This window comes from Streptomyces speibonae (genome assembly GCF_984686075.1).
Genome location: NZ_OZ480260.1, coordinates 2,095,020 through 2,152,690 on the forward strand (window position 1 = coordinate 2,095,020; position 57,671 = coordinate 2,152,690).

Below are 57,671 nucleotides of genomic sequence, written 5' to 3' on the forward strand. Positions count from 1 at the left end.
ACGCTCAAGGAGGGCGACCGGATCGTCGGCGGGGTCGAGCTGCGCACGGGCGAGGAGGACCTGGTCTTCATCAGCGACGACGCCCAGCTGCTGCGCTTCCCGGCGGCCCAGGTCCGTCCGCAGGGCCGCCCCGCGGGCGGTATGGCGGGCATCAAGCTCACCTCGGGGGCGAAGGTCATCAGCTTCACGGCGGTCGATCCGGCGGTGGACGCGGTGGTGTTCACGGTCGCGGGCTCGCGCGGGACGCTGGACGACTCGGTCCAGACGACGGCCAAACTCACCCCGTTCGACCAGTACCCGCGCAAGGGCCGGGCCACCGGCGGTGTGCGCTGCCAGCGGTTCCTGAAGGGCGAGGACTGCCTGTCGCTGGCCTGGGCGGGCCCGGCCCCGGCCCGCGCCGCGCAGAGGAACGGCGCGGCGGTGTCCCTCCCGGAGCCCGACCCGCGCCGCGACGGTTCGGGCGTCTCCCTGGCGAAGACGGTGTCGGTGGTGGCGGGCCCGGTCTGAGCCACTCCGGGCGCCCGCTGAGGGCCCCTAGGCCGCCGGGTCCTCCTCCGTCTCCCGCACATAGCGCAGCACGCCCCACATGCCCTGCTCGTCGGCGTGTGGGGCGCCGTCGCTCACGCACGCCTCCAGCTCCGCGCGCAGGGCGGCGGCGTCGAGGTCCGTCCCGATGAGGACGAGCTGCGTGAGCCGCTGGGTCCCGGCCGGCCAGGGCGCGGGGTAGAACCGCAGGAACCGCCCCACGGCGTGCACGGCGTACCGGTTGCGGGTGTCGTACGGCCCGAAGTCGACGTATCCCTTGATCCGGTAGAGCCCCGCGGGCCTGCTGTCCAGGAAGCGGATCAGCCGCCGCGGGTCCAGCGGACGCTCGGAGGCGAACGAGAGGCTGTCGTAGGCGGCGTGCAGATGCCCGGTGTGGTCGTGGCCGTCGCGGTGCAGGTCGTCGAAGGACAGCTGCCCGACGCGCTCCTCGGCGGGACGGCAGTCGAAGAGGAACTCGGAGTCGACCCGGCCGTGCGTGGCGGGCACCACGGCGGCGCGGTCGACCAGTGACCGCACCAGGCGCAGCACCCGCGCCTCGTCCGTGACCCGGTCGGTCTTGTTGACGACGACCAGATCGGCGAGGGCGAGGTGCCGGTCGATCTCCGGGTGCCTGGCCCGGGTGTCGTCGAACTCGGCGGCGTCCACGACCTCGACGAGTCCGCCGTAGACGATGCCGGGGTGCTCGCTGGCGAGCACCATCCGTACCAGTTCCTGTGGTTCGGCCAGGCCGCTGGCCTCGATGACGATGACGTCGAGGCCGGCGGAGGGCCGGGCGAGCCGCTCGAGGTACGCGTCGAGTTCGCTGCCGTCGACGGCGCAGCACAGGCAGCCGTTGCCGAGCGACACGGTCGAGTCGCCGAGTGCCCCGGCGACGGCCATGGCGTCGATCTCGATGTCGCCGAAGTCGTTGACGACGGCACCGATGCGGCTGCCGCCGCTGCGGTGGAGGAGGTGGTTGAGCAGGGTGGTCTTCCCCGAGCCGAGGAATCCGGCCAGCACCACGACCGGAATCTGCCGCTCGCCGCTCCGCACCACCACGCGACCCCTTTCACACCTGTGCGCACACCGGCTCACCGACGGCGTACGCACCGAAGATTGACTGACGAAACAGGATACGAGCGACAGGAACGACGGCGAAGTGAACGATTGTTAGCAGCATCTGCGGGGCAGACGTTGGGCAAGGCGCCGGTTTGTGCGACCCTCGCTTCCCTCCGTGCGCCTCCTCTCCGCCTTCCCGCCGATCAGAGCCGCTCGGCACCCTGGAAGACGGCACGCGCCGCCCACCGCTCGCCGGTTCCCTGCAGTCGACCCGCATCCCGACGACCGGCGGACGGCGGCCTGATCGGGGGTATTTGACATGGGCACACGGAACAGTGGGATACGGGGGCTCCGCACCACGGTCGCCACCTGCCTGGGCGTGGTGGCGGGCGCCTGCGCCGTGATGGCGACACAGCGGCACAGCCTCGACGCGCTCGACGAGCGTCTGAGGCACCTGGAGAAGCAGACGCGCAATCAGCAGCAGGCCAACCTGGCCATGCAGCAGCGCCAGCACTGGGAGTTGCTGAGCAAGGCGATCGACGACCCCGATCTCGCCGAGGTGCTGGACACCTACGAGGTGCCGGTCGACGCGCAGAAGCGCCGCCAGTACCTCTTCGCCAACGCCCTGTACACCAACCTGCTGTGCTACCACCGCATCGGCAACCTCACCCGGGACGAGTTCTTCAAGTACGCCCGGGGCGTCTTCCAGAACCCGATCGTCAGGGACTACTGGTACGCGACCCGGCAGCAGCGCGCGAGCATCAAGGGGACGGAAGAGGCCGCGCTGGGTCAACTGATCGACGATCTGCTGCTGCAACTCGACGAGTCCGACACCGAGGAGTGGTGGGTCGTCGGGGACCCGCCCGCCGACACCTGATCCGACGCGCGGGCCCACCCCGCGCGACTAGGCGTCGGGGATGTCCGCCTTCGCCTTGATCAGCGTCTCCCGGGTGATCACGACGATGCGTTCGTAGTCGGCGCGGGCGGCGTCCTCGGGCAGTTGCGACTCCAGTGAATCAGTGGCATCCGTACCGATGACGGCGAAGTTGCCGTCGGCCAGCTCGAAGAGGTCGGGGCACGTGGCACCACCGGCACTGCCCCGGTGGCGCGGAGCGACCCCCAGGCGGCGAATGATCTGACTCACTGTTGAATTTCCTCTGCTCTCAAGGCGCGAGCACCTACGCCCGCTGCGGCGCCATGGTGGCAGGTCGTGAACCGCTCCGGGCACGACGGCACGCTCAAACCCCAACGGACACAACGCCCCAGCGGCTCTTCTATCACCCGTGAGGGTGTCTCCACGCGGCGGCGGACGATACGTCCGCAAGAGTCAGGAAGACCCCGAAGAATCGATCATGTGGTCACGCCCGGCACCTGCGCGGCGTTCAGGCGGGCACCGCCACCGGCGCCCCCTCCCCCACGTACCGGGCCGCCGGCCTGATGATCTTCGGGTCCTCCGCCTGCTCCAGGATGTTGGCGCTCCACCCGACCGCCCGCGCGGCCGCGAACGTGGGAGTGAACATCTCGCGCGGGATGCCGCAGAGTTCCATGACGGCGCCGGCGTAGTACTCCACGTTGGCGTGCAGGGCCCGGCCGGGCTTCAGCTCCGCCAGGATCGCCTCCACGTGGCGTTCGACCTCCACCGCGAAGTCCACCCGGGGTCCGCCGAACCGCTGGGCCACCTCGCGCAGCATCCGCGAGCGGGGGTCCTCCGTGCGGTAGACCGCGTGACCGAAGCCCATGATCCGCTCGCCCGCGCGCACATGCTCCCGGATCCAGGAGTCGATGCGCTCCGGCGTCCCGATCGCGTCCAGCGTGTCCAGCGCCCGGCTCGGCGCGCCCCCGTGCAGCGGGCCGGACAGCGCCGCCACCGCGCCCGCCAGGCACGCCGCCACGTCGGCACCGGTCGACGCGATGACCCGTGCCGTGAAGGTCGACGCGTTGAAGCCGTGATCAATGGTGGAGATCAGGTACTGCTCGATGGCCCGCACCCGCTCGGCGTCCGGTTCGGCGCCCGTCAGCATGTAGAGGTAGTTCGCCGCGTACGGCAGATCCTCGCGCGGCTCCACCGGCTCCAGCCCCCGGCCCAGCCGGTACAGAGCCGTGAGCAGCGTGGGCACCGCCGCGGTGGCCGCGAGGGTGTCCCGCAGGCGGCGGTCGGCATCGATGTCGTACACCGGCCGGAAGCCCTTCGCCGCGCCGAGCAGCGACAGGGCCGTCCGCATCCCGGCGAGCGGGCCGGAGCGCCCGCCGGCCGCCGCGACGGCGGGCAGGGCGGCCCGTACCGCGTCGGGCAGGCGCCGCAGTGCGGCGGTCTCGGCGGCGAAGCGCGCGGCCTGCCGCGCGTCGGGCAGTTCGCCGTGCACCAGCAGGTGCCACACGTCCTCGAAGCCGCGGGAGCGGGCCAGGTCGACGGCCGAGTACTGCCGGTAGTGGTAGAAGCCCTCGGTGCCCCGGACGTCGCCGATCCGGGTGTCCGTGACGACCACCCCCGCAAGCCCCTTCGGCACCTCGACGCGTGGGGCAACAGCCTCGTTGACAGACATGACTTCCTCCTTGAACTTGATTCGACTGTCCATCCTCGACACAAAGCTGTCAATATTGATTGAATCAATATTTCAGTTAGCTCAGTCCATGTGCGACAGGACGGATAGCGTGGCCCCATGCGCGATCAAGACCCCTCCCCCGGCGCCGCCGACCGGCGCCTGAGCACCAGGGAAGCCGCCGAACTGCTCGGGGTGAAACCGGAGACCGTGTACGCGTACGTGAGCCGCGGCCAGCTCAGCAGCCGCCGCACGCACGGGGGCCGCGGCAGCACCTTCGACGCCCGGGAGGTCGAGGCACTCGCGCGGCGCAACCGGCGGGAGAGCGCGGGCGGTCCGGGCGGCTCCGGCGGTGAGCTGTCCGTGCGGACCCGGCTCACCCTCATCGACAGCGACCGGTTCTACTTCCGCGGCGTCGACGCCGTCGAACTCGCCACCCGGCACAGCTACGAGGAGGTCGCCGAGTGGCTGTGGACCGGCCGCCTGAGCCCCGGGGCCGCGTTCGACCCGCCGGGGCCGCCCGTCGCGGTCGCCCGCCGTGCCGTGAAGGCGCTGCCCTCGCACGCCACTCCCACCGACCGCCTGCGCGTCGCGGCGACCGCCGCGGCGACCGCGGACCCGCTGCGCTTCGACCTGTCCGAGGACGCCGTCCTCGGCGCCGCCCGCGTCCTCATCCCGACCCTGGTCGCCGCGCTGCCCCCGCTCGGGTCCGGTCACCGCGACACCGGCCCGCTGGCCCACCGTCTCTGGCCCCGGCTCACCGGCCGGGAGGCCGACGAGGCACGGCTGCGGGTCCTCGACACGGCTCTGGCGCTCCTCGTCGACCACGACCTCGCCGCCTCCACCCTCGCCGTCCGCGTGGCGGCGTCCGCCCGCGCGCACGCCTACGCGGCCGTCTCGGCCGGGCTCGGCGTGCTGGAGGGCCCCCTGCACGGCGCGGCCAGCGGCCACGCGCACAGACTGCTGCTCGAGGTCCTGGACCAGGGCGACGCGGCCCCCGTCATCGCGGAGGAGCTGCGGGCCGGCCGCCGCGTCCCGGGGCTCGGCCACCGCCTGTACCCCGGCGAGGACCCGCGTGCGCGGGCGCTGTTCACCCTTCTGGAGGACATCCCGCAGGCCGCTCCCGCGCTGGCCGCCGCGCGCGACATCGTGGCCACCGCCGCACGCCGCACGCCGCTGCACGCCAACGTCGACCTGGCGCTCGCCGTCTTCACCGCGTCCTGCGGCATGCCGTCCTCCGCGGGCGAGACGATCTTCGCCGTCGCCCGTACGGCCGGATGGATCGCCCACGCGCTGGAGGAGTACGGCGAGCGCCCCCTGCGCATGCGCCCCAGCGGTCTCTACACGGGGCCGAAGCCGCCCCGGCCGCTGCCCGGGCAGGAGACGGGTGGGGCGGCACGGCACTCCTGAGAAAGTCAGGTTAGGCTCACCTGTGTGAGTAGCACGTGCTCAACCGTCTCCCGCGAGCTCGACGAGCCGGTCGCGGGAACCGCGGCCACCGCGAGGACCTGGCTGCTGCTGGAGCAGCCGGGCCCGTGGGGTGCCAAGGCGCTCACCTCGAGCCACCTCGATCCCGCGCTGGGCCGGGAACTGGAGACCGCCGCGCGCGGTACCGGGGTCCGGGTCGCGCTGATACGGCGCGCGGGGCGCCACGCGGACCGCCGGGTGCCCGCCGACCGCCAGGTGTACGCCGCCCACACCGTTCCGGGAAACGTGTGGCTGCGGGCGGCCACGATCACCGACCCCGCACGGCTGCTGGACCTCGACTTCGCCGCGCTGGGCCGGGGCGGGCCCGCGACCTTCGAGGCGGCGCTCGGCGGCGTTCCCCACGAGGGCGACCCGCTCGCGCTCGTGTGCACCAACGGCAGGCGCGACCGCTGCTGTGCCCTGCTCGGGCGGCCCCTGGCGGCCGAGCTCGCCGCCTCCGGGGTCGAGGGCGTCTGGGAGGTCACCCACCTCGGCGGCCACCGCTTCTCGCCCACGGTGCTCGTCCTGCCCTACGGCTACGCCTACGGCCGGGCCGAGGCGCACGCCGTCAAGGAGGTGCTGCACGGCGCGCAGGAGGGCCGGATCGTCGTCGAGGGGTGCCGGGGCGCCTCCGCGTGGGAGCGGCCCGGCCAGGCGGCCGAGCTGGCCGTGCGCCGCGCGGTGGGCGAGTACGCCGCGCAGGCCCTGAGCGTCGTACGGACGGACGGCGCGGCGCCGCGCTGGGAGGTGACCGTCGCCCACGCGGACGGGCGGCGATGGCGGGTGGCGGTCGCGCAGGGCGCCTCCCTGCCGCCCCGCCCGGACAGCTGCGGATCGGTCCTCGGCTCGCCCGCGCGGATGGACGTCGTGGACATCCGCGAGGCGGCCCTGGCGGCACTGGCCGGCTGACCGCGCGTACGGCGGCCCGCCCACGCCGACATCGGCGGCGGCTCCTTGGAGATCGCCCACGGCCTCGACCAGGAGCCCGGCGCCGCGGTGTCGCTGCCGCTCGGCGCCGGCCGCCTCACCGCCGGCCGGCTGCCCGGCGACCCGCCCGGGCCCGACGACGTCCGCGCGCTGCGCCGCCCTGTGCGCACCGGGATCGCCCGCACGGTGGGTGATGTCAGCCGCCTGGGCGCCCCCGACCACGTGGTGGCCACGTCCAGGACGTCCAAGCAGCTCGCCCGCCTCGCGGGCGCGGCCCGCTCCGCCCACGGCGGCGCGCTCCCGGGAGAATCCCGCCGCACCCCTACGGCAGCCCCGGCCCCGCCACGTACCGTCGTGGCCATGAGTAGCGCACCCCCCGCTCGCCGCCTGCGCCTCGGGCTGCCCCGGCGCGTGTTCTCGCAGGTCCTGCTGATGCAGCTGGCCATCGCCGCGGGGGTCGCGGTGCTCGCCACCGGGCTGTTCCTCGCGCCGCTCGGCGACCAGCTGGACGACCAGGCGATGCGCCGCGCGCTGGCGATCGCGCAGACCACGGCCCAGCAGCGGCACATCGCGGACAGCCTGCAAAGCACGGACCCCTCACCCGGCGGCCCCGTGCAGCGGGAGGCGGAGCGGATCCGCGAGGCCACCGGCGCCGAGTACATCGTGGTGCTGGACCTGCGGGGCGTGCGCTGGTCGCACACCGACCCGCGGCGGATCGGCGGCGTGGTGTCGACCGACCCCGGCGAGGCGCTGGCCGGGCACGAGGTCATGGAGATCGACGAGGGCACCCTGGGGCGCTCCGCGCGGGGCAAGGTGCCGCTGCGGGACGACGCGGGCGAGATCGTCGGGGCGGTCTCGGTCGGCATCGCCTACGACAGCGTCCGGGCCCGGCTGATCGCCGCGATCCCCGGCCTTCTCGCCTACGCCGGCGGCGCCCTGGCGGTGGGCGCGCTCGCGGCCTGGCTCATCTCCCGGCGGGTCCAGCGGCAGACCCGCGACCTGGCCTTCTCCGACATCGCGGCGCTGCTCGCCGAGCGCGAGGCCATGCTGCACGGCATCCGGGAGGGCGTCGTCGCCCTGGACCGCGGCGGCCGCATCCGGCTGCTGAACGACGAGGCGCAGCGTCTGCTGGGGATCGGTGGTGAGGCCGTCGGCCGCTCCCCCGGCGAGGCGCTCGGCGCGGGACGCACCGCCGACGTGCTCGCCGGGCGGGTGACCGGCACCGATCTGCTCACCGTCCGCGGCCGGCGGGTCCTGGTCGCCAACCGCATGCCGACCGACGACGGCGGCGCCGTGGCCACCTTGCGCGACCGCACGGAGCTGGACCGGCTGGGCCGGGAGCTGGACTCCACGCGGGGGTTGATCGACGCGCTGCGCGCCCAGGACCACGAGCACGCCAACCGCATGCACACCCTGCTCGGGCTGCTGGAACTGGAGATGTACGACGACGCCGTGGAGTTCGTCGGCGAGGTCGTCGGCGACCACCGGGCCACGTCGGAGCAGGTCATGGAGAAGATCCGGGACCCGCTGCTCGCGGCGCTGCTGGTGGGCAAGGCGACCGTCGCCGCCGAGCGCGGCGTGGCCCTGTGGGTCTCCGACCGGACCAGCCTGCCGGACCGGCTCATCGACCCGCGCGGGCTCGTCACCGTCCTCGGCAACCTGCTGGACAACGCCCTGGACGCCACCGCCGGTACGCCGCACGCGCGCGTGGAGGTCGAGTTGCGCGCGGAGGGGCGCACCGCGGTGCTCGTCGTGCGGGACACGGGGCCCGGGGTGCCGCCCGACCGGCGCGAGCTGGTCTTCACCGAGGGCTGGTCCACCAAGGAGGCGCCGGCGCATCGCGAGCGGGGCATCGGGCTGCCCCTGGTGCGCAGGCTCGCCGAGCGCCAGGGGGGCGGCGCGAGCGTGGGCGAGGCGCCGGGCGGCGGCGCGGAGTTCACCGTGATCCTGCCCGAGGCGCTGGCCGAGCCGGGCGCCGAACCCGCGCTGACCGGGGCGACCGCCCCGCGGACCGCCGAGGAGGAGACACCCCGGCACGGCGACGCGGGCCGCCCGGAACACCCTTAGGTGCGGGCGGCCCGCGCCTGAGGACACGGCCCATGGGGGCGGGGGAAGGAACCGTGCCCCACCTTCCATACGGATGCGGGGGCCGTCCGTCTCCGTCGGCCGCCCCTACACCGCCCCCGCTCCGGTCAGCGAACGCACCTCGGTCTCCGCGTGCCGGGCCGCGTCGGGGTCCTCGGCCGAGGTGACGGTGCCGAGCCAGCCGGCGAGGAAGCCCAGCGGGATGGAGACCAGCCCCGGGTTCTGCAGCGGGAAGAGCTGGAAGTCGGCGCCGGGGATGAGGGATTCGGGGCTGCCGGACACCACGGGGGACACCGCCACCAGCACCAGCGCCGGGACCAGACCGCCGTAGACGGACCATACGGCACCGCGTGTGGTGAAACGGCGCCAGAACAGCGAGTAGAGCAGCACGGGCAGGTTCGCGGACGCGGCCACGGCGAAGGCGAGGCCCACCAGGAACGCCACGTTGAGGTCGCGGGCCAGCAGCCCCAGGGCGATCGCCAGCAGACCGATGCCCACCGCGGCGACCCGGGCGACGGCCACCTCGCCGCGCGGTGTTCCCCGGCGGCGCCGAAGGGACGCGTACAGGTCGTGCGCGACGGACACGGAGGAGGCCAGCGTGATCCCGGCGACCACGGCGAGGATCGTCGCGAAGGCGACCGCGGCGACGACCGCGAACAGGATCGTTCCGCCCAGGGTGCCGACGCCGCCGCCCAGGTCGAGGGCGAGCAGCGGCACGGCCGTGTTCCCGGACGCGTCGGAGGCGCGTACGGCACCCGGTCCGATGATCGCGGCGGCCCCGAAGCCGAGCACGATCGTCATCAGGTAGAACCCGCCGATGAGTCCGATCGCCCAGACGACCGAGCGCCGTGCCGCCCGCGCGGTGGGCACGGTGTAGAAGCGGGACAGGATGTGCGGCAGTCCGGCCGTGCCGAGCACCAGGGCGAGCCCCAGGCTGATGAAGTCGAACCGCGCGGTCCAGTCCGTGCCGTAGGCGAGCCCGGGCGCCAGGAAGGCGTCCCCGTGCCCGCTGCGGTCGGCCGCCGTGTGCAGCAGCCGGTTGAGGTCGCCGTGGAAGCGCAGCAGGACCAGCGTGGTCAGCGCGACGGTGCCGCCGAGCAGCAGGACCGCCTTGACGATCTGGATCCATGTGGTGGCCCGCATCCCGCCCAACGAGACGTAGATCACCATGAGGACGCCCACGCCGACGACGGCCCAGGACCGCAGCGCCTCGCCGGTGCCGCCGAGCAGCAGCGCGACCAGGCTGCCCGCGCCCACCATCTGCGCCACCAGGTACAGCACGGACACGGTGACCGAGGAGGTGCCCGCCGCGATGCGCACCGGCCGCTCCCGCATGCGCGCGGCGACGACGTCCGCGAGCGTGAAGCGCCCGCAGTTGCGCACGAGTTCCGCGACCAGGAACAGCACCACCAGCCAGGCCACCAGGAACCCCACCGAGTAGAGCATCCCGTCGTAGCCGACGAGCGCGATGAGTCCGGAGATGCCGAGGAAGGAGGCGGCCGACATGTAGTCGCCCGCGATGGCAAAACCATTCTCCATGGGCGAGAAGAGCCTGCCGCCGGCGTAGAACTCCTCCGCGGAGCCCTGGCGGCGACGGCTCACCCAGGTCGTGATGGCCAGCGTGACCGCGACGAACACGCTGAACAGCAGCAGAGCCGACGTCTGATGATCGACCGTCACGCGGCACCGCCTCTGCCCCGCGCCAGTTCCTGGGCGTCCCAGCGCAGTTGCAGCGCCGCGCGGTCCCTGCGCAACCGCGCGTGCCGTGCGTAGGCCCAGGTGAGCAGGAAGGTGGTGAGGAACTGGCCGAGCCCCGCCAGCATGCCCAGGTTCACGGCGCCGGCGACCGGGCGTGCCATCAGTTCCGGCGCGGTCGTGGCGGCCACGACGTACGCCACGTACCAGGCGAGGAAGACCACGACCGCCGGGACCACGAACCGCCGGTACCTGCTGCGGACCTCCTGGAAGGCCGCGCTGCGCTGTACTTCGAGGTAGACGTCGGCGGCCGCCGCGGTGCTGGGTTCGCGCCGCGGCGGCGGCACCCCGGCGTCGGACGACTCGCCCCAGCCCGAGGCCAGGGCGTCGTACCAGGGATCGTCGTAGGTCACGTCCCCCGAGTTGCTTGACTGCATGCCCAAGGATGGACAGAACGGGAAGATCCCTGACGCTTCTTCCCGTTCCTCTTCACCCCATCAGGTGACCCGGCTTGCGGGCGCACCCGCGAGGGCCCGTCGCGCAGCTCCCTAGGCGTCGATGCGGGAGCGGTCCAGCGTCGCCGCGGAGCTGGAGATGAACTCCTTGCGCGGGGCCACGTCGTTGCCCATGAGCAGGTCGAAGACCTGCTCGGCGGCCTCCAGGTCGGTGAGGTTGATCCGGCGCAGGGTGCGGTGACGCGGGTCCATGGTGGTCTCGGCCAGCTGGTCGGCGTCCATCTCGCCGAGGCCCTTGTAGCGCTGGATCGAGTCCTTGTACCGGATGCCCTTGCTCTGGAACTCCATGAGCTTGTCGCGCAGTTCCCGGTCCGAGTACGTGTAGACGTACTTGTCCTGGCCCTTCTTGGGCTGGACGATCTCGATGCGGTGCAGTGGCGGCACCGCGGCGAACACCCGCCCGGCCTCGACCATGGGCCGCATGTAGCGGTGGAACAGCGTCAGCAGCAGCGTACGGATGTGGGAGCCGTCGACGTCGGCGTCGGTCATCATGATGATCTTGCCGTAGCGGGCCGCGTCGATGTCGAAGGTCCGCCCCGAGCCGGCTCCTATGACCTGGATGATGGCGCCGCACTCGGCGTTCTTGAGCATGTCGGTCACGGACGACTTCTGGACGTTGAGGATCTTGCCCCGGATCGGCAGCAGCGCCTGGAACTCGGAGTTCCGGGCGAGCTTCGCCGTACCGAGCGCGGAGTCGCCCTCGACGATGAACAGCTCGCTGCGGTCGACGTCGTCGCTGCGGCAGTCGGCGAGCTTGGCGGGCAGCGTGGACGACTCCAGGGCCGTCTTGCGGCGCTGGGCGTCCTTGTGCTGGCGGGCGGCGATACGCGTCCGGGCCGCCGCGACCACCTTCTCCATGACGACGCGGGCCTGCTGGGCCGCGTCCCGCTTGGAGGAGGTCAGGAACGCCTTGAGCTCTTTGGAGATCACGTTGTTCACGATGCGGCGGGCCGCCGAGGTGCCGAGGACCTCCTTGGTCTGGCCCTCGAACTGCGGCTCGGCCAGACGGACCGTGACGACCGCCGTCAAGCCCTCGAGGGCGTCGTCCTTGACGATGTCGTCCTCGGCCACGCGCAGCATCTTCTTGGCGCGCAGCACCTCGTTCATCGTCTTGGCGACGGCCTGCTCGAAGCCGGCGACATGGGTGCCGCCCTTGGGGGTGGCGATGATGTTGACGAACGACCTGAGCGTGGTGTCGTAGCCGGTTCCCCAGCGCATCGCCACGTCGACCCCGAGCTCGCGGGTGACCTCGGTGGGCGTCATCTGGCCGTGCTCGTCGAGGACGGGGACGGTCTCCTTGAAGGTGCCCTGTCCCGTGAAGCGGAGGGTGTCGCAGATCGGCCGGTCGGTGGCCAGGAACTCGCAGAACTCGCTGATGCCGCCGTCGAAGCGGAAGGACTCCTCGCCCTTGCTGCCGCCCTCTCCGAGCCCGAACTCGTCACGGACGACGATGGTCAGCCCGGGCACCAGGAACGCCGTCTGCCGGGCGCGCTGGTGCAGCGTGGCCAGGTCGAGCCGGGCGTCCTTGAGGAAGATCTGGCGGTCGGCCCAGTAGCGCACGCGGGTACCGCTGCGGGTCTTGGGGATCTTCTTGACCTTGCGCAGCCCGCTCCTGGCCTCGAACTTCGCGTCCGGACCCAGCGCGGCGAATTCACCGGGGACACCGCGCCGGAAGCTGATCGCGTGAGTGTGTCCGCCGCGGTCGACCTCGACGTCGAGCCGCGCGGAGAGGGCGTTGACCACGGAGGCGCCGACGCCGTGCAGACCGCCGGAGGCGGCGTAGGAGCCGCCGCCGAACTTGCCGCCGGCGTGCAGCTTGGTCATGACGACCTCGACGCCGGAGAGCCCGGTCTTGGGCTCGACGTCGACCGGGATGCCCCGGCCGTTGTCCCGGACCTCCACCGAGCCGTCGTCGTGGAGGACCACCTCGATGCGGTCGCAGTAGCCACCGAGGGCCTCGTCCACGGAGTTGTCGATGATCTCCCAGAGGCAGTGCATCAGACCACGGCTGTCGGTGGATCCGATGTACATACCGGGGCGCTTCCGCACGGCCTCGAGCCCCTCGAGGACGAGCAGGTGCCGCGCGGTGTAGTTGGAACCGTCCCGGTCTGCTCCTGCCAGCAGCGCTGTGGACGGCACGGACGTCTCGGCGGTCACGCGGTTCGCTCCTCGCTGAATTTCAATGGGGCCCCTCATGGGTAAGGGCGCGGCCTGAGTTACCGGTGAGAGGGTACCGAGGCCTGGTAGAGCCGTTGTAACGCCACCCTCGTCTGTGACCACCCTAGTCCAGAGTCGTATGCGTGTTCGATCCCTCGATGGAGTGAAGCACACATCACGTTCCCTTCCAGGCATGAACCATTTAGGCTCCGGGCACGTCCTCATGAACAACCGGCAACCCAGCCGGGAGGGCCGACCACCGATACGAACGCGAATCCGTACGACACAGAGACACGCACTACGGCACATTCGCCGCCAACCGGCAGCAGCCAGCCGCCTCGGAAGATTTTTTCGAGGAAAAGCCACGAGCGGGAACGTTTTGGGGCTGGTTGGATGTTGACCCTGGTACGACAGCTCGTCGAGCTAGAGAAGAGGCGACGTGACTACTGTTCTGACCCCCGCGAGCCCGCTGACGGCCGCCGATCGCTGCGACCGCTGCGGCGCCCAGGCATACCTGCGCGTCGTCCTGCTGAGCGGCGGAGAACTGCTCTTCTGCGCCCACCACGGTCGCAAGTTCGAGCCGGAACTCAAGAAGATCGCCGCTGAGATACAGGACGAGACGGAGCGGCTCACCGCCCCGGCGACCGCCTCCGAAGAAGAGCGCTGACACCTCGCGTCCGACGACGAGCAGCCCGGCACCGGCCGGCCGACGGGCGACCGCCTCCGTTTGCCTCGGAGGCGGTCGCCCGTCTCTGCTCCCGGATTCCAGGAGGGCCTCCCCTCCGCTCACCGGCCCCTGAGACCTCCCCAGAGCCGCGCAGACGCTCTCGGAGCGCCTCTCAGCTACCGGACCACCCCAACGTCCGCAGGACGTCGGAGATCCGCGTATAGACGCCGGGACTGCCCGCCCAGCCGCAGCCGGCGCCCCAGGACACGAGACCTATCAGCCGCCCCTGGGCCACCAGCGGCCCGCCGCTGTCCCCCTGGCAGGCGTCGCGGCCCCCTGCCACCTCCCCCGCGCACAGCATCGTCCCGGCGCGGTAGGTGCCCTCGGAGCCGCCCGGATACGCCCGCTCGCACAGCGCGTCGGGCTGCACCTTCACCCGTGCCGCGTGCAGGCTCCCGGCGAAGGTGCCGGATCCCGTGGTGTCCCCCCACCCGTAGACCAGGGCGCCCGTCCCCGCGCGGTAGGCGGGGTCGCCCGCGGCCGCCATGCCTATGACCGCTTTCGAGGGCAGCGGCTCCGCCAGGCTGAGCACGGCGAAGTCGCCGGAGTTCGTATCGGCGTCGTAGCCCGGGTTCACCCAGGTCTCGCGGACGGCGATCTCCTTGCCGCGGTCCGACAGCAGCTCGGTGCGCCCCGTGATCACCTTGAGGTCGCGCAGCCGCTCCGGGGACGTCCCCAGCAGCTCCTTGTTCATGCAGTGGGCCGCAGTGAGGACGGTGGTCCGGCCGACCGCCACACCCCCGCAGAACTGGCCCGCTCGCGTACCCCCGAACCGGTCACGGCTGGACAGCGCCACGGTCCACGGGCTCTGCGAGACATCGACCGGGAAGCCGCCGACGACGATGCGGTCGGCGGCCGCCGGCGCGGCCGTGGCCAGTGGTATGACGGTCCCCGCGGCCGCCAGGGCGAGCGGCCGGGCCAGGGCCCGGGCAAGTCGACGTCGCATGCGCGCTCCTCACACTGGGGTACTCCTGAAGCACCCAGGGTGATCGACGCCGTGCGTGCCCGCACCCGCGCGGCAGCGCGAAGGCCCGGCTCCCGAGGACGGGAACCGGGCCTTCCGGGACGTCGCGCGGCGCGCGGGGCCGGCCTAGTCGAGGTAGTCGCGCAGCACCTGGGAGCGCGACGGGTGGCGCAGCTTCGACATGGTCTTGGACTCGATCTGGCGGATCCGCTCACGGGTGACGCCGTAGACCTTGCCGATCTCGTCGAGGGTCTTCGGCTGACCGTCGGTGAGGCCGAAACGCATGGAGACGACGCCCGCCTCGCGCTCGGACAGGGTGTCCAGGACGGAGTGCAGCTGTTCCTGCAGCAGCGTGAAGCTGACCGCGTCGGCCGGGACGACGGCCTCGGAGTCCTCGATGAGGTCACCGAACTCGCTGTCGCCGTCCTCGCCCAGCGGAGTGTGCAGGGAGATGGGCTCACGGCCGTACTTCTGGACCTCGATGACCTTCTCCGGGGTCATGTCGAGCTCCTTGGCCAGCTCCTCCGGGGTGGGCTCGCGGCCCAGGTCCTGGAGCATCTGGCGCTGCACGCGCGCGAGCTTGTTGATGACCTCGACCATGTGCACCGGGATACGGATGGTGCGGGCCTGGTCGGCCATGGCGCGGGTGATCGCCTGGCGGATCCACCAGGTGGCATACGTGGAGAACTTGTAGCCCTTGGTGTAGTCGAACTTCTCCACCGCGCGGATCAGACCGAGGTTGCCCTCCTGGATCAGGTCCAGGAAGAGCATGCCCCGGCCGGTGTAGCGCTTGGCCAGGGAGACCACCAGGCGGAGGTTGGCCTCCAGCAGGTGGTTCTTGGCGCGGCGCCCGTCCTCGGCGATGATCTCCAGCTCACGCTTGAGCTTCGGCGCCAGCTTGTCGGAGTTGGCCAGCTTGTCCTCGGCGAACAGACCCGCCTCGATACGCTTGGCGAGCTCGACCTCCTGCTCGGCGTTGAGCAGGGGGACCTTGCCGATCTGCTTGAGGTAGTCCTTGACCGGGTCGGCGGTGGCGCCGGCGGCGGCGACCTGCTGGGCCGGAGCGTCGTCCTCGTCCTCGTCGGAGAGGACGAAGCCGGCGTTCTCGGCGCCCTCGGGCTCCTCCGCCGCGGCCGCCTTGGGCTCCTCGATGGCCTCCTCGTCGACCAGCTCGGCGTCGTCCTTCTTGGCCGTGGTCTTCTTGGCGGCCGTCTTCTTGGCCGTGGCCTTCTTCGCCGTCGCCTTCTTGGCGGCGGTCTTCTTGGCAGCCGCCTTCTTGGCGGGTGCTTCCTCCTCGGCGGCGGGGTCGGTGGCGGGCGCAGCGGGTGTGGCGGTGGCGGTGGCCTTCCGGGCGGTCGCCGTCTTGGCCGCGACCGTCTTGGTGGCGGTGCGCTTGGCGGGACTCTTCGCTGCGACGCTCTTGCGGGTGCGCTTGGGCTCTGCGGCACTGACCATCAGCGTCACACCCTCTTCCTCGAGGATCTGGTTGAGGCTGCGCAGTACGTTCTTCCACTGAGTGGCCGGAATCTGGTCAGCTTCGAAGGCCCGACGCACGTCATCGCCGGCGATCTGCCCCTCAGCCTTTCCCCGCTCAATGAGAGCCATGACAGAGACGGACTCGGCGATCTCCGGCGGGAGCGTACGGGATGTGCTGGCCGACACGAACAACCTCTCGGAACGTTGAAAACGGCTTCCGGCTCCGTCCACAGTGGACAGGAGCCGACCGCCGGCTTGGGGATGGGCCGACGGCGCGGGCGGGGGCCGGGAAGATGCACAGCGCCATGCGCGGCGTCCGTATTCCTTCCACGGCTGTCACCTCTTAGGTCATCGCGTTCCCTTCAGGAGCGTTACGCCCAATCCGCGTGGCCCGAGTCACACCGCGTAAACCATCAGATTTGTCCATACAGTCACAAAACCGTGCATCTGGGGCGAGGGGGTCGTCTCCCCGGACCCGTCCGGCCCTTCCAGCCGGTCCTTCCCGGCGTCGGACCTCTTCGGACCCCGTCGGACCCCATGGGTTCTTGCCGTCGGACCCTGTGGGATCTTCGAACGATCCCACAGGGTCCGACGGGGGACGGGTCACCGGTGGGGTGCTGCCACAGGAGGGGGATGGCATACCGCACCGCGCCGTCCGCGGAACGCGGTCAGTGCTCGCGCGGCGCGGGCACCACGCGTTCCACCTCGGGATGGACCGTGAGGAGTTGCCGCATGGCCGCCTCGGCCGCCGCGCCGTCGCCGGCGGCGAGGGCGTCGACGATCCGGGCGTGGTGGGTGAGCGAGGCCTCGTTCGGCCGCTCGCAGCCCGCGACCGGGCCGCCGGAGACCTGCAGGGCGGCGGAGACGATCCCGGAGAGGTGCTCCAGCATCCGGTTACCGGCGATCTGGATGAGCAGGGAGTGGAACTCGGCGTCGGCCCGGCCGAACGTCAGCGCGTCGCCCTGTCCCAGGGCGTGGCCCATGATCTCCACCATGTCGGTCAGGCGCTGCTGGACGTCCTCCCGCCCGTGACCGGCCGCCAGGCGGGCGGCGAGCGGCTCGATGGTCCAGCGCAGCTCGCTGAGCTCGCGGCGCTGGTCGTCGCGCTGCGGCCCGAAGGCCCGCCACTCGATGATGTCCGGGTCGAGGAGATTCCAGTCGCTGACGGGGCGCACGCGCGTGCCCACATTCGGCCGGGCGCTGACCAGGCCTTTGGCCTCCAGGACGCGGAGGGACTCGCGGACGACGGTGCGGGAGACCTCGAAGCGCTGGCCGATCTCCTCCGGGACCAGCGGACGGTCGGCCCCCAGGTCGCCGGAGACGATCATCTGCCCCAACTGCTGGACGAGTTGGCCGTGCAGTCCGCGTCCGCGGCTGCCTGCGGCCCGCCGGCCCACGCGGCCCAGTTCCGGATCCGCTCCGTCCCACGCAGGGGCCCCGACGCGGTCGGCGGCGGGCGCCTCCGCGTAGGGGTAGCGGTCGAGTTCGCCCGGGCTCGCGAGGCCGGAGTCTGCGGAGCGGGCGGCGGTCATCATGGTGTGCGCAAGGGTACTCACGCATCCTTTGTCGGCGTCGCTTCCAACTCCCTTGAGGTCTTTGGTGAAAAGCACACGAAAGGGTGATCGCTCACCCCTTCGTAATTGACGCCTTATCGGAAGGAAATGGTCATTCCAGGGGGAGTTACGGGCGGATACGGGCCAAGATGCACAGGGACGGTCGCTATCGGACCCTGCTCCGCAACCCGGTGAGCAGGTAGGCGCAGAGCAGCGCCGCCAGCGACAACGTGAGTGCCCCGCCGACGGGTTGGGCGAGCAGGCGCAGCAGCGCGTCCAGGTAGCGCTCCCCTCCGAAGGGCCACCGGAACGGCAGCCCCTCCCGCAGCCGCGCGGCGAACGGGACCGGGCTGCGCACCGCCGGCCCCTCCAGCACCCTGTGCACGAGGGGGACGACGAGCAGGGGCACGGCGACGACCGCGGCCAGTCCCGCGGTCGTGGACCGGAAGACGCCCGCGGCCAGAACGCCGGCCCAGGCGCACCCGGTCACCAGCCCGAGCCAGCCCGCACTCAGCGGGAGCCAGTCGGCGGGGACCTCGACGACCTCCGGTCCGTAGACGAGGTAGAGCAGCTCGGCGTCACAACCGACGGTCAGGGCGGCCAGCACCAGCGCGGTGGCGGAGGCGACGAGGAGTTTGGCGGTCAGCAGTCCCAGCCGCCGGGGCACGGTGCCCCGGTCCGCGGCCAGCGCGGGGTGGCGGAACTCGTCGCCGAAGGCCAGCGCGCCGAGCAGGCCCGCGCCCAGTGCGGCGGGCGGCAGCGGCAGCTCCCTCGGCCAGGCGGCGAGCAGGCGCGGCTGCGGGGTGTGCCCGATGCGCGCCAGCAGGACGGCGCTGACCGCGGACACGACGAGCACGGCGGCGCCGACGGCAAACCCCGTTCCGATCCCTGTGGCACGGCGGATCTCATAGCGCACGGGACGCAGGGGCCGGGGCGCGGACCGGACGGAGATGGGGGGCGGCAGCTCGACCCCGGGGCCGTGCGTCCTGCCGGCCACCCCCCTTGCCCCGGTCGCCCTCACGGCCCGCCGCGGGGGTGCCCCGGAGGGCGGGCGGGAACCCTCGGGGGCGGCTTTCGCCGCTTCCGGGCCACCGGGCGCACTCGCCCGGGCGGGAACATCGGGGTGCTGCCGCGACGCGGGGGCGGGCGCCGCGGGGTGCCGCGGGGGTGCACCGGAGGTCAGCGGCCACGGCACGGCCTGCTCGGAAGCGGCGGTGACGGGCGCGGCGTCGGCCGTCGCGGGCCCGGGACCGGCCGCAGCGGGCGCGGCGTCGGCCGTCGCGGGCGGACAGGCGGCCGGGGCGGTCTTCGGTGCTCCCGGGCCACCGGGCGCGGCCGGGGGCACGGACCCGGGCTCGCCCGCTCGGGCGGGGACACCGGGGTACTGCCGCGACGCGGGGGCGGGGGGCCCGGGGTGCTGCGACCGTGCTCCGGGCGGCAGCGATGGCGGAGCGGCCTGCTCACAAGCGCCGGTGGCGGGCGCGGGGGCGGCTGCCGTGTGCTCGGGGCCGGTGGGGGCGGGGGACGCACGGTGGGGGGTGGAGGGCGCGGGTGTGGCGGTGTGCGGTCCGGGGCCGTCGGCCTGGGCTTCCCCGGCGTCGGTCCCTGCGGTGACCGGTCCGGGGCCGCCGCCGGCCCGGGTCGCCCCGGCGCCGGGGCCCATGTCGCCGATCTCGTCGGCCAGTTGGTGGACGACGATGCCGTGGCGGAAGGCGACCTCGCCGACGTCGGCACAGGTACTGCCGTAGACGCAGAGGCGGTTGCCGCCCTCCCGTACGACCTCCACCGACCGGCGCGACGCGCGGGCCTCCTGTGCGAGCAGCGCGGAGAGGCGGGCGGCGTGCGGGCTGCGGACGGCGACACGGGGGCGCAGCCGGGTGCGTGAGAAGTCCGCGGCGTCCTGGTCGGCGACGGCCCTTCCGCCGTCCAGCGTGACCACGTGGTCCGCGATCCTCGCGGCCTCCTTCGGGTCCGCCGTCGTGCACAGGATCGTGCCGCCCTGGGCGGCGTGGGCCCGGAGCATGCCGTGCAGCCAGCGCCGCTCCCCGAGGGAGAGCCCTCGCGCGGGGTCGTCGAGCACGAGGGTGTGGGGGTCCGGGAGCAGCGCGCAGGCCAGGCCGAGCCGGCGGTCCATGCCGCGCGACAGGGTGCCGAGGCGTTCGTCGCGCAGGCTCACGAGCCCCACCGCTTCGAGGACTTCGTCGGCACGGCCCGCCGGGACGCCGGAGGCGGCGCACAGCATGCGCAGGTGTCCGCGGACGGAGCGAGCGGGGTGTCCCGGCACATCGCCCAGCAGTACGCCGACCTCACGGGCGGGATGGGGGATGCGGTGCAGGGGGCGGCCCCTGAAGTAGGTGATGCCTCGGCCGCGTTGGAGTTCGAGCATGAGCCGGAGCGCCGTCGTCTTGCCGGCGCCCGGCGCTCCGAGCAATGCGGTGACGCGGCCGGCGTGCGCCTCGAAGGAGACGTCGTCGACGGCGGGCGGGAGCTCTTTGCGGGGGTTGCTGGTCAGTCCGATGGCCTGGATCACCCGATGCAAGATAGCGTGCCATATCGGGTTTTTCGGGCATCGCACGGCCTGCGGAGGCAGGGGTGTACACCCTGCCGGGCCCGCCGGGTGCCCCGCCGCCCGCGCCTCAGACCTCGGGGCGCAGCATCGGGGGGTTGAGCAGGGTGGCTCCGCCGGCCCGGAAGAGCTGCGCGGGACGGCCGCCCTGCCGGGTGGTCGTACCTCCGGTGGGGACCAGGAAGCCCGGTGTCCCGGTCACCTTGCGGTGGAAGTTGCGCGGGTCGAGCGCCACGCCCCAGACCGCCTCGTAGACCCGGCGCAGCTCGCCGACGGTGAACTCGGGCGGACAGAAGGCCGTCGCCAGCGACGAGTACTCGATCTTGGAGCGGGCGCGCTCCACCCCGTCCGAGAGGATCTGGGCGTGGTCGAAGGCGAGCGGCGCCACCGGCTCGCCGTCCCTGCCGTAGCCGTCCTGCTGGAGCAGCTCCTCCACGGGCGCCCAGCGGGCGTTGCTGGCGTCACCGCCCGCCCGGGGCGCGGGCAGGTCGGGTGCCAGGGCGAGATGGGCGACGCTGACGACCCGCATCCGGGGATCGCGCTTGGGGTCGCCGTAGGTGGCGAGCTGTTCCAGGTGGGCTCCGTTGTCCTGGGCGGGGATGGCGGGGTCGTGCACACGCAGTCCCGTCTCCTCGGCCAGTTCCCGGGCCGCCGCCTGCGCCAGGTCCTCGTCGGCCCGTACGAAACCGCCGGGGAGCGCCCAGCGCCCCTGGAACGGCGGTTCCCCCCTGCGCACCGCCAGCGCGCACAAGAAGTGGCGGCGTACGGTCAGCACGACCAGGTCCACGGTGACGGCGAAGGGCGGGAAGGCTGACGGGTCGTAGGGCATGCCGCGATCATAGTCGTCTGCCTGACGATAAACACTCCCTTCGCCGGTCGTATCTGTCTGATCCACTTCGGTCCGGCGTGCCGGCCGCCGCCACCTTCCCGCGGTGCGGAGGAGAGCCGTCCCACCAGGTCACACCCCCAGTTGCAGCCCTTCGGCCGCTTCCTCGACCATGGCGAGACCGAGGCGGCCGATCCGCACGGAGAAGGGGGCACCCGCGACGCGCAGACCCATGAGAACGATCTCGCCCAGCGGCGCGCTGCGCACCGGCCGCAGCGTCACTGTCCCGGCCGGAACATCGGGGCGTATCCCGGCCAGAGCGGTCAGCATCAGGACCCCGGCGGCAGCCGCCGTGGCCGCTGGGCGGCAGGCCGCCGGATGCGGAAGGGGAGCGCTCCCCTCGGTGCGCCGCTCTCCCGCGTACATCTCGGGCAGCCGGTGGCCGAACGCCTCGGCCGCCGCGAGGACGCCCCGCAGCAGGGATGCCGCCTCCCGGTCGTAACCGGCGTGGGCGAGGCCGGCGACCGCCACCGCCGTTTCGTGCACCCGCACGGCGCCGGTCCGGTGACCGAACGGGTTGTGGCCTGTCTCCTTCACGCCCAGCCCGCGCAGGCCCCAGCCCGAGTCCAGGTCGGGTCCGCCCAGCAGGCGGGCCAGGCGCTCGGTGTGCACCTTGCCGAGGAGGCCCGGCGCGAGCCGGCCGCCGCCCAGGAGCCCGGTGTCGAGCAGGTGCACGGCCTGTGCGCCCAGGTGCGGGACGAGACGGCCGTCCGGCGCGCGGGCCGCCGCCGGACGGTCTCCCCGGTGGTCGTCGATCCAGAACTCCTCGCGGAACGACCGGCGCAGTTCCCCTGCCCACTGACGCAGCCCGCCGCCGCCTGGTCTGCCGTACGCGTCGAGCAGGTCGGCCCCGAGCAGCGCCGCCCGGTGGGCATGGGCCTGTGTCTCGCAGCGGATTGCTCCGCCGGGCTGCGGGTCGGGCAGGTGGACGCCGTCGCCCACGGTGGTCCGCAGCCAGTTCAGACAGCGTTCGGCGGCCGGGAGCAGTTCCTCGGTGTCGCATTCGGGCAGCCCCCAGCGGCGGGCCTCGGCCAGCAGCGCGGGGAAGAGCAGCGTCGCCTCCGTGCCCGTGCAGGCCGGGGGCAGATACGGTCCGTTGTCCCGGTACGGGCCGGGGATCATGCCGCACTCCGGTCCCGGCCCGGGGAGTTGGGTGCGGGCGAGGATCCGCAGGGTGCCCGCCGCGAGGCCGGTGCCCAGGGGCAGCGCCATCCGGGCGGCGGCGAGGGCCTCGGCGGGGGCGAGCCCGCAGCGCCAGGGTGCGCCGGCCGCCAGGTGGACGTCGGCCGGGTGCTCCTTGTCCCGCAGCAGGAGGGCGCCGAGGTCGTCGACGCCGGCCCGCAGCAGCGCGGGGACCCGGGGGTCGTCTCCCGCGGCACGTGCCGGTGCGAGGGGGTTGGTCCCGGCGCTGCCCACGGCCCGCCGGGGTGTCGCTCCGTCCGGCCGCACCCGCAACTCGACGCTGGTGCTGCCGCCCGGGTACAGGTCGAGCTCCCACCGCAGCAGCCCGGGCCCGGCCAGCACCTCGGCCGGGGACGGTGCGGCCGTGACCGACGCGCCGGCGTCGGCGCGGGACCAGCGCAGGCCGGAGTCGTGGACGCGGGCGGGCAGCTGGGGGCCCGCGTGACCGGAGGCGATCTCTCCGAGGCCGGCGAGATCCGTGCCGAGCGCCACCTCGACCGGCAGCCGCAGCGGACGGGCGGCCGCGCTGTGCAGCGTGATCCGCTCCGTGCCGTCCGCGCAGCGGGTCCGCTCCACGACCACGTCCGGGTCGGGACCACCGCCGTGCGGTGACACGCGCAGCGTTCCCACGAACCGCGCCCGGTCGGCGGCCACCATCCGCGCCTGCACCGGGAGCGGTTCCCGTCCGGCGACACGGACCTGGCAGCGGGAGAGCAGACGCCGCCCGTCGCGGTAGAACCCCTCCAGGCCGCTTCCGGTCTGCTGGCCCTGCTCCGTCGAGACGGCGAGCCCGGGAAGGGCGACGCAGATCATGACGGCGTGCGCGGGCGGCAGTTCGCCCTGCCAGCGGAAGGCGGGCGGACGGTCCCGCCGACGGGCCGACGGCGTACGCGCGGCGGTGTCGTGGGCCGCGCGGCGGCCTGCCGCCGGGGCTCCGGCATGGCCATCGGCGAGGGCGGGCGGAACCGGCTGCTGCATGGGCGGACTTTCTCCGTGCTCGGTGTGCCTCGGACCGGCCAAGCTCCCTGAGATACCGGCTGGGCCGACGCGGTACGGCGTCCCACCCCGTCCGGGCGTTCCGCCACTCAGGTGAACGGCCCCACGGCCGTCCCGGTCACGCCCACGCCGGACCTGCCTCCCCTTCGGAGACAGCCCCGGCAGTCGCCCCCGGGCACCGCGCCCCACCGGAGCCCCCACGACCGCACGGCGTGCCCTCCCGCAGCACAGCGCGCCGCCTCTCGGCGCCCGGTACCGCCCTTGCCGGACGCGCCGGGCCGAGGCCACCACCGGAACGCGCCCCGCGCCGGCCTCCGCCGCTGCGCGTCCCGCCCAGGGCCGTCCCGCCGCCCCTGCGGAGACGTCCCCCGACGCCCGCGCACCGTCACCGCGCCCCACCGGAGCCCCCACGACCGGGCGACGTGCCCTCCTGCGGCAGCGTGCGCCGACCCTCGCCGTCCGAGGCCGCTGTTCCCGGACGCGGACCGCCTGGACGCCGGTTTACGCCGACCGCCGAGGCGCCACCGTTGCGGGCGCGCCTCGACGACGTCTTCGGGTACGGGAGCCGCCCGCCCGGGCGTCCCTCGTCGCCGCGCCTTCTGCGCGAGGCACCGTTGCCCGTACCGGGCGCACGCGAGCGCTGCCGGCGGGGCAACGGGGGTGGCGCCGGGACGGGTGCGGCGGCCGGGGGCGGACCGTCGGTCCTGTTCCGCGGGTCCGCGTCCGTGGCCCTGGCCGGCCGGTCGCGGTCCACGCGTTCGGCTCGCAGGCAGCGGCGGACCGACTCGGGGTCGAGGCCCTCGTTGCACGCCTGGTGCAGCAGGCGTGCGAAGAGATAGTCGGGGTCGGCGGCAAGGGCCAGAGCGAAGGCTTCCCGGGCCTCCAATTCGTCACCGGTGGACCAGGCGACCCATCCGGCGAGGGTGAGAGGCGCCGCGGCGTGTTCGCCGTACGCTCCGACGCAGCGGCGTGCGAGCGCCCGCCACAGACGGAGGGCAGGGGCCGCTTCGACGCCCTCCATCCACTCGGCCGCGCGATCGCGGGTCGTGCGGTCCTGCAGGCCGAGGATCAGCGTCGCCGCCTCGTCGTCCCCGAGCAGTTCGTCGTCCCGCAGGTCCTCGGCGGCCGCGCCGGGGGCGGGCGGGGCGCCGGCGAAGCGGCCCATGATCCGCAGGGCCAGGCCCAGCGTCTCCTCGGCAACCTCGGGGCGGCCCGCCGCGTCGAGGATCCTGGGGATGAGCGCCAGCCCCGCGACGTCCAGGGCCTTCTCCTGTTCGACGGTGCGGCTCTCCCGGGGCAGGAGCCTGGCGCGCAGTTCGCGCAGGCTGCCGCGGATCTGGAGGCCCGCGTAGGTGGCCGCGGCGGCCAGTACCGAGGTGCCGGGCAGGCCCAGCGGTGTGCCCTCGCCCGGGCAGCAGCCGTCGTCGTCGCAGCAGTAGGACCAGAAGCGGCCGTCGGAGACGCAGAGGGCCTCCACCACCGGGATGTCCAGGGCGCCGCATTCCAGGCGGAGGGCCTGGGCGAGCGGACCCAGCCGTTCCTTGACCTGCCTCCCGGATTCGCCCGGGCCCGGCTCGCGGCAGAGGAAGACGATCATCTGCTCCGGCCTGGTGCCCCGGCGTTCGCTGCCCCTCACCAGACCTTGGACCAGTTGCCGGGCGGCGCTGGGCCAGTCGTCCGCGTCGCTGGGGATGCCGAGCCGGGCCCGGCCGCCGAACCGGCCCTGCCCGTCCTTTTCGTGCAGGGCGACCAGCACGATGCTCTCCTCGGGCCGGTAGCCCAGGAGGTACGGCAGGGCGTCGGCGAGCTCGGCGGGGCTGCGCAGGGTGACCTGCTGGGCGCCGTCGCTGTCGTACACGGTGGGGCCGGTGTCGTCCGGACCCGGAATGCCGCTGTTGTCGGGGGATCCGGTGGTCTCGCTGTGGTTCGTCATACCGAGACGATCTCGCAGATTCCGGCATTCCGGTTCTTCCTGTGGATAAGTCGGATCAGGGACATGTCACCCGATGGGCGACCCGTCGCCCCGCCCGCTTGTCCACAACGGCCGACGGGATGTCGGCGCCGTCCTGTTGTATGGAACCCATGGAGCACACGAGCAACGCGGATCTCCGGACGGCCGCCGACGCGGTCCTCGCCCGTCTCGTCGGGGACGCCTCGGGCGAGGCCCGGCTGCGCGAGGACCAGTGGCGGGCGATCGAGGCGCTCGTCGCCGACAAGCGCCGTGCACTGGTCGTCCAGCGCACGGGCTGGGGCAAATCCGCCGTGTACTTCGTGGCCACGGCGCTGCTGCGGGCACGGGGCAGCGGGCCCACGGTGATCGTTTCCCCGCTCCTGGCTCTCATGCGCAACCAGGTGGAGTCGGCCGCCCGGGCCGGGATCCAGGCCCGGACGATCAACTCCTCCAACAGCGAGGAGTGGGACGCGATCCAGGACGAGATCGCCGCCGGCGACGTGGATGTGCTGCTGGTGAGCCCCGAGCGGCTCAACAACCCGGACTTCCGCGACCAGGTCCTGCCCAGGCTCTCCGCGGCGACCGGGCTGCTCGTGGTCGACGAGGCGCACTGCATCTCCGACTGGGGGCACGACTTCCGCCCGGACTACCGGCGGCTGCGCACCATGCTCACCGACCTGCCGGACGGCGTGCCGGTGCTCGCCACCACCGCCACCGCCAACGCCCGCGTCACCGCCGACGTCGCGGAGCAGCTCGGCACGGGAGGCTCGTCGGACGCGCTGGTGCTGCGCGGCCCGCTGGACCGGGAGAGCCTCAGCCTGAGTGTGCTGCGCCTGCCGGACGCCGCGCACCGGATGGCCTGGCTCGCCGACCACCTGGACGAGCTCCCGGGCTCGGGAATCGTCTACACCCTGACCGTGGCCGCCGCCGAGGAGGTCACCGCCTTTCTGCGGCAGCGCGGACACACCGTCGCCTCGTACACCGGCAGGACGGAGAACGCCGAACGGCAGCAGGCCGAGGAGGACCTGCTGGCCAACAAAGTGAAGGCGCTGGTCGCCACCTCCGCTCTCGGCATGGGTTTCGACAAGCCCGACCTGGGCTTCGTGGTGCACCTCGGCTCGCCGTCCTCTCCCATCTCCTACTACCAGCAGGTCGGCCGCGCCGGACGCGGTGTCCGGCACGCCGAGGTGCTGCTCCTGCCGGGGAAGGAGGACGAGGCGATCTGGGAGTACTTCGCGTCGCTCGCCTTCCCCTCCGAGGATCTGGTGCGCCGCACGCTCGACGTCCTGGCGCACGCGGACCGGCCCATGTCGCTGCCCGCCCTCGAGCCGCTGGTGGAGCTGCGCCGTTCCCGGCTGGAGACCATGCTCAAGGTCCTCGACGTGGACGGGGCGGTGAAGCGGGTCAAGGGCGGCTGGATCGCGACCGGGCAGCCGTGGACGTACGACGCCGAGCGCTACGCGTGGGTGGCGCGCCAGCGCAAGGCCGAGCAGCAGGCGATGCGTGAGTACGCGGCGAGCACGGACTGCCGGATGGAGTTCCTGCAGCGCCAGCTGGACGACGAGGGCGCCAAGCCCTGCGGCCGGTGCGACAACTGCGCGGGCGCGCGGTACACCGCCGAGGCCTCCGCGACCGCACTGGAGGCGGCCCGCGAGGATCTCGGCCGGGCGGGCGTGGAGGTGGAGCCCCGGCGGATGTGGCCCACGGGCCTGCCGGCGATCGGCATGAACCTCAAGGGCCGCATCCCGGCCGGGGAGCAGGCCGCGCAGGGAAGGGCGCTGGGACGGCTGTCGGACATCGGCTGGGGCAACCGGCTGCGGCCGATGTTCGCGCCGCAGGCGCCGGACGGGCCGGTGCCGGACGATGTCGCCCAGGCCGTGGTGGGCGTGCTGGCCGACTGGGCCAAGGGGCCCGGCGGGTGGGCGCCAGGGGTGGCGGACCCGCAGGCCCGGCCGGTGGGAGTGGTCACCGTCGCCTCCCGCACCCGCCCGCGGCTGATCCACTCGCTGGGGGCGCGGATCGCGGAGGTCGGCCGGCTGCCGCTGCTCGGATCGCTGGCCTACACGGACGAGGCGCACCCCGCGTCCCGGAGCAACAGCGCCCAGCGTCTCAAGGTGCTCGACGGGGCGCTCACCGTGCCCGCCGACCTCGCTGCCGCACTCGCCCAGGCGCCGGGTCCGGTCCTGCTCGTGGACGACTTCACGGAGACGGGCTGGACCCTCGCGGTCGCCGCGCGTCTGCTGCGCCGGTCCGGTGCACAGGGCGTGCTGCCCCTTGTGCTGGCCGTACAGGGCTGACGGTTCGGCCCACCCGATGGGTGGGGATATTAGCCTTGGAACACCCGATACCGGTCCGCTGCCCCAATTGCTCGTTGCCGCATCCAAGTTCGACAGGAAGAATTGAAGTCCGCACCCGCACGGCCTGCCCGCCGATCAGGTAGGGCTCTGTTGCGTGCGCGCTCCCCCGAATCCGACCCCGCCCGCAGTCCGGGCGTAGCCGAAGGGAGGACCGTGACCTTCGGATTCGCTCAGTCCTCGGCGGCATCGCTGTCGACGTCCGCCGCTTCCGCCACGCGTGTGCTCGAGCCCGCGGAATGGGCTGCCGCGGGAATCCCCCTGCTGCGCAGTCCGCGCGAGGTCGTGAGCGGACTGCACGCCCGGCATCATCCTGCTCCGGCGACCGCCGTCGTCGCCGTGCTCGACCCGGACGAACGTCTGCGAGCGAGCGCGTCGTTCACCCGTCGTGCCGCCTCGGCGGACGGCTGGATGTTCCGCAACGCGCTGCTGGCCCAGTTGCGCCGGGTCATCCCGCACGACCTGCGGCGCCGCACTCCCGTGCGCACGGCCGTGCTGCTCTACTGCCGTGACGGCGACGCCCATTGGACGGAGGAGGACGGCGCGTGGATGTGGGGGCTGCGGGACGCCTGCACCCTGCACGGGCTGCGCTGCGGGGCGTACATCACGCTGACGGGTGACGGCTGGCAGGTCCTCGGCGAGGGGCGGGGCGGCCGTCATCCCAGCGCCGGATCGGCACCGGAGCCGGTCGCCATGTCCGAGGCACCGCCGCGGATACCGCGCACCGGCGGTGCCGCATCGGACGTGCTCCGCCGCGCGGCGGCCCGCTGACTCCGGGGAGCCACAACCGGATCCCGCGCCGCCCCGGCCGGGGGCACGGCAGAGCACTGTGCTCAGGCAAGGCACCGGACCACGCCGTCGGCCTCAGCCTCTCGGACCTCGCCGTTCACGGCCGCCCCGTCGGACCTCGCCGCCCGCGACCAAGGCACAGCAGTGCACTGCCCGCGCACAGCACAGGACGACGCCGTCGGCCTCAGAGCCTCGGACCTCGCCCGTTCACCGTGGGGCCCCCGGAGCGTGCCGCCCGCAGCCGGGGCACGGCAGAGCACTATCCTCGGGCACGACACCGGACCGCACCGTCGCCCTGCCTCGGGCCTCGCCTTTCACAGCCGAGCCTCCCGGACCGCACCGCCCGCAGTCAGGACACAGCAAGGCACCGTACTTCGGCACGACACGGAACCGCGCCCTCGTCCTCGGCCCCGGACCGCAACCGTCCGCAGCCGAGGCGCGGCAGGGCGCACTGCCCGTGCACAGTTCCGGACCCGGTCGTGCGCGACGGCGGCGCTCGCCACCGTCACAGCGGCCGGTCCGATGGCCGGGTGCGCGTCGCGCTCCCGGCCCCGGTGCCGTTGCGTCGGGTCAGACCGCCGCGCCCAGGACCGAGTTGATGCGCTGCGGATCTCCGCACACGATCAGCAGGGCGCCGGCCCGGGCGTGAGCCACCGACAGGGCGGAGGCGGCCGCGGACTCGGGGCCGCCGTTGACGGCGACCACCACGACGGGCCGAGCTCCTGCGCGCTCCGCCACCTTGGCATCCGCGTAGAAGACGTCGTCACCGGCGTCGTGCTGAGCCCAGTAGGAGGCTTCGCCGAAGGACAGTTCGTGGGTGGCCCACGGGTGCGGCTCACCGGTGGTGATCACCAGGACGTCGCCGGGGGCGCGGCCCGAGTCCAGCAGCAGGTCCACGGCCTCCTCGGCGGCGTCGAGCGCCCCCTGGGCCGAGGCCGGGATCAACTGGATCTGCGGGGTGGCCGCAGCGCGGGCGGACCGGCCCGCGGGAGCGGGCTCGGCCGCGGGAGCCGCATCGCGCGACGCGCGCTGCACCGGCGGCGCGGGCCGCGGCGGGCCGGGACGACCGGGACGCGACGGAGCCGCGGGGCGGGGACCGGGTACGGGGCGGGGGGTCGGCGCGGTGCGGCCGCTGGCCGGTGTGGCGCGGGGACCCTGGGCACTCTCGTGAATCTGAGGCTCCTCGGGAATGAGAGGCATGAGCTGATTTTTATCAAACGTTGGTACGACACGCGCCGCCGGGTGGCACATGAGTACGGGCGGTCCGTCAGAAGTCGAAGCCGAGCTGACCCTCGATCTCCGGAACGAGCCCGTCCGTCCAGGTGCGGACCTTCTTGAGGTGCCGCCACTGGGGCAGCGCATCAAGATACGCCCACGACAACCGGTGGTACGGGGTGGGTCCCCGGACCTCCAGTGCGGCCCTGTGCACGGGCGACGGATACCCGGCGTTGTCCGCAAAACCGAAGTCTGCATGGTCGGTGCCCAGTTCGGCCATCATTTTGTCGCGCTGAACCTTGGCGATCACCGAGGCCGCCGAGACCGCCACGCACGACTGGTCGCCCTTGATGACCGTACGGACCCGCCAGGGGTCACCGAGATAGTCGTGCTTGCCGTCGAGGATCACCGCGTCGGGCCGCACCGGGAGCGCGTCCAGGGCGCGCACCGCCGCCAGCCGGAGCGCGGCGGTCATGCCCAGGTCGTCGATCTCCTCGGGGGAGGCGTGCCCCAGGGCGTACGAGGTCACCCAGGTCCGCAGCGTCTCGGCGAGTTCGGTGCGCCGCTTGACGGTGAGGAGCTTGGAGTCGGTCAGCCCCGGCGGGGGCCGGCGCAGTCCGGTGACCGCCGCGCAGACGGTGACGGGACCGGCCCACGCGCCGCGTCCCACCTCGTCCACGCCTGCGATGATCTTCGCTCCGGTCGTGGCGCGGAGTGAGCGCTCGACAGTGTGAGTAGGCGGTTCGTACGGCATGGCGCACTAAGCGTACGCCGCCCGTGTCCGGCCGCGACACCCCGGTTCCCCCGAGACACCGGCGTTCTCACCAGGCCCGGCTCAGGCGTCGCTCCGCCGCAGCAGCGGGATCATCAACTGGTCGACCATTTCCTCCAGATCGACATCCGGCCATTCGCATCCGCACATCTTCGAGCGGTACATCATCATCGCCGGGATGGCGTCACAGACGTAGGCGTTCGTCGCGTCGGGACGCACGTCTCCCCGCTCGATTCCTCGCTGGATCACCTCACGCAGCATCTCGAGGGTCGGTTCCACGACGCCGTCGAAGATGACGGCATGGAAGCGCTCGGCCTGGGTGGTGTCGCATTCGTGAATCACCGCACGCAGCGCGAGTCCCGACTGGGAGAACCACGCGTCGCGCGCCCGCCGACACAGCGCCAGCAGATCGTCACGCACGTTGCCCAGGTCCGGCACGGCGTCGAAGTGCGGCAGCCCGGACCGCAGCGCGTCCGCGACGAGGTCCTCCTTGGACGGCCAGCGCCGGTACACGGCGGCCTTCCCGGTCTGGGCACCCGCGGCGACACCCTCCATCGTCAGGCCGTTCCAGCCGACCGTGCTGAGCTGCTCCAGGGCGGCGTCGAGGATCGCGCGTTCCAGCACGGCGCCGCGGCGCCGTGAGGATGCCGTCTGAGCGTGGGCGGCCGCCCAGCTCGAAGTAACCATCTGAAATCTCTCCAACGAGCAGCTGAAGCGGGCATTCCGGGGATGAACGCGTGCCGCGCGGCGACCGAGGGGGACGCGCCGAACGGCAACTCTTAGAGAGAACGCTTGCGTTCACTGTCGAGGACTTCTACCGTTGACGCAACAGTGAACGCGAGCGTTCACTGACGCTCTCGTGGGGGACCCATAGTGACAACCTCTCCTTTGATCCATGACCAGAAGCCGGGTGCGGCACGCCGGGGCGGGCATCCCGGCATCGCGCTCACCGTCATCGCGGCCTGCCAACTCATGGTGGTACTCGACGCGACGATTGTGAACATCGCGCTCCCGCACATCCAGAACGCTCTCGAATTCAGCACCACCGACCTCACCTGGGTGGTCAGCGCCTACACCCTGACCTTCGGCGGGCTGCTGCTCCTCGGCGGCCGCGCGGGCGACATCCTCGGCCGCCGTCGTGTCTTCATGTCCGGCATCCTGCTGTTCACCGTCGCCTCGCTGCTGGGCGGGCTCGCCCAGGAGCCGTGGCAACTGCTGGCCGCGCGCGTGCTGCAGGGTGTGGGCGGTGCGATCGCGTCGCCCACCTCGTTGGCGCTCATCACCACCACGTTCCCTGAAGGACCCGAGCGCAACCGTGCCTTCGGTGTCTTCGCCGCGGTCTCCGCGGGCGGCGGCGCCATCGGCCTGCTCGCGGGCGGCATGCTCACCGAGTGGCTCGACTGGCGGTGGGTGCTCTTCGTCAACGTGCCGATCGGTGTGCTGATCGCCGTGCTCACCCCGATGTACATCAACGAGTCCGAGCGGCACTCCGGCCGCTTCGACATCGCGGGGGCGGTGACCTCGACCGCCGGTATGGCCTCCCTCGTCTACGGCTTCATCCGCGCGGCGGAGGAGGGCTGGCGGGACAGCCTGACCATCGGCTCCTTCGCGGCGGCCGCGGTCCTGCTGGTGGCCTTCGCGATGATCGAGTCCCGCGCCAAGGAACCGATCACCCCGCTGCGGATGTTCGCCGACCGCAACCGCTCCGGCACCTATGTGATCATGCTCAGCCTCGCCGCGGCGATGTTCGGCATGTTCTTCTACATCGTCCTGTTCGTGCAGAACGTGCTCGGATACAGCCCGATCGAGGCCGGTCTCGCCTTCGTGCCGGTGACGGTCGTGATCGCGCTGGGGGCCGGGCTGTCGCAGCGGTTCCTTCCGGTCTTCGGACCCAAGCCGTTCATGCTCATCGGTTCGGCACTCGCCGCGACCGGACTGGCCTGGCAGACGCTGATCAGCTCCGACAGCTCCTATGTCGGCGGCATCCTCGGCCCGATGCTGATCTTCGGCTTCGGCATGGGCCTGAACTTCGTGACGCTCACCCTCACCGCCGTCTCCGGCGTGGCCCAGCACGAGGCCGGCGCGGCGTCCGGGCTCCTCAACGCCACCCAACAGGTGGGCGGGTCGGTGGGCCTGGCCCTGCTGACGACGGTGTTCGGCTCGGCCAGCAGGGAGGAGGCGGAGAAGCAGGTACCGGGCTTCCTCGCCGACGGTACGGCGGAGCAGAAGGCGGAGTTCGCGCGGACCCAGCAGCTGCCGGCTCCCTGGGGACACGAGGTACTCGCGCAGGGCATCTCCACGGCCTTCGTACCCGCCGCCGCGCTGGCGGTGGTCGCCCTGGCCACCGCGTGGTTCGTCATCCGGGTCCGCAAGAGCGACCTGGAGGCACTCTCGGGGGCGGCGGGACCGGGCATGGGCTGAACCCGGGATGCCACGGGCGCGGCCCGGCGGCTCTTCGGCCGACGTCACGGGAGTCGGCCGGAGGACGCCGGGCCTGCTCGCGCACCACGACGCCACGGCGCTCAGGACGAGCAGCACGGCGAGCCGCACATACCGGATCACGCGACCGCTCCTCTCCGCCCGATACCCCTCGATACCCCTCGATACCCCTCGATACCCCTCGATACCCCTCGATGCGCTCGTGCGCTCGATGCACTCGTGCGCTCGTGCGCTCGATGCACTCGTGCGCTCGATGCACTCGTACGCCCGATGCGCCCGACGCGCCCGATCTCCTGCGATCCGCCGGCACGGCAGGTGACGCACCTGTCGGTGCCGGCCTCATGCCTCACACGGTGGATGTCCGGACAACGAACGTCCGGTCACGGAGAGTTCCCGCGAAGTACGGAGAGTTTTCCAGCGCCGCCCGCCGCCTCAGGCCGCCCGCCGCCCGCCTCAGGCCGGCGTGTGCAGCCACCCCGGCAGCGGCTCGACCTGGCCGGCCCACTCGGCGGGCGGACCGCCCGCCTTGCCGGCGGCGACCACACCGCCCACGATCGCGCAGGTCGTGTCGACGTCACCGCCCACCTGCGCGGTCGTCCAGAAGCCCTGCTCGTAGTCCCCCAGGGCCCGCGCCGCCGACCAGAGCGCGAACGGCACGGTGTCATGCGCCGTGGTCCGCCGTCCGCACCCGAGCACGGCGGCCACGGTCGCCGCGTCGCCGTAATCCAGCATGTCCCGGGCCCGGCGCAGCCCCGCGCCGACCGCGCTCCGCGCGGGCACCAGCGCGATGACCCCGTCGAGGAGGGCCTCCGGTCCCGGCGGTCCGTCCGGCGCCGCGGCGAACGCGGCGGCCGCGGCGACGGCCATCGCGCCGACGACGGCCTCACGGTGCTGGTGCGTGGGATAGGAGGAGACCTCGGCCTGATGGGTGGCCTGCTCCGGGTCGTCCGCGTACCAGGCGCCCAGCGGAGCGATGCGCATGGCGGCACCGTTGCCCCACGACCCCTGGCCATTGAAGAGCGCCGCGGACAGCTCGCGCCAGTCGCCGCCCTCCCGGACCAGCCGCAGCAGCCGGTTGACCGCGGGGCCGTACCCCCGGTCGAAGTCGTGGTGCGCGGCGAAGGACTCGGCGAGAGCGTCCCGATCGATCCTCCGGTGTGCGGCGAGCACGGCGACGACGGAGCACGCCATCTCGGTGTCGTCGGTCCACTGCCACGGGCCCGGGGGCAGCTCGCGGCGCTTGAGCAGCGGATAGTTCGCCGGCACGAAGAACTGGGAGCCGAGCGCGTCACCCACGGACAGTCCGCGCAGGGCGGCCAGGGCGCGCTCCAGGCGCCCGGCGGGAGAGGAATCAGCGGTCATCGCACTGCCACTCTAACCGGTGCCCCGCCTCTGACCGTTGCCCCGCCGCCTAGCCGGTGATCCCGTAGGGCTCAGGGTCCCGCCAGCGTTCGAAGGGCCGGTCGAGGGTGTACTTGCCGTTCTCCCCGAGGACGAGCATCCGCATCTCGGCGTTCCCCGGATTCGACAGGGACTCGAACTCGGCCACGGTCCAGTGGAACCACCGCATGCAGAACAGCCGCATCGCCAGGCCGTGGGTGACGATGAGGACGTTGGGCGGATGGTCCGGGGCCTCGAAGCTGCGGAACAGGCTCTCCAGGAAGCCGCCGACCCGGTCGTAGACGTCGGCGCCGGACTCGCCCTGGGCGAAGCGGTAGAAGAAGTGCCCGTAGGCGTCCCGGTAGGCCTTCTGCAGGCGCACGTCCTCGCGGTCCTGCCAGTTCCCCCAGTCCTGCTCGCGCAGCCTGGGCTCCTCGCGCACGCGTATCAGCCCGGGGTCGAGTTCGAAGGCGCGCAGCGTCTGGTGCGTCCGGCGGTACGGGGAGACGTAGACGCTGACCCGCTCGTCGCCGAACAGCTTGCGCAGCCGCTCGCCGGTCTCCGCGGCCTGCCGTCTGCCCCGCTCGGTCAGGGCGAGGGCGTGGTCGGGTTCACGCTCATAAACGGAGTCATCAACATTGCCCGTTGATTCACCGTGCCGGACAAGGACGATGCGCCGTGGTCGTGCCATGCCAAAACCCTAGATCGGGTGACGCCCGGACGGGCACTCGTGGGGTCCTCGTACGGCGTACGTCACACCGGCCCCGCATCACGCACCGCGCGCGGACGCGTGCGCAGAGGTACGTACGTCACACCGTCCAGGCGGACTCCATGTCGACGATGTCCCCCGCCAGGGCCGCGATGTCCGCCTCCGTCTGCGCCCGCAGGGCAAGCCGCTCCACCCGCTCGGTGCGGTACTTGCCGTGCTCGGCGGCCGCACGCCACATCGACAGCACCAGGAACTCGTTGCCCGGAGCCTCGCCGAAGAGCCCCCGGACCATGCCGGGCGAGCCGGCCATCGCCGGGTTCCAGACCTTCTCCTGCATGAGGACGAAGTGCTCCGCCCGCTCCTCGTGGACGCGGCACAGGGCGACCCTGAGCAGGTCGGCGTCGGTGAAGCGCGGTTCGAATCCGGTCTTCACGTCGAAGCGGTGGTCGAAGAGTCTGACCCGGGCGTTGGTGAAGGTGCCCGACTGGGCCGAGGCGAGCCGGTCGTGGGAGCGCGCCATGAAGGAGTCGTAGAAGGCGCGGCTCTCCCAGAAGGAGAAGATGTGCGCCACATCGGACCTCCCCCGGCTCCATCCCCCGCCCTGTGCGCGAAACCCCGGCTCCCCCAGAAGCCCCGCCCATTTCCGCTGCCCCCGCTCGAACCCGCGGCGGTCCACCACGGTGCAGCGAATCCACTTGACCAGCACCGCGCCATCGTAAGGCCAGCGGGCGTGGCGTCGGTCACGCTCGCGGTGACTGCTTGCCGCTGTCCGGCGGCCGGCGCGTGGCAGGATGGACATTCTGCCGTGAACATCCGGCAGTTGGGGTGAGCGGGGCAGGACGGTCACGAGGAAGGGGAAACTGGTGAACGGCCTCAACAAGGGCTTGAGCAAGGTCGAGATCGCGCTGAAATGGGACCCGAGTCCCTCGGGCGAGCCCGCCACCGACCTGGATCTGGTCGCCGCGCCCTATCCGGCGGGCGACCCGCACGGCGACCCGGGCTATGTGGTGCACTTCGACAGCCGCTCCCCCGACGGCACCATCACGCTGAACCGGGACAGCAAGGACGGCATGGGCTTCGGCTACGACGAGGTCATGACGCTGGAACTGGACCGGCTCGCCGACCGGTACGCGCGCGTGGTGGTCGGCGTCCTCATCCAGCAGCACCAAACGCGTCGGACCTTCTCCGGGGTGCGCAACCCGGGGCTGCGCATCCGCGAGGGGTACACCGTCCTGGCCGAGGAGGACTTCGGCGGTGTGCTGGGAGCCATGGCGGCGACGGTCGCGGAGTTCGTCCGGGACGAGTCGGGCGCCTGGGAGCTGCGCACCGGCGTCCAGGGATTCGACGGCGACCCGGCGGACTTCTCCCGCGGGATGGGTGCCTCCCGGCGCACATGAGCCGTACGGCCGGGACACGCACGGCGAAGGGGACCGGCCGTCGGCCGGTCCCCTTCTTCCTGTGCTGGTCGGCTACGCGTGCGGGCCCGCGCCCGCTGCCGTCAGCTGCAGCCGCTCGTCGAGCCGCAGCCCTCGCAGATGTAGCAGGAGCCGGCCCGCTGCATCTTCGTACCGCAGGAGAAGCACAGCGGGGCGTCGGCCTGGATGCCCAGCTGCATCTCGACCAGTTCCGCGCTGGTGTGGGCCTGCTGCGGGGCGGGCTTGGCCGCCTCGGCCTCGGCCTTGGGCGTGGAAACCGCCTTCAGCTCCTGGGCCCGCGGCGCCGACTGGGCCAGCCCCTCCACGTCGAGCTCGTCGTCGGAGGGCTCGTACGAACCGGTCTCCAGGTGACGCTGGCGCTCCTCGGCAGAGTGGATGCCGAGCGCTGAGCGCGTCTCGAAGGGCAGGAAGTCCAGCGCCAGGCGGCGGAAGATGTAGTCGACGATCGACTGCGCCATCCGCACGTCCGGGTCGTCCGTCATACCGGCCGGCTCGAAGCGCATGTTGGTGAACTTCGAGACGTACGTCTCCAGCGGAACGCCGTACTGCAGGCCCACCGAGACGGCGATGGAGAAGGCGTCCATCATGCCCGCGAGGGTCGAGCCCTGCTTGGACATCTTCAGGAACACCTCGCCGAGACCGTCGTCCGGGTAGGAGTTGGCGGTCATGTAGCCCTCGGCACCGCCGACCGTGAAGGACGTGGTGATGCCGGGACGGCCCTTGGGGAGACGCTTGCGGACGGGACGGTACTCGACCACCTTCTCGACCGCCGCGCGGATCGTCTCCTCGGCCTTCTCCGTGACCTCGGCCTTCTCCTCCTCCTTCTTCTTGGCGGAGAGCGGCTGGCCGACCTTGCAGTTGTCGCGGTAGATGGCGAGTGCCTTGACGCCCAGCTTCCAGGCCTCGAAGTAGATCTCCTCGACCTCCTCGACGGTCGCCGACTCCGGCATGTTGACCGTCTTGGAGATGGCGCCGGAGATCCAGGGCTGGATCGCGGCCATCATGCGGACGTGGCCCATCGGGGAGATGGCACGCTCGCCCATGGCGCAGTCGAACACCTCGTAGTGCTCCGGCTTGAGACCGGGGGCGTCGATCACATTGCCCTGCTCGGCGATGTGGGCGACGATCGCCTCGATCTGCTCCTCCTGGTAGCCCAGGCGGCGCAGGGCCTGCGGGACGGTGCCGTTGACGATCTGCATCGAGCCGCCGCCGACGAGCTTCTTGAACTTCACCAGCGCCAGGTCGGGCTCGACACCGGTGGTGTCGCAGGACATCGCCAGCCCGATGGTGCCGGTCGGGGCGAGGACGGAGGCCTGGGCGTTGCGGAAGCCGTTCTTCTCGCCGAGACGGACCACGTCCTGCCAGGCCTCGGTGGCGGCGGCCCACACCGGGGTGTCCAGGTCGTCCATGCGCACGGCCGTGCCGTTGGCGTCGGCGTGCTGCTTCATGACGCGCTTGTGGGCGTCGGCGTTGCGGGCGTAGCCGTCGTACGGGCCGACGATCGCGGCGAGTTCGGCGGAGCGGCGGTACGCCGTGCCCGTCATCAGGGAGGTGATGGCGCCGGCGAGGGCGCGGCCGCCGTCGGAGTCGTAGGCGTGACCGGTGGCCATCAGCAGGGCGCCGAGGTTGGCGTAGCCGATGCCGAGCTGGCGGAAGGCGCGGGTGTTCTCGCCGATCTTCTGGGTCGGGAAGTCCGCGAAGCAGATCGAGATGTCCATCGCGGTGATGACCAGCTCGACGACCTTCTGGAAGCGCTCGGTCTCGAAGGACTGGTGGCCCTTGCCGTCGTCCTTGAGGAACTTCATCAGGTTCAGCGAGGCCAGGTTGCAGGACGTGTTGTCCAGGTGCATGTACTCGCTGCACGGGTTCGACGCGGTGATCCGGCCGGACTCGGGGCAGGTGTGCCAGTTGTTGATGACGCCGTCGTACTGGATGCCCGGGTCGGCGCAGGCCCACGCGGCCTCGGCGATCTTGCGGAAGAGCGCCTTGGCGTCGACCTCCTCGATGACCTCGCCGGTCATCCGGGCGCGCAGGCCGAACTTGCCGCCCTTCTCGACCGCCTCCATGAACTCGTCGTTCACGCGGACCGAGTTGTTGGCGTTCTGGTACTGGACGGAGGCGATGTCGTCGCCGCCCAGGTCCATGTCGAAGCCCGCGTCGCGCAGGACGCGGATCTTCTCCTCCTCCTTGACCTTGGTCTCGACGAAGTCCTCGATGTCCGGGTGGTCCACATCCAGGACGACCATCTTGGCGGCGCGGCGGGTGGCGCCACCGGACTTGATCGTGCCGGCGGAGGCGTCGGCCCCGCGCATGAAGGAGACCGGGCCCGAGGCGTTGCCGCCGGAGGAGAGCAGTTCCTTGGAGGAGCGGATCCGGGAGAGGTTCAGGCCGGCTCCGGAGCCGCCCTTGAAGATCATGCCCTCTTCCTTGTACCAGTCGAGGATCGACTCCATGGAGTCGTCGACGGACAGGATGAAGCAGGCGGAGACCTGCTGGGGCTGAGGCGTGCCCACGTTGAACCACACGGGGCTGTTGAAGCTGAAGATCTGGTGCAGGAGGGCGTAGGCCAGCTCGTGCTCGAAGATCTCGGCGTCGGCGGGCGAGGCGAAGTACTTGTGGTCCTCTCCGGCCTTGCGGTACGTCTTCACGATGCGGTCGATGAGCTGCTTGAGGCTCACCTCGCGCTGCGGGGTGCCGACGGCGCCCCGGAAGTACTTGCTGGTGACGATGTTGACCGCGTTCACCGACCAGAAGTCGGGGAACTCGACGCCGCGCTGCTCGAAGTTGACCGAGCCGTCGCGCCAGTTGGTCATGACGACGTCACGGCGCTCCCAGGCCACCTCGTCGTACGGGTGGACTCCGGGGGTGGTGTGGATGCGCTCGACACGCAGTCCCTTGCCGGCCTTGTTGCCCTTGGCTCGGGAACTCCGTGCCGGACCGCTCGCCGTCTCTGTCATGCCGCCTCCCTGTACGGGCGAAAACGCCCAAAAGTGCCCCGATTGTTCCCGTGGCACGGTGTTCTGTCTGGTGCTGCGGGCCCCACTCGCCTGCCCGCAGCAGGTCTTCTCATCGCCGCCGCCCCGCCGGACCCCGCACCTGGCGTCCGGGGCCGGTCCGCCGGTCAGCCGGCGGCGGGAGCGGGATCCTGGACCTGGACGGCCCCGTCGGACCCGCTGTCGTCTTCCTGGCTCCCCGGGGCGGCTCCGCCGCCCCCGTCGTCGCCCGCGGGCCGCTCCGCCCGCCGGAGTTCCCCGATCGCGGCCTCGAAGTCCTCGAGCGATTCGAACGCCCGGTAGACGGACGCGAACCGCAGATAGGCGACGAGGTCGAGCTCCTGCAACGGGCCGAGTATGGCCAGCCCCACGTCATGGGTGGTCAGCTCGGCGCTTCCGGTGGCCCGCACCGCTTCCTCGACCCGCTGACCGAGCTGGGCGAGGGCGTCCTCGGTGACGGGCCGTCCCTGGCAGGCCTTGCGCACACCGTTGATGACCTTGGTGCGGCTGAACGGTTCGGTGACTCCGGACCGCTTGACCACCATGAGCGAACACGTCTCCACGGTCGTGAAACGACGGGAGCAGTCCGGACACTGGCGGCGCCTGCGGATCGACGTGCCGTCGTCGGTCGTACGGCTGTCGACGACACGGCTGTCGGGGTGCCTGCAGAAGGGGCAGTGCATGAATTCCAACCCTCCTCACAGCAGACACAATGGCCCCGCTGGGCCTCACGGGCCTCACGAAGCAGCACCAGCATATGCGATCGCGGAGGGCGTGGAGACCCGGGGGACCACAACTTCTGGGCTGCAACTGCAATCCAACCACTAGATGTGGGGATTGGCTCATACATTCACGCTCTGCACGCGTGTCGCGCGCGCACCGCGGGGCCGGCGGGCCGGCGGCGCGCGCGACACGCGTGGCAGGGGTCGCGCGCACGCGGAGATGCCGTGCCCGCGGCGAGGAGAGGACGTGCGGCTCCCGGAGAGGGCGGGCCCGCTCCCCGCGCCCGGGGGCGGCCGATGGCAGACTGGGGGCCGCAGCGCGGAGGCGGTCGCCTCGGCGGTGAGAGTACAACAATCAGCCCGTTTGTCCGGCAGGGAGCGTGGCGACCAATACACGTCACTGAGAGGCTGCGTACAGCAATTCGCGATTTTTCACTCGAACGTGTGTTTGGCGCAACCTTTCGAAAGCATCTACCGTTGTGCTGCAGGGAGACCATCGAGAGGGGCCGACGTGACCACCACCGCTGACAGTGCCGCCATCACTGCCCAGGACCGCTCCCAGGGCCGGCTCGAGCCGGTGCATGCGATGAACGAAGCCACGCATCCCGAGGGGCCCAAGCGCTCCCTGCCGGGCCGGCCTCCCGGCATCCGGGCGGACAGCTCCGGACTCACCGACCGGCAACGCCGGGTGATCGAGGTCATCAGGGACTCGGTGCAGCGACGGGGTTACCCGCCGTCGATGCGCGAGATCGGCCAGGCGGTCGGTCTCTCCAGCACCTCCTCGGTGGCCCACCAGCTCATGGCCCTCGAGCGCAAGGGCTTCCTGCGCCGCGACCCGCACCGTCCCCGCGCCTACGAGGTACGCGGCTCCGACCAGGCCGCGGCCGTCCAGCCCACCGACACCGCGGGGAAGCCCGCCGCGTCCTATGTGCCGCTGGTCGGCCGTATCGCTGCCGGTGGTCCGATCCTGGCCGAGGAGTCCGTCGAGGACGTCTTCCCCCTGCCCCGGCAGCTCGTCGGCGACGGCGAACTGTTCGTGCTGAAGGTCGTGGGTGACTCCATGATCGAGGCCGCGATCTGTGACGGCGACTGGGTCACGGTCCGCCGCCAGCCGGTCGCCGAGAACGGCGACATCGTGGCGGCGATGCTCGACGGCGAGGCGACCGTCAAGCGCTTCAAGCGCGAGGACGGCCATGTCTGGCTGCTCCCGCACAACGCGGCCTACGAGCCGATCCCCGGCGACGACGCGACCATTCTGGGCAAGGTGGTGGCCGTACTGCGCCGCGTCTGAGCACGGCTCGGGGCAGGCCCCGACCCGCCGCCCCGCCCCTGACCGGGCCCCGGGACCCCTGCGCCGGTTCCGGGGTCCTGTGCTGCCCGGACCCGCAGGCTCACTGCCCCTCTGCGTCGGCCTCCGTCCGCTTCGCCGCCGCGTCGATCGCGGCCAGCGACCTGCGGACCTGGTTGCGGTCCGTCGTGTACCAGAAGTCGGGCAGCGAAGCCTTCAGATAACTCCCGTAGCGCGCGGTGGCCAGTCGCTGGTCCAGCACGGCCACCACACCCCGGTCGCCCGAGGCGCGTACGAGACGGCCGGCGCCCTGCGCCATGAGCAGCGCGGCGTGGGTGGCGGCGACCGCCATGAAGCCGTTGCCGCCGGCCTCCTCCACGGCCTTCTGCCGCGCGCTCATCAGCGGGTCGTCCGGGCGCGGGAACGGGATCTTGTCCATGACCACCAGCTGGCAGCTCGGCCCCGGTACGTCGACGCCCTGCCAGAGCGACAGCGTGCCGAAGAGACAGGTCTCCGGGTCCGCCGCGAAGTTCTTGATCAGCTCGCCGAGGGTCTCCTCGCCCTGGAGGAGGATCGGGTACTCGGGGATGCGGGTCCGCAGCTCCTCGGCGGCGAGCTGCGCCGCGCGCATCGAGGAGAACAGACCCAGGGTGCGGCCGCCGGCCGCCTGGATCAGTTCGGTGAGCTCGTCCAGCATGTCCGCGCGGTCGCCGTCCCGGGCGGGACGCGCCAGATGCTTCGCCACATACAGGATGCCCTGCTTGGGGTAGTCGAACGGCGAGCCGACGTCCACGCCCTTCCACTGCGGCAGGTCCTCCCCCTCGAGCCCCTCGGCACCCAGCCCCAGCGACGCCCCTACGCCGTTGAAGTCGCCGCCCAGCTTGAGGGTCGCGGACGTCAGCACGACGGAACGGTCGGTGAAGAGCTTCTCGCGCAGCAGCCCGGAGACGGACATGGGAGCGACCCGCAGGGAGGCACCGAAGCGGTCGTGGCGCTCGTACCAGACGACGTCCCACTCGGAGCCGTTGGTGATCCGCTCCGCCACGTCGTGGATGCTCTCCACGGAGGCGAGGGCCTGCTTGCGGACGGCGTCCTCGTCCTGGACGGACTTGTCCCGCGTGCTCCCCATCGCGGAGATCACCGTGCGGCAGGCGTCACGCAGCGCCATGAGCGCGTAGCCGAGGTCCTCCGGGATCTCCTCCAGCCGGCCGGGCAGGGCCAGCTCCATCAGCCGCTCGAACCCCTCCGCGGCCGTCTGGAGCTGGTCCGCGGCCTTCTCGTTGACCAGTTTCGCGGCGCGCCGCACCGCGCGGTTGACCTGTCCGGGGGTGAGCTCGCCGGTCGCGACTCCGGTGACCCGGGAGACCAGCTCATGGGCCTCGTCGACGATCAGCACCTCGTGCTGCGGAAGCACCGGGGCGCCCTCGATGGCGTCGATCGCCAGCAGCGCGTGGTTGGTGACGACCACATCGGCCAGCTTGGCGCGCTCACGGGCGGTCTCGGCGAAGCACTCGGCTCCGTAGGCGCACTTCGTGGCGCCCAGGCACTCCCGGGACGACACCGACACCTGGGACCAGGCCCGGTCGGACACGCCCGGCGTCAGGTCGTCCCGGTCACCGGTCTCCGTCTCGTCCGACCAGTCGCGCAGCCGCAGCAGATCCTGGCCGAGCCTGCTGGTGGGGGCGGCCGCCTCGAACTGGTCGAAGAGGCCCTCCTCCTCGTCCTGCGGCACGCCCTCGTGGAGCCGGTGCAGACACAGGTAGTTGGAGCGGCCCTTGAGCATCGCGAACTCCGGGCGGCGGCGCAGCAGCGGATGCAGCGACTCCACCGTGCGCGGCAGGTCCCGCTCGACGAGCTGGCGCTGCAGGGCCAGGGTCGCCGTCGCCACCACCACCCGCTCCCCGTGCGCGAGCGCGGGCACCAGATAGCCCAGGGACTTTCCGGTGCCGGTGCCCGCCTGGACCAGCAGGTGGGAGCCGTCGTCGATCGCCTCGGCGACGGCTTCGGCCATGGTCACCTGGCCGGGGCGCTCCGTGCCGCCGACAGCGGTGACGGCAGCATGCAGGAGTTCGGGGAGTGAGGGCTTCGTCATAGCGCGACCACCCTACGACCCGGCACTGACATTCGTGCGATCACGGCGGAAGCCGGGGATGCGATCAAGACGGATCTCCTCGGGTCGGGGCGGGGGAAGCGGAGGGTGCGACACGGAGGGGCGGGCGTGCCTGGCGCTACAGCAGCCGGCGCAGGGAGCGGTCCCGGATCATGAGGGCGGCCCGTTTGCCGGGCAGATCGGCCTCGGCGGAGAAGCGGAAGCCTGCCGTGAGGAACGCGGCGACGGAGGCGGTGTTGCGCAGGTCGGGTTCCGCGACGACGCGCGGTGTGGGGGGCCGGTGGTCGAGCGCGAGGTCGGCGACGGTGCGGATCAGGAGGCTGCCGAGGCCCCTCCCCCGGTCGCCCGGGGCGCCGATGAGGACGTGCAGGCCGGTGTCGAGGGGCCGGGCCGGGTAGTGACGGGCCAGCGGATCCAGGTCCGCGCGGTAGATCTCCCAGTAGCTCATCGGCGTGCCGTCGAGGACGCCGAGGCACGGCACGCTGCGGCCCTCGCCGGTGAGCTGGGCCCGTACGTGGTCCGCCGTGCGTGCCGGTGGCCCGGACAGCTCCCAGAACGCGGCGACGGCCGGGTCGTTCATCCACCGGACGAGCAGGGCCAGATCCCGTTCCAGCCGCACGGGGACGAGCCGGAACAGGCCCGCGGGGGTGTGGGCCGGGCCCCACGCGGTGACGGTGCCCGGGGTCATGAGTGCAGAGGGTTGGCGATGGTGACGTAGACGGACTGGGTGTCGACCGGGCCGGCGAGTTCGTCGAGACCGTGCAGCCGGGTCAGCAGATTGGCCTTGCAGCGCAGCAGCGGGGAGTCGAGCAGGCGGGCGGGCACGGTGCCACGGTTCCGGGCCGGTCCGGCGCGGACCTCGGTGAGGAAGCGGCGGAAGGCCGCGAGCAGCAGCGCTTCGTCGGCGAGGCCCTGGGAGCCGAAGGCACCGATGAGCCCCAGGACGTTGTTGACGCCCAGGTAGTAGGCGAAGCGTTCGTCGGTGACCGCGTCGGGCACGAAGGTGTCGCTGTGCTCACCGATGCCGGGCAGCCGGGCGTCGAGTTCCGCGCGGCGCGACGCGCGGAAGTAGTAGCCCTGGTTGTCCCGGTAGCGGGCGCCCGCCGGCCAGCCGTCGGCGTCCAGCAGGAGCAGGGTGTTCTGCTGGTGCGCCTCCAGTGCGATGCCGGCCGCTGCGTCGAGCCACAGCACGGGCCGGACCACGTGCTCGAGGTAGCGCAGGAACCACTCGGCGGCGACGGCCCCCGGCGGCCGGCCCGTGCGAGCGGCGAGGCGGGTGATGATCTCGGCCAGCCGGGACCGCATGGCGCCCCCGCCGGGCCGGGGGCGCGGCGAGACGAGTCCGGCGACGCAGACGACGTCGTCGTGCGGCCGGAACGGGTTGTGCCGGATCACGGCGTCGAGCCCGGGCACGGGGTCGCCGTCCGGCGCGTTCACGGCGACCCAGGCCGGGTCGCGGACGATGTCGAAGCCGGGGTGCGCGGCCCGCCACTGCTGGGACAGTCCGGTGCGCAGGAGGCGGTGGACCTCGACGCCCCGGTGGAGTTCCTTGCGGAGGTTCTCCCGCCGGGAGTTGGTGATGCGCAGGGCCAGCGACAGCTTGAGCATGGCCGGGGCGCCGGTGCGGTGGACGGTGCGCACGGAGGAGGTGGGGTGCCAGGGGGCGCCCCGGCTGCCGAGGTCGCGGAGCAGTCCGGTGTCCAGGAGGGCCGCGGTCTCCCGGCGGTGGCGGACGTGGCGCAGTTGCCAGGGGTGCACGGGGAGGGCCGCGTATCCGTCGGGCAGGGGCAGACCGGCACCGGCGAGCCGGGCGGTGAGGCGGGGCGCGGTGACGGGGCGTCCACGCTCGGTCCAGGCGGAGTCGGTGGCGAGCAGGGAGGGGGCGACCGCGAGCCAGTGCAGCGGGAAGGAGCCGCGCAGCTCGGGTGAATAGTGCTCCGCCTCGGCGTCGGAGAGGCCCTCACGGCTCTTGGGGTCCGGGTGCAGCGGGTGGCCCAGGAGGAGCGCCTGCTCGGCGGCGAGGAAGAGGTCCGGGTGGGGGTCGGCCGGGTCCTTGCGCCGTTCGGCGAGGAAGACGGCGACACGCCGGACGGAGTCGGCGACGCGCGCGACGAGATCGGTGCCGGCGCCCACCGGGGGCGGCGCGGAGGGAAGGCGCACACCGCCACCGCGCGGTGAGCGCACCCTCTCCGGCCCGCCACCGGCCCCGACGGGCGCATCCCCGGCACCCGGCACGACACGATCCCTGACCGCCGCACCCTCGGCGCCCGGACCGGCACCAGCCCCGACCCCCGCATCCCCGGCATCGGGCCCCGCATCGCCCCCGACCGCCGCACCACCGACATCCGGCCGGGCACCATCCCCGACCGCCGCACCCTCGGCGTCGGGACCCGCGCCATCCCCGACCCCCGCACCCCCGACATCCGGCCCGGCACCATCCCCGACCCCCGCACCACCCGGACCCGGACCCGCACCAGCCCCGACCCCCGCACCCCCCGCCTCCACACCTGCGCCGCCCTCCCTGGCGAGGAGGGCGGTCAGCAGGACGGCGTCGACCGGGGCGGCTGGTTCCGGGGTGCCGGCCAGGCGCGGGGGCCCGAAGCGGTGCAGGCCCGTCGGGGACCAGTACCGGACGGGGACGAGCAGGGCCGTGCCGCTGGCGGGCAGGGCGATGCGCAGGACGTCACCGTCCGGCGCGGGGAGGCCGGTCTCCCGTACCCAGCAGCGCAGGAGATTGTCGAGGGCCGCGGCCTGTGCAGCCCCGAGCGGGTCGGGCTGGTCCGTGTCGGCGGGCCGTGCGGCGCCGGACGGCCTCCTCTCCTGCTGCGGAACCGCGGAACGCGCGCGGTCGGCCGGTGCGGGGGTCGTGTGCATGGCGGGTCCTCGTCGAAGGCGCGGGGGGTCGGAAGTGCGGCAGGGCGGGTGCGGCCGAAGCGGTGCAGCGGACGGGCGGCCCGTGTCAGCCGGCCCGGACGCGACCGCCGCGCGGTGCGCGGGACTCCCCGCGCGGCAGTCCGCGAGGAGCGGAGCGGTCGTGTACCGCCGCGTGGAGTGCGTCGGCGAACCGGTCCAGGACGGCGGTGGCCTGTTCGTCCGTGATCGTCAGCGGCGGCAGCAGCCGTACGACGCGCCCGCCGGGGCCGCCCACGTCGACGAGCAGACCGCGCCGCAGGCACTCCCGCCGGACGGCGGCCGGAAGCCCCGGAGCCCGCGGAGCCGCCCCGGAGCCGTCGCCGCGCTCCCGCACCTCGTCCGCCAGTTCGACCCCGATCAGCAGCCCCCGCCCCCGCACCTCCCGGACGCGACCGAGCTCCTCGGCGAGTGCCCGGAGCCGGGCGAGTATGCGCGTGCCCAGGGCCGCCGCGTGGTCGGCGAGGCGGTTCTCCCGCACGTGGGCGAGGGTCGCGGTGCCCGCCGCCATGGCGAGTTGATTGCCCGTGGGGGCGTCGCGCGTGCCGTCGCGCACGTCGATGTCGTCGCGGTGGACCACGACGGCCAGCGGCAGACCGCCCCCGGCGGCCGCGGACAGCACCATCGCGTCGGGCGTGCTGCCGCTGTGCTCCACGGCCCAGAAGGCACCGGTGCGCCCGAGTCCCGTCAGGGTCTCGTCGGCGACCACAGGGCACGGCGCACGCGGACCGCGCGGCGCGCACGGCTCACGCGCCGCGCGTGTGCCCGGCGCCGGGAGCGCCCCGCCACCCGCACGCTCCCCTCCGCTCCAGAAGAGCGCGTCGGTGAGCTCCAGGACGTCGCCGCGACCGGTCGCCGCGCGCACCGCGTGGAGCGCGGTCGCCCTGGCGTCACCGGCGGCCGGCCCGCAGAACCGCACGCGCGCACGGCCGGCGAGCCCGGGCGGGAGGGTCCGGGACAGCTCGGCGACGAAGGCGTCCCGGACCGGGGTCGCCACGTCGGAGACGTGCAGCGGTGCGCCCGAGTCGATGACCCGGCGCATCGCCTCGAGCACCACGGGGTGGTTATGGCCGAGGGCGAGGGTGCCCGCGCCGGAGAGGCAGTCCAGGTAACGGCGGCCGTCCGCGCCCTCGATGGTCATCCCCCGCGCTCTCACGGGGACGATCGGCAGCACCCCGGCCTCCGGCCCGCCATACGTCGATTCCGCCACCGTCCTGCGTCCTCCACCGCTCGCGCCGCACCACGGGCAGGGGGACTCCGCGCGATCCGCGGTCCCCCACCGTTCCCAACCCCGGGCCGCCGACGGGGTTACGGGTCGCTGCGGGATCCACGGGCGCACGGGCGGCGGCGGCCGGCACACCGCACGCCCCCCTCAAATCGGCCGATCTGCGGACGATTGGCCAGGTCAGACGGCTTGTAGCTGAACCGTTGCCGTTCCGTCGGACGTCCCCCACAGCGAGCGCATAGTGTGTGGTGCCGTTCCCGAAGGCCGTCGGAGCTCCCGTGAACTCGTCACGTTTCGCGGGTGTGCGGGTGGCCGAAGCACCATCTTCGTTCATTTCAGGGGGAGTCAGATCATGCGATCCATACGGCCGTCGTCCAGCACCCGCAGAGGGAGGAGGGCACGGCGCGGCACCTCCCCCGTTCTGGCCTCCGTCGCACTCGCCTCCGCGCTCGCGCTCACCGCCACCGCCTGCGACTCGGGCGACACCGACGCGAGCGCCGACACCTCCGCGACCGCCGCCGCCGACGACGGCAAGCTCAAGATCCCGGACGACATCAGGGACCGGCTCAAGGAGCACGGGATCGACCTCGACAAGTGGCGGGACGGCGCCTGGAAGAACTGGGACAAGGACGACTGGCTGCGCGAGGCCCAGGACTTCGTCAACCCGATCATCGAGGGCCTGTGGGACCCGGACCGCATGCGGGACGCCGAGGAACCGGACCAGGGTGTCGACGAGAGCGACATCTCCGGTGACCAGGGCGTGACCGACCCGGCTCCGGAGCCGGTGCAGGCGAAGGCCGTACCGCCGTCGTACAGCGAGAACGCCCCCACCGCCGGCAAGGTCTTCTTCGATTCCCCCGAGGGGACGATGGTCTGCTCGGCGACCGTGGTGCAGGACCCGGCCAACCCGGGCAAGTCCAACATGGTGTGGACGGCGGGCCACTGCGTGCACGCCGGCAAGAAGGGCGGCTGGTACCGCAACATCGCGTTCGTGCCGTCGTACAACGACTCGGGCATGACGGCGAAGGAGCTCGAGAGCGCCTCCAAGGAGGAGATCGCTCCGCACGGTGTCTGGTGGGGCGAGTGGGTGCAGACCTCGGACCAGTGGATCGAGCAGGGCGGCGCCACGGGCGGTGACGGCGCCGCGTACGACTTCGCTGTGCTGCACGTGACGCCGGAGAAGGGCAGCGGCGGCAAGTCGCTGGAGGAGACGGTCGGTTCCGCGCTGCCGGTGGACTTCGCCGTCCCCGCCGTGTCGAAGGTGGCGGAGATGACCGCGACCGGCTACCCGGCCGCTCCGCCGTACGACGGCCAGACGCTGTACCAGTGCGCGGACAAGCCCGGCCGGCTGTCGATCAGCGCCTCCGACCCGACGATGTACCGCATCGGGTGCAGCATGACCGCCGGTTCGTCCGGTGGCGGCTGGGTCGCGAAGGGTTCGGACGGCAAGCCCGCGCTGGTGTCCAACACCTCCATCGGCCCGGTGACCTCCGGCTGGCTGGCCGGACCGCGGCTGGGTGAGGAGGCCAAGGGCGTGTACGACGCCGTCAGTGAGAAGTTCGCCGGGCAGTGACCGGCTCGTCCGGTCCGGGAGCGCCGCGCGCCCGGACCGGACGCCGCGCCGGGCGTGCCGCGTCCCGGCCGTGCGGAAGACGCGTGCGCGGCACGGCATTCATTCATCGCAACGGGGGTCATCTCACCATGCGCTGTACACGTACGTCCGCTTCGCGCGGGCGGGGACGCCGTCGTACCGTCCTCGCCGCCGCCGGGCTGGTCGCCGCCCTGGCGCTCACCGCCACCGCGTGCGGCGGTTCCGAGGAGGACCGGGCGAGCGACAAACCCGGCGCCACCACGTCGCAGGCGGCCGACAGCGACGGCGGCGGGGTGCGGGCCCCGTCCGACATCGCGGACCGGCTCAAGGAGCACGGGATCGACGTCGACAAGTGGAAGAACGGCGGCTGGGAGGACTGGGACAAGGACAAGTGGCTCCGTGAGGCCGAGGACTTCGTCAATCCGGTGATCGAGGGCCTGTGGAAGCCCGACCGGATGCGGTCCGCGGAGGAGGCCGACAAGACCGTCACCGTCAAGGACGCCTCGGCGGCCCGGGGGTTCAGCGATCCGGAGCCCGCCGCGGTCCGTGCGGAGGCGGAGAAGACGCCCTACCACGAGAACGCGGCGCCGGTCGGCAAGGTGTTCTTCGACTCGCCCGAGGGTCCCGCGGTCTGCTCCGGAACGGTCGTCAAGGACGTGAACCACCCGGGCAAGTCCAATCTCGTCTGGACGGCCGGGCACTGTGTGCACGCCGGCGGCAACGGCGGCTGGTACCGGAACCTCGTCTTCGTCCCGGCCTACAACGACCTCGGCAAGTCCGCGGCCGACCTGGGCAACGCGAGCGCCTCCGAGGTCGCCCCCTACGGCAACTGGTGGGCGGACTGGGCGTCGACCTCGAACGGCTGGATCCAGGGCGGTTCGCACACCGGCGGTGACGGCGCGGCGTACGACTACGCCGTGCTGCACGTCAAGCCGGAGCAGGGGAGCAAGTCGCTGGAGGAGACGGTGGGCGCCGCGCTCGACGTGGACTTCTCCGCCCCCTCCGCGGCCGAGGCGGGCAGAATGGGTGCCTGGGGCTACCCGGCCGCGCCGCCCTACGACGGCCTGCAGATGTTCAAGTGCCTGGACGCTCCGGGCCGGTTCTCGCTGGCGTCCGATCTGCCGTCCATGTACCGCATCGGCTGCACGATGACCGGCGGTTCCTCCGGCGGCGGCTGGTTCCGGGTGCGCGACGGCGAGACGGTGCTGGTCTCCAACACCTCGATCGGCCCGACGGACAACACCTGGCTGGCGGGCCCGCAGCTGGGTGAGGACGCCGAGGCCCTGTATCGGCACATGAGCAAGACCTACGGCGGTCAGTGACCGGCACGCTCGGCGCACACGCAAGGCCCGCCCCCCGCGGTGAGCGGGGGGCGGGCCTTGCGCGTGGTGCTGGTACCGGTGCCGGTGTGATCAGCCGGCCGGGGTGGGAACGTACGGCGTGAGTTCCGCCGCGAGCTCCTCGTGCACCCGGACCTTGATCAGGGTGCCCTCCGGGGTGTGCTCCTCGGAGATCACCTCACCCTCGTCGTGGGCGCGGGCGACCAGCTTGCCGTGGGTGTACGGCACGAGCGCCTCGATCTCCACCGACGGGCGGGGGAGCTCGTTGTCGATGAGCGCGCGCAGCTCCTCGATGCCCTGGCCGGTGCGCGCCGAGACCGCGATGGAGCGCTTCTCCACCCGCAGCAGCCGCTGAAGGGTCAGCGGGTCGGCCGCGTCGGCCTTGTTGATCACGACGATCTCGGGTACGTCGGTGGCGCCGACGTCCCTGATCACCTCGCGTACGGCGGCGAGCTGCTCCTCGGGGATCGGGTGCGAACCGTCCACCACGTGCACGATCAGGTCGGCGTCGCCGACCTCCTCCATGGTGGAGCGGAACGCCTCGACCAGGTGGTGCGGCAGGTGCCGGACGAATCCCACCGTGTCGGCCAGCGTGTACAGCCGGCCGCTCGGGGTCTCGGCCCGGCGCACAGTCGGGTCGAGGGTCGCGAACAGGGCGTTCTCTACCAGGACGCCCGCGCCCGTGAGCCGGTTGAGCAGCGAGGACTTGCCGGCGTTGGTGTAGCCCGCGATGGCGACGGAGGGCACCTTGTGGCGCCTGCGCTCCTGGCGCTTGATCTCGCGGCCGGTCTTCATCTCCGCGATCTCCCGGCGCATTTTCGCCATCTTCTCGCGGATCCGGCGCCGGTCCGTCTCGATCTTGGTCTCACCGGGGCCACGGGTGGCGAGGCCGCCGCCCTTGCCGCCGCCCATCTGCCGGGACAGCGACTGGCCCCAGCCGCGCAGCCGCGGCAGCATGTACTGCATCTGCGCGAGCGCGACCTGCGCCTTGCCCTCTCGGGACTTGGCGTGCTGGGCGAAGATGTCGAGGATCAGGGCCGTACGGTCGATGACCTTGACCTTGACGACGTCTTCGAGGTGGATCAGCTGGCCGGGGCTGAGCTCACCGTCGCAGATGACGGTGTCCGCGCCCGAGTCGAGCACGATGCCGCGCAGCTCCTCGGCCTTGCCGGAGCCGATGTAGGTGGCGGCGTCGGGCTTGTCGCGGCGCTGGATCACGCCGTCGAGGACGAGGGCGCCGGCCGTCTCCGCGAGGGCGGCGAGCTCGGCCAGGGAGTTCTCCGCGTCCTGCGCGGTGCCCGAGGTCCACACCCCGACGAGCACGACGCGCTCCAGGCGGAGCTGCCGGTACTCGACCTCGGTGACGTCCTCGAGCTCGGTGGAGAGCCCGGCCACGCGGCGCAGGGCCGCGCGCTCGGAGCGGTCGAACTGGTCGCCGTCCCGCTCTCCGTCGATCTCGAGGCTCCAGGCGACGTCCTCTTCCATCAGGGCATCGGCCCGAAGACCGTCGGGATAGGTGTGCGCGAGGCGCTTGGTGTCCTGGGAAGGGGAAGAAGAGGAGGTCATTGGATCCTTACGTCGTCGGTGAGCCTGCTGTGACGGAGCCGGTCCGGGGGACCTTCCGTCACTGTCCACAACGTCCGGGTGGTCCGGGAGATTCCCGTGCCCCGTGGGGTGCGGACCTGACGATGGTCGCACGGTACGGCCCGTCTCGTCACCGTGTTATTCCCGTTCCGCGTCCGCTCGACGCACGGGCAGGTGGGGGGACGGTACCGGGCGCAGGGAGGGCCGGGCGTCGCGGTTCGCGGCCTTCCACTCCGGGTGGCCGGGCATCGGCGGGGTGGTGGTGCCGTGCAGCCAGGGGTGCAGGAAGCCGGACAGGTCGCGTCCGGCGACGTCGGAGGCCAGACGGACGAAGTCGGAGGTCGAGGCCGTGCCGTCGCGGTGGCGGGTGACCCACTCGCGTTCCAGGCGCTCGAACGCGGTGCGGCCGATCTCCTGGCGCAGGGCGTACAGCACGAGTGCGCCGCCGGCGTAGACGTTCGGCCGGAAGATGCCGATCTTGCGGCCTGGCTCCGGGGGGTTCGGCGACGCGGGCGGTCCGCCCGCCGCGCGCCAGGCGTCGGATGCCTCGTAGGCGGCCCTCATCCGGGCTTCGAGGGAGCGTCCGCCCCGCTCCTCGGCGTACAGCGCCTCGTACCAGGTGGCGTGCGCCTCGTTGAGCCACAGGTCCGACCATGTGCGGGGGGCGACACTGTTGCCGAACCACTGGTGGGCCAGCTCGTGCACCATGATCGATTCGACGTACCACTCCGGGAGGGCGGGGTCGGTGAACAGCTCCCGTTCGAAGAGGGAGAGCGTCTGGGTCTCGAGGGCGAAGCCGGTGGACGCGTCGGCCAGGAGCAGGCCGTAGGTCGCGAAGGGGTAGTGCCCGGCCTTCTCCTCCATCCAGGCGATCTGGGCCGGTGTCCTCGCCAGCCAGGGTTCGGCCTGCGCGCGGTGCTCGGTGGGGACGACGTCCCGCAGGGGCAGACCGTGCGGCCCTGTGCGGTGCACGACCGTGGAGCGGCCGATGGAGACCTGGGCGAGTTCGGTCGCCATGGGGTGCCGCGTCCGGTAGGTCCATGTGGTGGCCGCGCGAGTGCGGTCGACACCGGCGGGCAGACCGTTGGCGACGGCCGTGTGGCCTTCGGGGGCGGTGATCCGGAAGGTGAACATCGCCTTGTCGGAGGGGTGGTCGTTGCAGGGGAACACCAGGTGGGCGGCGTCGGCCTGGTTGGCCAGGGCGAGGCCGTCCGCGGTGCGCACCCAGCCGCCCTCGCGGTCCCCGGGCACCGGGTCGCTGGTGTGCCGGACGGTGATACGCGCGGAGTCGCCCGCGTCGAGAGCGTCCTCGGGGGTGATCACCAGGTCCTCGCCGGCGCCGGTGAAGGCGGCGGGACGGCCGTCGACCTCGACCGAGTGGACCGTGCCGTGGGCGAAGTCGAGGTTGATCCGGTCCAGGCGGGCGGTGACGCGGGCGTCGATGGTGGTGACGGCCTCGAGCGGCCGGTCGTTGCGGCCGGGGTAGCTGAGGGCGAGGTCGTACGCCAGCACGTCGTAGCCGGGGTTGCCCAGGTGGGGGAAGAGGCGGTCGCCGATGCCGAGCGGTTCGGCGGGGGCGCTCGCGGCGAGCAGGCAGACGGAGACGGCGGAGGCGAGCAGTGCCGTGGCCGCGCTGCGGCGGCGGGCGAGGGGGTGCGGGGTGAGCGGCATGTCCCACGGCTATCAGCGCGCGCGTGCGCTGCGGCGACGGCGCGCTTTCGGCCCACCCGATCGGGTAATCACACCGCCGCTCGGCCGCTTCGTGCCGTGGTCAGACGCCCTGGTCGTGCCGCTGGGCGCGGCTCACGTCGTACACCCCGGCCACGTCCCGCATGGCGCGCATGAGGGCGGGCAGCTGGGCGGCGTCGGGCAGCTGCACGGTGTAGGTGTGCCGTACCTGCTGGCGCTCGGGCGGTTCGACGGTGGCGGAGACGATCTCGGCGCCCTCGACCGCCATGGCTTCGGTGAGGTCGGCGAGCAGGTGCGGACGGACGAACGATTCCGCCACCAGCGTGACCCGGCACTCCGCGCCCTCCCCCCAGCGCACGCCGACCTCCGCGCGCCCCGCGCCCTTCATCCGCGCCACGGCGGCGCACCCGGTGCGGTGCACGGTGACCGCTCCCCCGCGCACGGCGAACCCGGTCACCTCGTCGGGCGGTACGGGCGTACAGCAGCCGGCGAGCCGTACGGCGGCCCCCTCCTGGGAGGTCAGCACCTGGGCGGCGGCGGGACGGCCGAGGGCGGTCTCCGGGGCCTGTGGAGCCTGCGCAGGGGCCGGGTCGTCGGCGGCCGGCCGGGAGGAGGCCGGCGCTTCGGTTCCCGCCGCGGGGTGGGCGGCGAGCCACCGCTGGATGGCGATCCGCGCCGCCGGGGTGTGCGCGTGGTCCAGCCACTCCCGGGACGGGGCGGAGGCGGCGTCCTGGCCCATGAGCAGCTGGACGGTGTCGCCGTCCTTCAGCACCGTGCTCAGCGTCGCCAGCCGGCCGTTGACTCTCGCCCCGATGCAGGCGTGGGCGTCCTCGCCGTACTGCGCGTAGGCGGCGTCCACGCAGCTCGCGCCCTCGGGCAGGCCCAGCGTGCCCCCGTCGGGGCGGAAGACGGTGATCTCGCGGTCCTGGGCGAGGTCCTCGCGCAGGGTGGACCAGAAGGTGTCGGGGTCGGGCGCGGCCCGCTGCCAGTCGAGCAGCCGGGAGAGCCATCCGGGCCGGGTCGGGTCGACGCGCTCGCCGTCGCTCGTGGCCTGCTCCTCCGAAGGGGCGACGTAGGGGTTGCCGAGGGCGACGACGCCGGCCTCGGCGACCTTGTGCATCTGGTGGGTGCGGATGAGGACCTCGACGACCTGGCCGTCCGCGCCCGCCACCGCGGTGTGCAGCGACTGGTACAGGTTGAACTTCGGTACGGCGATGAAGTCCTTGAACTCCGAGACGACGGGCGTCATGCAGGTGTGCAGTTCACCCAGGACGCCGTAGCAGTCGGCGTCCTCGTTCACCAGCACCAGCAGCCGGCCGAAGTCGGCGCCCCGCAGCGGTCCCCGTTTGCGCGACACGCGGTGCACGGAGACGAAGTGGCGGGGCCGGATGAGGACTTCGGCGGTGATGTCCGCCTCGCGGAGCACCTTGCGCACGTCGTCGGCGACATCGGCGAGGGGGTCGTCCGCGCGGGCGGCGTTGCGGACGATCAACTCCCGTGTGTGCTCGTACTCCTCGGGGTGCAGGATCGCGAAGACCAGGTCCTCGAGCTCCGTCTTGAGGGCCTGGACGCCGAGGCGTTCGGCGAGCGGGATCAGCACGTCCCGGGTCACCTTGGCGATGCGCTCCTGTTTCGCGGGGCGCATCACGCCGAGGGTGCGCATGTTGTGCAGCCGGTCGGCGAGTTTGATCGACATCACGCGGACGTCGTTGCCGGTGGCGACGAGCATCTTGCGGAAGGTCTCGGGTTCGGCGGCGGCGCCGTAGTCGACCTTCTCCAGTTTGGTGACGCCGTCGACGAGATAGCGCACTTCCTCGCCGAACTGCTCGCCGACCTGTTCCAGCGTCACATCGGTGTCCTCCACGGTGTCGTGGAGCAGCGAGGCGGTCAACGTGGTGGTCTCGGCGCCGAGTTCGGCGAGGATGAGGGTCACGGCCAGCGGGTGGGTGATGTACGGCTCACCGCTCTTGCGCATCTGGCCGCGATGGGAGGACTCCGCCAACACATAGGCGCGGCGCAGGGGTTCGAGGTCGGCGTCGGGGTGGTGGGCGCGGTGGGCGTCGACGACGTGTCCGATGGCGTCGGGGAGCCGGTCGCGGGCGGTGGTGCCGAGGAGTGCGGCGCGGCCGAGGCGGCGCAGGTCCAGACGGGGGCGGGTCTTCCTGCGGGATCCCGCGGGTGCGGTGTGACCAGACGTCACAGAGCCTGGGGTCGCTGGATTCACGGCCTCCGCGTTCATGGGCACCTCCGGCTGCGTGGACCGGCGGACGGTGTGCCCCAGGGTGGACTCGGGCGCAGGGAACGGCGTTCGTTTCCCCGTCCGGGCCGGTGCTTGATGCTACCGAGGCCGACCCCGTGGGGCTGGCCGCCTCCGGCCGATCGTGAAACGGATCACCCCATCGAGCGAAGGTCGATCAGGGGGTGCTTTCACGCCATCGGGTCGGTTCTCCGCCTTGATCCTCAAGCCGGAGATCCTCTCCGCCCTGCGGATGTGATCATCGGGCGGGCCGGAGGCTGGGAAGGTGCGACCGCGTTCCGGTCAGCGAAGGGCGTTCTTCAGCCACTCGTCGTCAATCTCGCCCTCGGCGACGATCACCGCGGGACCCGTCATCTCGATCTCGCCGTCGGGCCGTTCGGTGATCACCAGCGTGCCGCCGGGCACGTCCACGGTGTACGTCGCGGGGGTACCGGTCACGGCCGGGTCGGCGCCGTCCCTGCGGGCGGTGGCGACGGCGACCGCGCACGCGCCCGTACCGCAGGACCGGGTCTCGCCCGCCCCGCGCTCGTGCACGCGCAGCGCCACGTGCCGCGGGCCGCGGTCGACGACGAACTCCACGTTCACGCCGTCCGGATAGGCAGTGGCCGGGCTGAACGGGGGCGGGGTGAGGAGGTTGCCCGCATGGGCGAGGTCCGCCACGAACGCCACCGCGTGGGGATTGCCCATGTTCACGTTCCGCGCGGGCCAGCTGCGCCCGCCGACGCGCACGGTGACCTCGCCGTCAGGGAACAGCGCCCGGCCCATGCCGACGGTGATGCCGCCGTCCTTGGCGATGTGCACGGACTTCACTCCCCCGCGTGTGGCGACCGCGATGTCCCCCTCGGAGACATGGCCGGCGCGCTGGAGGTAGCGCGCGAACACGCGTACGCCGTTGCCGCACATCTCCGCGACCGAGCCGTCGCCGTTGCGGTAGTCCATGAACCACTCCGCCTCGGCCGCCATCTCCTTCGCCTCGGGGTGGGCCGCGGACCGCACGACGTGCAGCAGGCCGTCGCCGCCGATGCCCGCGCGGCGGTCGCACAGGGCGGCGACGGCGTCCGGCGGGAGATCGAGGGCGTTCTCGGGGTCCGGGACGATCACGAAGTCGTTCTCCGTGCCGTGCCCCTTGAGGAAGGCGATCCGCGTGCTCATTCCTCGATCGTACGAGACCACCGCGTGCCGGCGGCCGCCCGGTGCGGTCAGCGGAGCCTGGCGACCCGCATCACCGCGAGGACCACCACGGCGGCGACCATCACGGCGTAGGCGGCCACGACCCGCCAGTCGGCTCTGCGTCCGGACCCCCGGGCGGGGAGGCCGGGCCAGGTGTAGCCCACCCTGCGGGCGGCCATCATGCCCCAGCCCGCCGAGCACGAGCAGATCAGCAGCCCGAGCATGGCGATCACCGCGCCGCTCTCACCGAAGTCGAAGGCGAGCGGGAAGGCGAACATCAGGGAGCCGACCGCGGCCAGTCCGACGATGGGGGCGAGCTGCCAGATGCGCAGCCGGCGCTGCGGGCGCAGCTCCACCTCGACCTCGCCGCCGGCGAACATCTCGTCGGGCCCGGGGCCGTCGTCGGTCACCCCGCCCGGTGTCTCCT

General features: G+C 72.6%; 43 protein-coding genes (2 of these 43 cut by a window edge). 13 read left to right on the plus strand and 30 right to left on the minus strand.

All coding sequences use genetic code 11. The annotated features are described in order from the left end of the window. Positions 1–507: the end of a DNA gyrase/topoisomerase IV subunit A gene (locus tag AC5L3C_RS09185; RefSeq protein ID WP_493648316.1), read on the plus strand. Its footprint begins 1,950 nt before the window's first position; the window shows 507 of its 2,457 coding nt (coding positions 1,951–2,457); its start codon lies off the left edge, out of view; it ends in the stop codon at positions 505–507. A 27-nt stretch (positions 508–534) separates the two neighbouring features. Here AC5L3C_RS09185 and AC5L3C_RS09190 read toward each other — a convergent pair whose 3' ends face one another. Next, positions 535–1,584: a CobW family GTP-binding protein gene (locus AC5L3C_RS09190; protein ID WP_493648318.1), complete on the minus strand. Its 1,050-nt coding sequence runs from the start codon at positions 1,582–1,584 to the stop codon at positions 535–537. A 319-nt stretch (positions 1,585–1,903) separates the two neighbouring features. On the opposite strand from AC5L3C_RS09190, the gene AC5L3C_RS09195 reads away from it, so the two are divergent. Then, positions 1,904–2,461 (plus strand): DUF6082 family protein, encoded by a 558-nt coding sequence (locus tag AC5L3C_RS09195; protein ID WP_493648320.1) that lies wholly within the window; start codon positions 1,904–1,906, stop codon positions 2,459–2,461. Between the two features lie 27 nt (positions 2,462–2,488). Here AC5L3C_RS09195 and AC5L3C_RS09200 read toward each other — a convergent pair whose 3' ends face one another. Continuing rightward, positions 2,489–2,728: a hypothetical protein gene (locus AC5L3C_RS09200; protein WP_125503831.1), complete on the minus strand. Its 240-nt coding sequence runs from the start codon at positions 2,726–2,728 to the stop codon at positions 2,489–2,491. A gap of 238 nt (positions 2,729–2,966) precedes the next feature. Next, positions 2,967–4,127, minus strand: coding sequence for a citrate synthase (locus AC5L3C_RS09205; protein ID WP_493648323.1), 1,161 nt, complete (start codon positions 4,125–4,127; stop codon positions 2,967–2,969). A 117-nt stretch (positions 4,128–4,244) separates the two neighbouring features. Between AC5L3C_RS09205 and AC5L3C_RS09210 the strand changes: the two genes are divergently transcribed. Genes AC5L3C_RS09210 through AC5L3C_RS09220 form a run of 3 tightly spaced genes read left to right on the plus strand, consistent with a single transcriptional unit; the run spans position 4,245 to position 8,585 of the window. Further along, a complete protein-coding gene (locus AC5L3C_RS09210; protein WP_493648325.1) occupies positions 4,245–5,534 on the plus strand; it encodes a citrate/2-methylcitrate synthase in 1,290 nt (429 codons plus the stop codon). 24 nt (positions 5,535–5,558) lie between these two features. Then, positions 5,559–6,500 (plus strand): ferredoxin family protein, encoded by a 942-nt coding sequence (locus AC5L3C_RS09215; protein WP_493648327.1) that lies wholly within the window; start codon positions 5,559–5,561, stop codon positions 6,498–6,500. A gap of 30 nt (positions 6,501–6,530) precedes the next feature. Then, a complete protein-coding gene (locus AC5L3C_RS09220) occupies positions 6,531–8,585 on the plus strand; it encodes a sensor histidine kinase (RefSeq protein ID WP_493653790.1) in 2,055 nt (684 codons plus the stop codon). A 105-nt stretch (positions 8,586–8,690) separates the two neighbouring features. Here the strand turns inward: AC5L3C_RS09220 and AC5L3C_RS09225 are convergent, their stop codons facing one another. The 3 genes from AC5L3C_RS09225 to AC5L3C_RS09235 form a co-directional block, all read right to left on the minus strand. Beyond that, positions 8,691–10,283, minus strand: coding sequence for a monocarboxylic acid transporter (locus AC5L3C_RS09225; protein ID WP_493648329.1), 1,593 nt, complete (start codon positions 10,281–10,283; stop codon positions 8,691–8,693). Continuing rightward, on the minus strand, positions 10,280–10,735 hold the full coding sequence (locus AC5L3C_RS09230) for a DUF485 domain-containing protein (protein ID WP_493648331.1): 456 nt from the start codon (positions 10,733–10,735) through the stop codon (positions 10,280–10,282). The genes AC5L3C_RS09225 and AC5L3C_RS09230 overlap by 4 nt, the downstream gene beginning before the upstream one ends. Before the next feature lie 111 nt (positions 10,736–10,846). Further along, positions 10,847–12,970, minus strand: coding sequence for a DNA gyrase/topoisomerase IV subunit B (locus AC5L3C_RS09235; protein WP_125503843.1), 2,124 nt, complete (start codon positions 12,968–12,970; stop codon positions 10,847–10,849). 439 nt (positions 12,971–13,409) lie between these two features. On the opposite strand from AC5L3C_RS09235, the gene AC5L3C_RS09240 reads away from it, so the two are divergent. Beyond that, on the plus strand, positions 13,410–13,637 hold the full coding sequence (locus AC5L3C_RS09240; RefSeq protein ID WP_125503844.1) for a DUF7455 domain-containing protein: 228 nt from the start codon (positions 13,410–13,412) through the stop codon (positions 13,635–13,637). A 172-nt stretch (positions 13,638–13,809) separates the two neighbouring features. Here AC5L3C_RS09240 and AC5L3C_RS09245 read toward each other — a convergent pair whose 3' ends face one another. The 7 genes from AC5L3C_RS09245 to AC5L3C_RS09275 form a co-directional block, all read right to left on the minus strand. After that, positions 13,810–14,643 carry a S1 family peptidase gene (locus AC5L3C_RS09245; RefSeq protein WP_493648333.1) on the minus strand — a complete coding sequence of 278 codons (834 nt, stop codon included), beginning with the start codon at positions 14,641–14,643 and terminating at the stop codon, positions 13,810–13,812. Between the two features lie 144 nt (positions 14,644–14,787). Beyond that, the gene (locus AC5L3C_RS09250; protein WP_125503847.1) at positions 14,788–16,323 is read right to left on the minus strand and encodes an RNA polymerase sigma factor; all 1,536 of its coding nucleotides are present in this window, start codon (positions 16,321–16,323) and stop codon (positions 14,788–14,790) included. 482 nt (positions 16,324–16,805) lie between these two features. Next, positions 16,806–17,693: a FadR/GntR family transcriptional regulator gene (locus tag AC5L3C_RS09255; RefSeq protein WP_493648335.1), complete on the minus strand. Its 888-nt coding sequence runs from the start codon at positions 17,691–17,693 to the stop codon at positions 16,806–16,808. Positions 17,694–17,856: 163 nt separating this feature from the next. Continuing rightward, complete coding sequence (locus AC5L3C_RS09260) at positions 17,857–20,220, minus strand: ABC transporter ATP-binding protein (protein ID WP_493648337.1); 2,364 nt, start codon at positions 20,218–20,220, stop codon at positions 17,857–17,859. A 106-nt stretch (positions 20,221–20,326) separates the two neighbouring features. Then, positions 20,327–21,085, minus strand: coding sequence for an NUDIX hydrolase (locus AC5L3C_RS09265; RefSeq protein WP_493648339.1), 759 nt, complete (start codon positions 21,083–21,085; stop codon positions 20,327–20,329). 129 nt (positions 21,086–21,214) lie between these two features. Next, positions 21,215–23,137 carry a glycogen debranching N-terminal domain-containing protein gene (locus AC5L3C_RS09270; RefSeq protein WP_493653792.1) on the minus strand — a complete coding sequence of 641 codons (1,923 nt, stop codon included), beginning with the start codon at positions 23,135–23,137 and terminating at the stop codon, positions 21,215–21,217. A 568-nt stretch (positions 23,138–23,705) separates the two neighbouring features. Next, the gene (locus AC5L3C_RS09275; protein WP_493648341.1) at positions 23,706–25,253 is read right to left on the minus strand and encodes a DUF4192 domain-containing protein; all 1,548 of its coding nucleotides are present in this window, start codon (positions 25,251–25,253) and stop codon (positions 23,706–23,708) included. 149 nt (positions 25,254–25,402) lie between these two features. On the opposite strand from AC5L3C_RS09275, the gene AC5L3C_RS09280 reads away from it, so the two are divergent. Together AC5L3C_RS09280 and AC5L3C_RS09285 are read left to right on the plus strand one after the other, a co-directional pair. Beyond that, entirely contained in the window at positions 25,403–27,568 is a 2,166-nt protein-coding gene (locus AC5L3C_RS09280; protein ID WP_493648342.1) for a RecQ family ATP-dependent DNA helicase, read from the plus strand. 213 nt (positions 27,569–27,781) lie between these two features. Next, positions 27,782–28,396 carry a hypothetical protein gene (locus AC5L3C_RS09285; protein ID WP_493648344.1) on the plus strand — a complete coding sequence of 205 codons (615 nt, stop codon included), beginning with the start codon at positions 27,782–27,784 and terminating at the stop codon, positions 28,394–28,396. Positions 28,397–28,984: 588 nt separating this feature from the next. Here AC5L3C_RS09285 and AC5L3C_RS09290 read toward each other — a convergent pair. The 3 genes from AC5L3C_RS09290 to AC5L3C_RS09300 form a co-directional block, all read right to left on the minus strand. Further along, on the minus strand, positions 28,985–29,614 hold the full coding sequence (locus tag AC5L3C_RS09290; protein ID WP_493648346.1) for a hypothetical protein: 630 nt from the start codon (positions 29,612–29,614) through the stop codon (positions 28,985–28,987). A 67-nt stretch (positions 29,615–29,681) separates the two neighbouring features. Then, positions 29,682–30,383, minus strand: a complete 702-nt coding sequence (gene rnhB / locus AC5L3C_RS09295; RefSeq protein WP_493648348.1) for a ribonuclease HII — start codon at positions 30,381–30,383, stop codon at positions 29,682–29,684. An 81-nt stretch (positions 30,384–30,464) separates the two neighbouring features. Then, positions 30,465–31,088, minus strand: a complete 624-nt coding sequence (locus tag AC5L3C_RS09300; protein WP_493648349.1) for a TetR/AcrR family transcriptional regulator — start codon at positions 31,086–31,088, stop codon at positions 30,465–30,467. 186 nt (positions 31,089–31,274) lie between these two features. Here AC5L3C_RS09300 and AC5L3C_RS09305 point away from each other — a divergent pair, with 186 nt between their 5' ends. Next, positions 31,275–32,822 carry an MFS transporter gene (locus AC5L3C_RS09305; protein ID WP_493648351.1) on the plus strand — a complete coding sequence of 516 codons (1,548 nt, stop codon included), beginning with the start codon at positions 31,275–31,277 and terminating at the stop codon, positions 32,820–32,822. A 471-nt stretch (positions 32,823–33,293) separates the two neighbouring features. Here the strand turns inward: AC5L3C_RS09305 and AC5L3C_RS09310 are convergent, their stop codons facing one another. The 3 genes from AC5L3C_RS09310 to AC5L3C_RS09320 all read right to left on the minus strand — a co-directional run bounded on the left by AC5L3C_RS09310 (position 33,294) and on the right by AC5L3C_RS09320 (position 35,635). After that, positions 33,294–34,202, minus strand: coding sequence for an ADP-ribosylglycohydrolase family protein (locus AC5L3C_RS09310; protein WP_493648352.1), 909 nt, complete (start codon positions 34,200–34,202; stop codon positions 33,294–33,296). 49 nt (positions 34,203–34,251) lie between these two features. After that, positions 34,252–34,911 (minus strand): histidine phosphatase family protein, encoded by a 660-nt coding sequence (locus AC5L3C_RS09315; RefSeq protein WP_493648353.1) that lies wholly within the window; start codon positions 34,909–34,911, stop codon positions 34,252–34,254. Positions 34,912–35,029: 118 nt separating this feature from the next. Beyond that, entirely contained in the window at positions 35,030–35,635 is a 606-nt protein-coding gene (locus AC5L3C_RS09320) for a YdbC family protein (protein ID WP_493648354.1), read from the minus strand. A 157-nt stretch (positions 35,636–35,792) separates the two neighbouring features. On the opposite strand from AC5L3C_RS09320, the gene AC5L3C_RS09325 reads away from it, so the two are divergent. Then, on the plus strand, positions 35,793–36,326 hold the full coding sequence (locus AC5L3C_RS09325; protein ID WP_493648355.1) for a TerD family protein: 534 nt from the start codon (positions 35,793–35,795) through the stop codon (positions 36,324–36,326). A 101-nt stretch (positions 36,327–36,427) separates the two neighbouring features. Here AC5L3C_RS09325 and AC5L3C_RS09330 read toward each other — a convergent pair whose 3' ends face one another. Continuing rightward, positions 36,428–39,322: a vitamin B12-dependent ribonucleotide reductase gene (locus AC5L3C_RS09330; RefSeq protein WP_493648357.1), complete on the minus strand. Its 2,895-nt coding sequence runs from the start codon at positions 39,320–39,322 to the stop codon at positions 36,428–36,430. 164 nt (positions 39,323–39,486) lie between these two features. After that, complete coding sequence (gene nrdR, locus AC5L3C_RS09335) at positions 39,487–40,041, minus strand: transcriptional regulator NrdR (RefSeq protein ID WP_493648358.1); 555 nt, start codon at positions 40,039–40,041, stop codon at positions 39,487–39,489. Positions 40,042–40,591: 550 nt separating this feature from the next. On the opposite strand from nrdR, the gene lexA reads away from it, so the two are divergent. Continuing rightward, complete coding sequence (gene lexA, locus AC5L3C_RS09340; protein WP_125503863.1) at positions 40,592–41,371, plus strand: transcriptional repressor LexA; 780 nt, start codon at positions 40,592–40,594, stop codon at positions 41,369–41,371. 100 nt (positions 41,372–41,471) lie between these two features. Here lexA and AC5L3C_RS09345 read toward each other — a convergent pair whose 3' ends face one another. The 4 genes from AC5L3C_RS09345 to AC5L3C_RS09360 form a co-directional block, all read right to left on the minus strand. Further along, complete coding sequence (locus tag AC5L3C_RS09345; RefSeq protein WP_493648360.1) at positions 41,472–43,460, minus strand: ATP-dependent DNA helicase; 1,989 nt, start codon at positions 43,458–43,460, stop codon at positions 41,472–41,474. A gap of 136 nt (positions 43,461–43,596) precedes the next feature. Further along, positions 43,597–44,268, minus strand: a complete 672-nt coding sequence (locus AC5L3C_RS09350; protein ID WP_493653793.1) for a GNAT family N-acetyltransferase — start codon at positions 44,266–44,268, stop codon at positions 43,597–43,599. Beyond that, positions 44,163–46,352: an IucA/IucC family protein gene (locus AC5L3C_RS09355; RefSeq protein ID WP_493648362.1), complete on the minus strand. Its 2,190-nt coding sequence runs from the start codon at positions 46,350–46,352 to the stop codon at positions 44,163–44,165. The genes AC5L3C_RS09350 and AC5L3C_RS09355 overlap by 106 nt, the downstream gene beginning before the upstream one ends. An 85-nt stretch (positions 46,353–46,437) precedes the next feature. Beyond that, on the minus strand, positions 46,438–47,598 hold the full coding sequence (locus AC5L3C_RS09360; protein WP_493648363.1) for an aminotransferase class III-fold pyridoxal phosphate-dependent enzyme: 1,161 nt from the start codon (positions 47,596–47,598) through the stop codon (positions 46,438–46,440). 367 nt (positions 47,599–47,965) lie between these two features. On the opposite strand from AC5L3C_RS09360, the gene AC5L3C_RS09365 reads away from it, so the two are divergent. Beyond that, positions 47,966–49,186: a trypsin-like serine peptidase gene (locus AC5L3C_RS09365; RefSeq protein ID WP_493648364.1), complete on the plus strand. Its 1,221-nt coding sequence runs from the start codon at positions 47,966–47,968 to the stop codon at positions 49,184–49,186. Between the two features lie 128 nt (positions 49,187–49,314). Continuing rightward, positions 49,315–50,526, plus strand: a complete 1,212-nt coding sequence (locus AC5L3C_RS09370) for a trypsin-like serine peptidase (protein ID WP_493648365.1) — start codon at positions 49,315–49,317, stop codon at positions 50,524–50,526. A gap of 90 nt (positions 50,527–50,616) precedes the next feature. Here AC5L3C_RS09370 and hflX read toward each other — a convergent pair whose 3' ends face one another. From hflX to AC5L3C_RS09395, 5 genes are all read right to left on the minus strand, one after another. Further along, positions 50,617–52,110, minus strand: a complete 1,494-nt coding sequence (gene hflX, locus AC5L3C_RS09375) for a GTPase HflX (RefSeq protein ID WP_493648367.1) — start codon at positions 52,108–52,110, stop codon at positions 50,617–50,619. A 156-nt stretch (positions 52,111–52,266) separates the two neighbouring features. Continuing rightward, entirely contained in the window at positions 52,267–53,799 is a 1,533-nt protein-coding gene (locus tag AC5L3C_RS09380; protein WP_493648369.1) for a M1 family metallopeptidase, read from the minus strand. A 100-nt stretch (positions 53,800–53,899) separates the two neighbouring features. Beyond that, on the minus strand, positions 53,900–56,056 hold the full coding sequence (locus AC5L3C_RS09385; protein WP_493648371.1) for a RelA/SpoT family protein: 2,157 nt from the start codon (positions 56,054–56,056) through the stop codon (positions 53,900–53,902). Between the two features lie 300 nt (positions 56,057–56,356). Next, entirely contained in the window at positions 56,357–57,226 is an 870-nt protein-coding gene (dapF, locus tag AC5L3C_RS09390; protein WP_493648373.1) for a diaminopimelate epimerase, read from the minus strand. A gap of 47 nt (positions 57,227–57,273) precedes the next feature. Then, positions 57,274–57,671 carry the 3' portion of a hypothetical protein gene (locus AC5L3C_RS09395; RefSeq protein WP_493653795.1) on the minus strand. 103 nt of this gene lie beyond the right edge of the window, so the window shows 398 of its 501 coding nt (coding positions 104–501); its start codon lies off the right edge, out of view — the gene reads right to left on this strand; the stop codon is at positions 57,274–57,276.

Coding starts and splice junctions, on each gene's coding strand:
- AC5L3C_RS09195 (WP_493648320.1), top strand. CDS start 1,904: ATGGGCACACGGAACAGTGGGATACGGGGGCTCCGCACCACGGTCGCC.
- AC5L3C_RS09205 (WP_493648323.1), bottom strand. CDS start 4,127: ATGTCTGTCAACGAGGCTGTTGCCCCACGCGTCGAGGTGCCGAAGGGG.
- AC5L3C_RS09210 (WP_493648325.1), top strand. CDS start 4,245: ATGCGCGATCAAGACCCCTCCCCCGGCGCCGCCGACCGGCGCCTGAGC.
- AC5L3C_RS09230 (WP_493648331.1), bottom strand. CDS start 10,735: ATGCAGTCAAGCAACTCGGGGGACGTGACCTACGACGATCCCTGGTAC.
- AC5L3C_RS09245 (WP_493648333.1), bottom strand. CDS start 14,643: ATGCGACGTCGACTTGCCCGGGCCCTGGCCCGGCCGCTCGCCCTGGCG.
- AC5L3C_RS09265 (WP_493648339.1), bottom strand. CDS start 21,085: ATGCCCTACGACCCGTCAGCCTTCCCGCCCTTCGCCGTCACCGTGGAC.
- AC5L3C_RS09270 (WP_493653792.1), bottom strand. CDS start 23,137: ATGATCTGCGTCGCCCTTCCCGGGCTCGCCGTCTCGACGGAGCAGGGC.
- AC5L3C_RS09275 (WP_493648341.1), bottom strand. CDS start 25,253: ATGACGAACCACAGCGAGACCACCGGATCCCCCGACAACAGCGGCATT.
- AC5L3C_RS09280 (WP_493648342.1), top strand. CDS start 25,403: ATGGAGCACACGAGCAACGCGGATCTCCGGACGGCCGCCGACGCGGTC.
- AC5L3C_RS09290 (WP_493648346.1), bottom strand. CDS start 29,614: ATGCCTCTCATTCCCGAGGAGCCTCAGATTCACGAGAGTGCCCAGGGT.
- rnhB (WP_493648348.1), bottom strand. CDS start 30,383: ATGCCGTACGAACCGCCTACTCACACTGTCGAGCGCTCACTCCGCGCC.
- AC5L3C_RS09300 (WP_493648349.1), bottom strand. CDS start 31,088: ATGGTTACTTCGAGCTGGGCGGCCGCCCACGCTCAGACGGCATCCTCA.
- AC5L3C_RS09310 (WP_493648352.1), bottom strand. CDS start 34,202: ATGACCGCTGATTCCTCTCCCGCCGGGCGCCTGGAGCGCGCCCTGGCC.
- AC5L3C_RS09315 (WP_493648353.1), bottom strand. CDS start 34,911: ATGGCACGACCACGGCGCATCGTCCTTGTCCGGCACGGTGAATCAACG.
- AC5L3C_RS09330 (WP_493648357.1), bottom strand. CDS start 39,322: ATGACAGAGACGGCGAGCGGTCCGGCACGGAGTTCCCGAGCCAAGGGC.
- nrdR (WP_493648358.1), bottom strand. CDS start 40,041: ATGCACTGCCCCTTCTGCAGGCACCCCGACAGCCGTGTCGTCGACAGC.
- AC5L3C_RS09345 (WP_493648360.1), bottom strand. CDS start 43,460: ATGACGAAGCCCTCACTCCCCGAACTCCTGCATGCTGCCGTCACCGCT.
- AC5L3C_RS09355 (WP_493648362.1), bottom strand. CDS start 46,352: ATGCACACGACCCCCGCACCGGCCGACCGCGCGCGTTCCGCGGTTCCG.
- AC5L3C_RS09365 (WP_493648364.1), top strand. CDS start 47,966: ATGCGATCCATACGGCCGTCGTCCAGCACCCGCAGAGGGAGGAGGGCA.
- AC5L3C_RS09370 (WP_493648365.1), top strand. CDS start 49,315: ATGCGCTGTACACGTACGTCCGCTTCGCGCGGGCGGGGACGCCGTCGT.
- hflX (WP_493648367.1), bottom strand. CDS start 52,110: ATGACCTCCTCTTCTTCCCCTTCCCAGGACACCAAGCGCCTCGCGCAC.
- AC5L3C_RS09380 (WP_493648369.1), bottom strand. CDS start 53,799: ATGCCGCTCACCCCGCACCCCCTCGCCCGCCGCCGCAGCGCGGCCACG.
- AC5L3C_RS09385 (WP_493648371.1), bottom strand. CDS start 56,056: ATGAACGCGGAGGCCGTGAATCCAGCGACCCCAGGCTCTGTGACGTCT.
- dapF (WP_493648373.1), bottom strand. CDS start 57,226: ATGAGCACGCGGATCGCCTTCCTCAAGGGGCACGGCACGGAGAACGAC.